The organism is Nonomuraea basaltis (assembly GCF_005893125.1).
In the GTDB taxonomy this organism is placed as follows: domain Bacteria; phylum Actinomycetota; class Actinomycetes; order Streptosporangiales; family Streptosporangiaceae; genus Nonomuraea; species Nonomuraea basaltis.
In genome coordinates, this window is the sequence record NZ_VCJS01000083.1 from 1 (window position 1) to 51,040 (window position 51,040).

At 71.6% G+C, this 51,040-nt stretch carries 40 protein-coding genes and 2 pseudogenes; 16 read left to right on the forward strand and 26 right to left on the reverse strand.

All coding sequences use genetic code 11. The features are described 5' to 3' along the window. Nucleotides 1-717, forward strand: a 717-nt coding sequence (locus EJK15_RS33150) for a DUF6716 putative glycosyltransferase (RefSeq protein WP_338089902.1), incomplete at its 5' end; no start/stop codon positions are given. A 214-nt stretch (nt 718-931) separates the two neighbouring features. On the opposite strand, the gene EJK15_RS33155 is transcribed toward EJK15_RS33150, so the two are convergent. The 5 genes from EJK15_RS33155 to EJK15_RS33175 all read right to left on the reverse strand — a co-directional run bounded on the left by EJK15_RS33155 (nt 932) and on the right by EJK15_RS33175 (nt 7,634). Next, nucleotides 932-2,167, reverse strand: a complete 1,236-nt coding sequence (locus EJK15_RS33155; protein ID WP_171074668.1) for a polysialyltransferase family glycosyltransferase — start codon at nt 2,165-2,167, stop codon at nt 932-934. After that, the gene (locus EJK15_RS33160) at nt 2,168-3,148 is read right to left on the reverse strand and encodes a glycosyltransferase family 2 protein (protein WP_138714427.1); all 981 of its coding nucleotides are present in this window, start codon (nt 3,146-3,148) and stop codon (nt 2,168-2,170) included. A 25-nt stretch (nt 3,149-3,173) separates the two neighbouring features. After that, nucleotides 3,174-5,210 (reverse strand): N-acetylneuraminate synthase family protein, encoded by a 2,037-nt coding sequence (locus tag EJK15_RS33165; RefSeq protein ID WP_138714428.1) that lies wholly within the window; start codon nt 5,208-5,210, stop codon nt 3,174-3,176. Between the two features lie 70 nt (nt 5,211-5,280). Then, nucleotides 5,281-5,946 carry a response regulator gene (locus EJK15_RS33170; RefSeq protein WP_138714429.1) on the reverse strand — a complete coding sequence of 222 codons (666 nt, stop codon included), beginning with the start codon at nt 5,944-5,946 and terminating at the stop codon, nt 5,281-5,283. Then, nucleotides 5,943-7,634: an ATP-binding protein gene (locus EJK15_RS33175; protein ID WP_138714430.1), complete on the reverse strand. Its 1,692-nt coding sequence runs from the start codon at nt 7,632-7,634 to the stop codon at nt 5,943-5,945. Before EJK15_RS33175 ends, EJK15_RS33170 begins: the two co-directional genes overlap by 4 nt. Before the next feature lie 111 nt (nt 7,635-7,745). On the opposite strand from EJK15_RS33175, the gene EJK15_RS33180 reads away from it, so the two are divergent. After that, nucleotides 7,746-9,074: a cation:dicarboxylate symporter family transporter gene (locus EJK15_RS33180; protein WP_138714431.1), complete on the forward strand. Its 1,329-nt coding sequence runs from the start codon at nt 7,746-7,748 to the stop codon at nt 9,072-9,074. Here EJK15_RS33180 and EJK15_RS33185 read toward each other — a convergent pair. The 3 genes from EJK15_RS33185 to EJK15_RS33195 all read right to left on the reverse strand — a co-directional run bounded on the left by EJK15_RS33185 (nt 9,071) and on the right by EJK15_RS33195 (nt 12,834). Beyond that, nucleotides 9,071-9,886, reverse strand: a complete 816-nt coding sequence (locus tag EJK15_RS33185) for an SAM-dependent methyltransferase (protein WP_138714432.1) — start codon at nt 9,884-9,886, stop codon at nt 9,071-9,073. The two genes, EJK15_RS33180 and EJK15_RS33185, sit on opposite strands and share 4 nt — an antisense overlap. A 48-nt stretch (nt 9,887-9,934) precedes the next feature. After that, on the reverse strand, nt 9,935-11,275 hold the full coding sequence (locus EJK15_RS33190) for a sensor histidine kinase (protein ID WP_240777372.1): 1,341 nt from the start codon (nt 11,273-11,275) through the stop codon (nt 9,935-9,937). Between the two features lie 65 nt (nt 11,276-11,340). Further along, the gene (locus EJK15_RS33195) at nt 11,341-12,834 is read right to left on the reverse strand and encodes a glycoside hydrolase family 13 protein (RefSeq protein WP_138714433.1); all 1,494 of its coding nucleotides are present in this window, start codon (nt 12,832-12,834) and stop codon (nt 11,341-11,343) included. 374 nt (nt 12,835-13,208) lie between these two features. On the opposite strand from EJK15_RS33195, the gene EJK15_RS33200 reads away from it, so the two are divergent. Both EJK15_RS33200 and EJK15_RS33205 read left to right on the forward strand, forming a co-directional pair. Beyond that, nucleotides 13,209-14,456 (forward strand): right-handed parallel beta-helix repeat-containing protein, encoded by a 1,248-nt coding sequence (locus EJK15_RS33200; RefSeq protein ID WP_276615448.1) that lies wholly within the window; start codon nt 13,209-13,211, stop codon nt 14,454-14,456. A gap of 95 nt (nt 14,457-14,551) precedes the next feature. Next, nucleotides 14,552-14,854 (forward strand): hypothetical protein, encoded by a 303-nt coding sequence (locus EJK15_RS33205; RefSeq protein ID WP_138714434.1) that lies wholly within the window; start codon nt 14,552-14,554, stop codon nt 14,852-14,854. A 51-nt stretch (nt 14,855-14,905) separates the two neighbouring features. Here EJK15_RS33205 and EJK15_RS33210 read toward each other — a convergent pair whose 3' ends face one another. Further along, nucleotides 14,906-15,469, reverse strand: a complete 564-nt coding sequence (locus EJK15_RS33210) for a TetR/AcrR family transcriptional regulator (protein ID WP_171074669.1) — start codon at nt 15,467-15,469, stop codon at nt 14,906-14,908. Between the two features lie 53 nt (nt 15,470-15,522). On the opposite strand from EJK15_RS33210, the gene EJK15_RS33215 reads away from it, so the two are divergent. Next, nucleotides 15,523-18,636, forward strand: a complete 3,114-nt coding sequence (locus tag EJK15_RS33215) for a bifunctional cytochrome P450/NADPH--P450 reductase (RefSeq protein ID WP_138714436.1) — start codon at nt 15,523-15,525, stop codon at nt 18,634-18,636. Between the two features lie 16 nt (nt 18,637-18,652). Here the strand turns inward: EJK15_RS33215 and EJK15_RS33220 are convergent, their stop codons facing one another. Continuing rightward, nucleotides 18,653-19,726: a serine hydrolase domain-containing protein gene (locus EJK15_RS33220; protein WP_138714437.1), complete on the reverse strand. Its 1,074-nt coding sequence runs from the start codon at nt 19,724-19,726 to the stop codon at nt 18,653-18,655. Nucleotides 19,727-19,928: 202 nt separating this feature from the next. On the opposite strand from EJK15_RS33220, the gene EJK15_RS33225 reads away from it, so the two are divergent. Further along, nucleotides 19,929-20,531, forward strand: coding sequence for an ACT domain-containing protein (locus EJK15_RS33225; RefSeq protein ID WP_138714438.1), 603 nt, complete (start codon nt 19,929-19,931; stop codon nt 20,529-20,531). Between the two features lie 69 nt (nt 20,532-20,600). Here the strand turns inward: EJK15_RS33225 and EJK15_RS33230 are convergent, their stop codons facing one another. Further along, nucleotides 20,601-20,957: an ArsR/SmtB family transcription factor gene (locus tag EJK15_RS33230; RefSeq protein WP_138714439.1), complete on the reverse strand. Its 357-nt coding sequence runs from the start codon at nt 20,955-20,957 to the stop codon at nt 20,601-20,603. Nucleotides 20,958-21,006: 49 nt separating this feature from the next. Here EJK15_RS33230 and EJK15_RS33235 point away from each other — a divergent pair, with 49 nt between their 5' ends. The 4 genes from EJK15_RS33235 (at nt 21,007) to EJK15_RS33250 (ending at nt 26,268) form a co-directional block, all read left to right on the forward strand. Beyond that, nucleotides 21,007-22,284 (forward strand): cation diffusion facilitator family transporter, encoded by a 1,278-nt coding sequence (locus tag EJK15_RS33235; protein WP_171074670.1) that lies wholly within the window; start codon nt 21,007-21,009, stop codon nt 22,282-22,284. A 293-nt stretch (nt 22,285-22,577) separates the two neighbouring features. Next, nucleotides 22,578-23,894: an acyltransferase family protein gene (locus EJK15_RS33240; RefSeq protein WP_240777374.1), complete on the forward strand. Its 1,317-nt coding sequence runs from the start codon at nt 22,578-22,580 to the stop codon at nt 23,892-23,894. A 422-nt stretch (nt 23,895-24,316) separates the two neighbouring features. Further along, nucleotides 24,317-25,507 carry a hypothetical protein gene (locus EJK15_RS71055; RefSeq protein ID WP_171074671.1) on the forward strand — a complete coding sequence of 397 codons (1,191 nt, stop codon included), beginning with the start codon at nt 24,317-24,319 and terminating at the stop codon, nt 25,505-25,507. A 110-nt stretch (nt 25,508-25,617) separates the two neighbouring features. Then, nucleotides 25,618-26,268: a Uma2 family endonuclease gene (locus EJK15_RS33250; RefSeq protein ID WP_240777375.1), complete on the forward strand. Its 651-nt coding sequence runs from the start codon at nt 25,618-25,620 to the stop codon at nt 26,266-26,268. Here EJK15_RS33250 and EJK15_RS33255 read toward each other — a convergent pair. Beyond that, a complete protein-coding gene (locus EJK15_RS33255) occupies nt 26,265-27,548 on the reverse strand; it encodes an ABC transporter ATP-binding protein (protein ID WP_138714442.1) in 1,284 nt (427 codons plus the stop codon). The genes EJK15_RS33250 and EJK15_RS33255 overlap by 4 nt on opposite strands. A gap of 230 nt (nt 27,549-27,778) precedes the next feature. Between EJK15_RS33255 and EJK15_RS74975 the strand changes: the two are divergent. From EJK15_RS74975 to EJK15_RS33265, 3 genes and pseudogenes are all read left to right on the forward strand, one after another. Next, nucleotides 27,779-27,932: pseudogene (locus EJK15_RS74975) on the forward strand (alpha-amylase family glycosyl hydrolase); the annotation flags it as partial. A gap of 180 nt (nt 27,933-28,112) precedes the next feature. Next, nucleotides 28,113-29,138 (forward strand): LacI family DNA-binding transcriptional regulator, encoded by a 1,026-nt coding sequence (locus EJK15_RS33260; protein ID WP_138714443.1) that lies wholly within the window; start codon nt 28,113-28,115, stop codon nt 29,136-29,138. A gap of 74 nt (nt 29,139-29,212) precedes the next feature. After that, nucleotides 29,213-29,848 carry a bifunctional 4-hydroxy-2-oxoglutarate aldolase/2-dehydro-3-deoxy-phosphogluconate aldolase gene (locus EJK15_RS33265; RefSeq protein ID WP_240777376.1) on the forward strand — a complete coding sequence of 212 codons (636 nt, stop codon included), beginning with the start codon at nt 29,213-29,215 and terminating at the stop codon, nt 29,846-29,848. Nucleotides 29,849-29,920: 72 nt separating this feature from the next. Here EJK15_RS33265 and EJK15_RS33270 read toward each other — a convergent pair whose 3' ends face one another. The 7 genes from EJK15_RS33270 to EJK15_RS33300 form a co-directional block, all read right to left on the reverse strand. Continuing rightward, nucleotides 29,921-31,963: a serine/threonine-protein kinase gene (locus EJK15_RS33270; protein WP_138714445.1), complete on the reverse strand. Its 2,043-nt coding sequence runs from the start codon at nt 31,961-31,963 to the stop codon at nt 29,921-29,923. Between the two features lie 439 nt (nt 31,964-32,402). Continuing rightward, nucleotides 32,403-33,545: a cytochrome P450 gene (locus tag EJK15_RS33275; RefSeq protein ID WP_138714446.1), complete on the reverse strand. Its 1,143-nt coding sequence runs from the start codon at nt 33,543-33,545 to the stop codon at nt 32,403-32,405. A gap of 176 nt (nt 33,546-33,721) precedes the next feature. Beyond that, on the reverse strand, nt 33,722-34,462 hold the full coding sequence (locus tag EJK15_RS33280; protein ID WP_171074672.1) for an IclR family transcriptional regulator: 741 nt from the start codon (nt 34,460-34,462) through the stop codon (nt 33,722-33,724). Between the two features lie 169 nt (nt 34,463-34,631). Further along, nucleotides 34,632-35,420 (reverse strand): XdhC family protein, encoded by a 789-nt coding sequence (locus EJK15_RS33285; RefSeq protein WP_206061240.1) that lies wholly within the window; start codon nt 35,418-35,420, stop codon nt 34,632-34,634. Continuing rightward, complete coding sequence (locus EJK15_RS33290) at nt 35,417-37,750, reverse strand: aerobic carbon-monoxide dehydrogenase large subunit (protein WP_138714448.1); 2,334 nt, start codon at nt 37,748-37,750, stop codon at nt 35,417-35,419. The genes EJK15_RS33285 and EJK15_RS33290 overlap by 4 nt, the downstream gene beginning before the upstream one ends. Nucleotides 37,751-37,761: 11 nt before the next feature. Next, nucleotides 37,762-38,244, reverse strand: a complete 483-nt coding sequence (locus EJK15_RS33295; protein WP_138714449.1) for a (2Fe-2S)-binding protein — start codon at nt 38,242-38,244, stop codon at nt 37,762-37,764. Nucleotide 38,245: 1 nt separating this feature from the next. Then, a complete protein-coding gene (locus tag EJK15_RS33300; RefSeq protein WP_138714450.1) occupies nt 38,246-39,109 on the reverse strand; it encodes an FAD binding domain-containing protein in 864 nt (287 codons plus the stop codon). Nucleotides 39,110-39,194: 85 nt separating this feature from the next. On the opposite strand from EJK15_RS33300, the gene EJK15_RS33305 reads away from it, so the two are divergent. Beyond that, complete coding sequence (locus EJK15_RS33305; protein WP_138714451.1) at nt 39,195-40,103, forward strand: LysR family transcriptional regulator; 909 nt, start codon at nt 39,195-39,197, stop codon at nt 40,101-40,103. Nucleotides 40,104-40,156: 53 nt separating this feature from the next. Here EJK15_RS33305 and eda read toward each other — a convergent pair whose 3' ends face one another. The 4 genes from eda to zwf form a co-directional block, all read right to left on the reverse strand. Then, nucleotides 40,157-40,768 carry a bifunctional 4-hydroxy-2-oxoglutarate aldolase/2-dehydro-3-deoxy-phosphogluconate aldolase gene (gene eda, locus EJK15_RS33310; protein WP_138714452.1) on the reverse strand — a complete coding sequence of 204 codons (612 nt, stop codon included), beginning with the start codon at nt 40,766-40,768 and terminating at the stop codon, nt 40,157-40,159. Nucleotides 40,769-40,833: 65 nt separating this feature from the next. Continuing rightward, nucleotides 40,834-41,799, reverse strand: coding sequence for a glucokinase (gene glk / locus EJK15_RS33315; RefSeq protein ID WP_138714453.1), 966 nt, complete (start codon nt 41,797-41,799; stop codon nt 40,834-40,836). 97 nt (nt 41,800-41,896) lie between these two features. Further along, nucleotides 41,897-43,840, reverse strand: coding sequence for a phosphogluconate dehydratase (gene edd, locus EJK15_RS33320; protein WP_138714454.1), 1,944 nt, complete (start codon nt 43,838-43,840; stop codon nt 41,897-41,899). Further along, nucleotides 43,837-45,312: a glucose-6-phosphate dehydrogenase gene (gene zwf, locus EJK15_RS33325; protein WP_138714455.1), complete on the reverse strand. Its 1,476-nt coding sequence runs from the start codon at nt 45,310-45,312 to the stop codon at nt 43,837-43,839. Before zwf ends, edd begins: the two co-directional genes overlap by 4 nt. A gap of 141 nt (nt 45,313-45,453) precedes the next feature. Between zwf and EJK15_RS33330 the strand changes: the two genes are divergently transcribed. Next, nucleotides 45,454-46,659: an ROK family transcriptional regulator gene (locus tag EJK15_RS33330; RefSeq protein WP_138714456.1), complete on the forward strand. Its 1,206-nt coding sequence runs from the start codon at nt 45,454-45,456 to the stop codon at nt 46,657-46,659. Between the two features lie 6 nt (nt 46,660-46,665). Here EJK15_RS33330 and EJK15_RS33335 read toward each other — a convergent pair whose 3' ends face one another. Next, entirely contained in the window at nt 46,666-48,240 is a 1,575-nt protein-coding gene (locus EJK15_RS33335) for an ABC-F family ATP-binding cassette domain-containing protein (RefSeq protein WP_138714457.1), read from the reverse strand. 52 nt (nt 48,241-48,292) lie between these two features. Here EJK15_RS33335 and EJK15_RS33340 point away from each other — a divergent pair, with 52 nt between their 5' ends. Then, entirely contained in the window at nt 48,293-48,985 is a 693-nt protein-coding gene (locus tag EJK15_RS33340) for a TetR/AcrR family transcriptional regulator (protein ID WP_138714458.1), read from the forward strand. Between the two features lie 66 nt (nt 48,986-49,051). Here the strand turns inward: EJK15_RS33340 and EJK15_RS33345 are convergent, their stop codons facing one another. Continuing rightward, nucleotides 49,052-50,449 carry an MFS transporter gene (locus tag EJK15_RS33345; RefSeq protein ID WP_138714459.1) on the reverse strand — a complete coding sequence of 466 codons (1,398 nt, stop codon included), beginning with the start codon at nt 50,447-50,449 and terminating at the stop codon, nt 49,052-49,054. Between the two features lie 236 nt (nt 50,450-50,685). Continuing rightward, nucleotides 50,686-51,040, reverse strand: a pseudogene (locus tag EJK15_RS33350) (bi-functional transferase/deacetylase); the annotation flags it as partial.

Consider the following 51,040-nt stretch of genomic DNA (forward strand, 5'->3'; position numbering starts at 1 on the left):
GGGCTGGCCAGGCTGCCGTTCCTGCGCCCCAAGGCCGTCGCCCAGGGCGGGAACCGGGTGGTGTTCGCCACCCAGGCCAAGGTGCCGCGCGAACGGGAGCAGCGTGAGCGGATCCTGCTGGCGCTGGCCGAGCTGGCCGGGCGGCGCCCCGACCTGGACGTGGTGGTCAAGCTGCGGGCGCTGGAGGACGAGCGCCAGACGCACAACGAGCGCCACCACTACCAGCGGCTGTGGCGGGAGATGGGAGAGCCGGGCCGGCTGGCGTTCGAGGCCGGGTCGATGCACGACCAGCTGACGCGGGCGGCCGGGTTCGTCACGGTGAGCTCGACGGCGGCGCTGGAGGCGATCGCGCTGGACGTGCCATCGCTGGTGCTGAGGGACTTCGGCGTGAGCGCCGAGATGATCAACCTGGTGTTCGAGGGCAGCGATCTGCTGGGCACGCTGGAGGAGCTGGCCGAGGGTGACTTCCGCGCGGCCTCGGCCGTGTGGTGCGCGGCCAACTACTTCCATCCGGCGGAGCGCAACGACTGGGCGGGGTTGCTGAACGGGCTGGTGAGCTCCCGGCCGCGGGTGCCGGCCAGGTCGCTGCTGGACGGTCCCGAGCACGCGGCGGCGCGGCGCCGGGCCAGGTTGCGGGTGGAGGTGCCGCCGACGATGCTGCGGGCCGGCTACAAGGCCAAGCGCCGGATGCGCCGCTACCTCAAGGCCCTCAACTGACGCCCATCGCCCCAAGCACATCCGAGTACGGACGGCCGCCGCCCTAAGTCCCCGAGTACGGACGGCCGCCGTCCCAAGCACACCCGAGTACGGACGGCCGCCGCCCTAAGCTCCCGAGTACGGACGGCCGCCGTCCCAAGCGCCCAAGCACGGACGGCCGCCCCAAGCGCCGGCCGGGCACCACGGGCGGCATGGTCCATATGGGGCCGGGCGGTCAGATGGCTGATCTGATCTTCCTGCGGAGCCGGGAGAGAGCGGTCGGCTTGGCCGCCAGGCCGAGTGTCTCCAGGCGCTTGCGCTTGAAGTAGCGGGCGTCGAACTCGATGCTCTCCGGCCGCAGCTCGGGATAGGTGTCGGCCTGCATGCAGTAGCCGACCGCGCGCACCAGCGCGGGCAGGTCCACGGCCGGCGGCCGGTCGATGTGACCCTCGGCCGACAGCCGCGGCAGCAGCGCGTCCACGATCGTGACCGGGATCCGGTTGCTGTTCTCGTACGGCGCCAGCCGGTCGAGCACCAGCTGCGTGCCGTAGGAGGCCACCTTGAGGCCGAAGTAGCGCTGCGCCGTCACCAGCCCGGTGGAGAAGCAGCCCACCACCAGCTCGGGCCGCTGCGCGGCGAAGCACACCTCCGCCGGCACGCTCTCCCCGGGCACCGACAGCCGCACGCCCAGCGGCTCGGCCGCGGCCCGCATCAGCTGGGCGTGGCGGCGCCCGGCGGCCGGGTGCGGCTTGAACACGATGTCGGTGTAGCCGCGGGCGGCCAGCGCCCTGAGCATCGTCTCGTGCAGCTCCGCCTCCTCCTCGGCCGTGACGATCTCCAGCGCCGACAGGTACTGGCCCAGGATGACGGCCTGCCCGGCCGGCAGGTCAGGGGCGGTGGAGGCCACCTCGTTCACGATCGACAGGAAGCGCTCGCCGGGCAGGATCTCGGGCGGGACGTCGTACTCGCTGAGCAGCAGCGGCGTCAGGCCCGGCACCAGGTCCAGGTGGAGCAGCCGGCCGATGCGGCGGAAGATCTCGGCGGGCAGCGGGTCGCGGGTCGGGCCGTAGCTCATCAGCCCGTCGGAGTAGACGGTGATCGGGCAGTCGCGCACCAGCCCCGCGATGGTCCGGGCCGGCGCCACCGCGATCGACTCCAGCACCAGCTCCTCGACCCCGTCCAGCGCCCAGTGGGAGCGGATGAGGCGCTCCATCATCGGCACCTCGATGATGCGCGCCCGCCAGTCGGACGGGTGCAGCGGCGCGATGAGGTCGTTCCAGGAGTGCACCTCGTCGAAGCGCGAGCGCAGCACCGCGAAGCCGGGCGTCTTGTCGAGCGGCGTGGCCACCTCGGGGATGGCCGCGTTGTTCGACATGACGAGGACGCGCCGGCCGTCGCCGAAGCGGCCGTCGTCGATCGCGGCGGCCAGCGACATCGCCCCGAACAGCGTCGAGGCGTAGAAGACCTTCACTTATGTCTCCTCCCGGTCGCGGCGGACCCGGACGTGCGGGCTGGGGGGCAGATCGGGCACCAGGGCGCGCAGCGTGGTCTCGCGCTCGGCCGACATCCGCGCCACCGAGTCGGACACCAGCTCCGCCGGAAGGGCACGCACCATCTGCGCGCCGCGCTCCTCGAAGCGGGCGCGCAGCGCGGGCGTGAACCGGTCGGCGATCTCGAGGTGGTGGGCGAGCAGCGCGCAGAAGTTGCGCGCCGCCTTCGGCAGGAACTCCGCCTCCAGGTCCTTGAACACCAGCTCGAAGGCGTCGAAGAAGTGCAGCTGCCGCTCGTCACCCACCTGCGTCAGCGACCCCGTCACCATGCGCCGGTAGAACACCCCGGCCATCGACACGACGGCGAACGTGGCGGCCTCCCGGTGCAGCCGCCAGATCCACGGCCGGTCCTCGGCGGTGTGCAGGGAGCCGGGGAAGTGCAGCAGGTCGCGCAGGGACCGCCGGTAGATCCCGGCCCAGGCGTACGGGTAGTCCACCATGGTCCGCACGCCCGCCGGCAGGATCGCGTCGCGCGGATCGAGCACCGCGCCCCGCTGCGCCAGCGGGGCCCGGTGCACGACTCGTTTTCGGCCCTCGGCCTGCACGTGGTCGACGCGGACGAAGTCGCAGCCGAGCCCGTCGATGGCCTCGACCAGCCGCGCCAGGTAGCCGGGGGCGAGCCAGTCGTCGCCGTCCATGAACGTGACGTACCGGCCGGACGCCGCCGACAGGCCCGTGTTGCGCGCGTCGGCCAGCCCCACCGGCGCGGGGTTGCGCAGCATGGTCAGGCCGGGGAGATCGCCGCGGAAGTCCTCGATGATGTCCCCGGTGGCGTCCACGGACCCGTCGTCGACGACGATGAACTCGAAGTCGTGCCGGGCGTTACGGCAGAGCGAGGTCAGCGCGTCGGCGATGAACCGCTCGCCGTCCCGGATCGGCACGACGACCGAGAGGGTGATCAATGGTTCCTTCTCCTGGTGGTGACGGTCAGACGGTCACCCGGCGCAGGCGGCTCTTGGGAGCCTCCTCGCCGGGGAAGACGCGCTTGACGCCGTCGCCCATGGCCTGCTCGATGATCCGGATGTCGCGCACCAGGTGCTCCAGGCCGGCCGGCTCCAGGGAGGCGGCGTGGTCGGAGCCCCACATGGTCCGGTCGAGCGTGATGTGCCGCTCGACGCACACCGCGCCGAGCGTGACGGCGGCCAGCGAGATCTGCAGGCCGCGCTCGTGGCCGGAGTAGCCGACGGGAACGCCGTAGCGCTCCTTGAGCGTCGTGATCGTGCGCAGGTTGGCCTCCTCGGGAGGCAGCGGGTACGTCGACGTCGCGTGCATCATGATCAGCCTATCGGTGCCGAGGACCTCGACGGCCGCGTCGATCTCCGACAGCGTCGACATGCCGGTCGACAGGATGATCGGCTTGCCGGTGGCGGCCAGGACGCGCAGCAGCTCGTGGTCGGCGACGCTGGCCGAGGCCACCTTGTGCACCAGGACGTCCATTTCCTCCAGGAACTCGACGGACGGCACGTCCCACGGCGAGGCGAACCAGTGCAGGCCGCGCTCGTCGCAGTATTTCGCGATCTGCCGGTACTCGTCGCGGCCGAACTCGGTCCGCTCCTTGTACTCCAGGTACGTCATCTCGCCCCACGGCGTCTGCCTGATCTGCCCCTTCTGCTCCTCGGGCACGCAGATCGCGGGGGTGCGCTTCTGGAACTTGACCGCCTGGCAGCCCGCGTCGGCGGCCACGTCGATGAGCCGCCGGGCGATGTCGAGATCGCCGTTGTGGTTGATGCCGATCTCGCCGATCACGTAGACGGGCTCGCCTTCGCCGACCAGCACGTCGCCGATCGCCACCGGGCCCAGCCTGGGCCGTGCCTTGGCCTCCGCCACCGGCGCCTCGGGCCGGGCGGCCACCACGCGGTCGCACAGCTCGCGCACCGCGCCGGACCCGCCGGGCCTGGTCAGCACCACCCGGGCGGCGGCGCGCACGCGCGGGTGCGCGTCGGGCGTGGCGATGGGCCAGCCCACCTCGCCCATCGGGCCCAGGTCGTTGACGTCGTTGCCGACGTAGGCCACGCGGGCCGGGTCGAGGCCCTCGATGGTCAGCCAGTCGCGCAGCACGGTCCGCTTCTCGGCCAGCCCCTGAAGCACGGGCACGCCCAGCTTGCGGGCGCGGGCGGCCACGACCGGGTTGTGCTCGGTGGACATGATCAGGACCTTGACGCCGGAGCGGCGCAGCAGCGACACGCCCATCCCGTCCGAGCGGCTGACCAGCACCATCTCGCGGCCGTCGGAGTCGACGTAGGCGCGGTCGTCGGTGTGCACGCCGTCGAAGTCGGTGATGACGGCGTCGACGTCGATCGGCTCGGGCGCGTCGATGAACGGTGCCAGCGCGCGTACCAGCTCCAGGTCCTCGGGATTGTCCACCTCGATGGCGTGCTGCGGCGGCACCGGCTGCACGGCGGTCGTGCCGAAGAAGCGGTGGCCGTGCCGGCGCAGGCCGGAGGTGCGCATGACGTAGAAGGCGCCGTTCTCGCGGAACTCGGGCTCGCGGTCCTGCCGGCGCGGCCGGACGGCGGGGTCGTGGTTGACGCCCCCGCCCGTGGCCGTCCACAGGAACTCGTGCGTAGGCAGGCCCGACACCACGGAGTCGGCCTCGCCGTCGAGCACCTTGCGCACGGCGGCCGACAGGTTCTCGGGGTCGATGAACGCGCTCGTGCACTGCACGAGCACGACCACCTCGGGATCCTCGCCGAGCGTGTCGAGCGCGTGCAGCACGGCCGACTCGCTGGAGGCGGTAGCGCCGCTGAGCTCCTCGGGCCGGTCGACGACGAGCGCGCCAGCCTCCCGGGCGGTCTCGGCGATCTGGGCGTGGTCGGTGCTCACCACGACCTGGTCCACGAGCTCGGCGCGCAAGCAGGCCCGCACCGCGCGGGTGACCAGCGGGACGCCCCCGACCGGGGCGAGGTTCTTCAGGGGTACGCCCGCCGAACCTCCGCGGGCGGGAACTACGGCCAGGACTCGCAAGGTGTCTCCTCAGTGCATCGGATGCACCCAGAAGCTAGAGGGCCGGATTGAACGGCCAGCATCACCATCATTAACTTTCCATGGGTATCCGGTAGAGCAACTCTGGCCGGCCCACCGCGCCGTACTGCGGCATGCGGGCCGCCACCCCCAGCTCCACCAGGTATTCCAGGTAGCGGCGGGCGGTCACGCGGGACACTCCGATCGCGTCCGCCACGGCCTGTGCCGCCATGCCCTGGGGCCGCTCGCGCAGCTTGGCGGCGACGGCGTCGAGGGTGTCTCTGGACATGCCTTTCGGCAGCTCCGAGCTGCCCCTGAGGGTGCCCAGGACGCGGTCCACGTCGCCCTGGCCGACGGCGACGCCTGCCTCCTCTTTGAACCGGGCGTAACGGGTGAGCTTTTCGAGCAGTGTCGCGTAGGTGAACGGCTTGAGAAGGTACTGGGAGATGCCGAGAGACACCGCCGAGCGGACCATGGCCAGGTCGCGGGCGGAGGTGACGGCGATGATGTCGCACATCAGGCCGCCCGCGCGCACGGCCCGGCACACCTCCAGGCCGTGCATGTCGGGCAGGTAGAGGTCCAGCAGGATGAGGTCCACGGGCCGCTTGCGCAGGAAGCGCAGCGCCTCGCCGCCGGAGCGGACCACCCCGGCCACCTCGAAGCCCGGCACCCGCTCCACGTAGATGCGATTGGCCTCGGCGGTGATCTCCTCGTCCTCGACGACCAGCACCGAGATCATCGCGCCCGCCCCGCGTCCATGCCCGGCCCCGGCCCCTGGCCGGGCTGTGACCGCGGGCGCGGGCCGGGCGGCGGCTGCGGGCCTGACGCCGGGCCTGTGCCGGGTCGCGGTGCCGGGCCTGTGCCGGGCCGGGGCTGCTGGATCGGGCCGGGTGGCGGCTCCGGACCCGTGTCAGGTCGCGGTCGCTGAATCGTGCCGGGTCGCGGCTCCGGGATCGGCAGTCGCACGGTGAACACCGAGCCCTCCACATCGATGGTGCCGCCCAGGCGCCGCACCGCCTGCCCCACCAGCGCCAGGCCGAGGCCGCGCCCGTCGCCCTTCGTCGTCCAGCCCTTGCCGAACGCGGCGGGGCCGGTCAGCCCGGGACCGTTGTCGGAGACCCTGATCAGCACCTCGCCCTCGCCGGAGCTCAGGTGCACCTCCACCCGGGTGGCCGCGTCGATGGCGTTGTCGATCAGGTTGCCCACGATCGTGACCAGCTCCCGTGGGTCCAGGCCCAGGTCGTCCAGCTCGCTGTCCTGGCTGATCAGCAGCTCGCCTCCGCGCTCGGCCGCCTCGGCGCTCTTGCCCAGCAGCAGCGCCGCGAGCACCGGCTCGCGCACCGCGCCCACCACCCGGTCGGTCAGCTCCTGCGCGGCCCGCAGCTCGGCGGTGCCGAGCGCGACCGCCTGCTCGGTACGGCCCAGCTCCACCAGCGTGATCACCGTGTGCAGCCGGTTGGCCGCCTCGTGCGCGGCCGAGCGCAAAGAGTCGGCGAACCCCCGCTCGGCGTCGAGCTGGCCGGTCAGCGCCTGCAGCTCGGTGTGGTCGCGTACGGTCACGACGGTGCCGAGCCTGCTGGCGGCGCTGTTGACGACCAGGACGCGGTCGCCGACCAGATGCACGCGCTCCTCGCCGCCGACCGGCACGTCGGCCAGGCCCAGCTCGCTCATGTGGCGGCCCTCGGCGTCGTCGGGCAGGCCGAGCAGCTGCCGGGCGGCGTCGTTGCACAGGGTGAGCCTGCCGTCCGTGCCGACCAGCAGCAGGCCCTCCCTGACGGCGTGCAGGACCGCGTCGTGGTGTTCGTGGATGCGGCCCAGCTCGACCGGGCCGAGCCCGTGGGTCTGGCGGCGCAGCCGCACGGTGACCAGCCACGTGCCGGCGGTGCCCAGGCTGAGCGCGAGCGCCACGATGAGCCCGCCCCACGCGAGCCGGTCGCGCAGCCAGCCGCTGATCCTCTCGACCCTGATGCCCGCGCTGACCAGCGCGACCACCCGGCCGCCCGAGATGACGGGGGCGACCGCCCGCTCGGACGGGCCGAGCGTGCCCGTGTAGGTCTCGGTGAACGCCTTGCCCGCCAGCGCCGGCCCGATGTTGCCGCGGAACCGCTTGCCGATCTCGGCCCGGTTCGGGTGGGTGTAGCGGGTGCCGTCCGGCTTCATGATCGTGACGAAGTCGACGCCGGTGTTGATGCGTACCCGCTCCGCGAACGGCTGCAGCCGTTCGCTCGGGTTCGCCTCCTCCAGCGCCTCCAGCAGATCGGGCGAGGCGGCCACGGTCACCGCCACGCCCTTGGCCGTGGCGGCGGCCTCCTCGGTGAGCAGGTCGTGCGCCTGCACCAGAGCGAGCACGGCGCCGCCCGTGGCAGTGACCACGACCACGAGCAGTTGCAGGACGAGCATCTGCCCGGCCAGGCTCCAGCGCCGCATATTAACGACTCTTTTCGTGAACGTAACTTACGCAATCGTGACGTGGGTCACTTGTGCAGCGCATAGTCGCACAGCTGGAAGTTCCGCCCAAACCCGCTGGAGAAACCCCCCATGCGCGATCGCACGCGTTACCTGTACCTGGCCGTCATCGTGGCCGTCCTGCTCGGGATCCTGGTCGGATTCCTCTGGCCGGAGGTCGGCAAGGAGCTGAAACCTCTAGGCACCGGATTCGTCGCCCTCATCAAGATGGTGATCGGCCCGATCATCTTCTGCACGATCGTGCTCGGCGTCGGCTCGGTCAGCCAGGCGGCCAAGGTCGGCAAGGTCGGCGGCCTGGCGCTCGGCTACTTCATCGTCATGTCCACGGTCGCCCTGCTCATCGGCCTGGTGGTCGGCAACGTCATCGACCCGGGCTCAGGACTCCAGCTTACCGACACCGCCCGGGAGGCCGCCGCGGCCGAGGCGGCCAAGGGCTCCGAGGGCGACGCCGTCGAGTTCGTGCTCGGCATCATCCCGGACACACTGGTGTCGGCGCTCACCGCGGGTTCGGTGCTGCAGGCGCTGCTCGTGGCGCTGCTGGCCGGGTTCGCGCTGCAGGCCATGGGCGCCAAGGGCGCGCCGATCCTGCGGGGCGTGGAGCACTTCCAGCGGCTCGTGTTCCGCATCCTCGCCATGATCATGTGGGCCGCGCCGGTGGGCGCGTTCGGCGCCATCGCCGCCGTCGTCGGCGCCACCGGGATCGAGGCGCTCAAGAGCCTGGCGATCATCATGGTCGCCTTCTACGTCACCTGCCTGCTGTTCGTCGGCGTGGTGCTCGGCCCGATGCTGTGGCTGGTGGCCCGGATCAACCTGTTGTCGCTGCTGCGCTACCTGGGCCGCGAGTTCCTGCTGATCCTGTCCACCTCGTCGTCGGAGACGGCGCTGCCCCGGCTCATCGCCAAGATGGAGCACCTGGGCGTGAGCCGGACCGTGGCCGGCATCACGGTGCCGACCGGCTACTCCTTCAACCTCGACGGCACCGCGATCTACCTGACCATGGCCACGCTGTTCATCGCCTCGGCGACCGGGTCGCCGCTGGAGTTCGGCGAGCAGGTGGCGCTGCTGCTGTTCATGATGATCGCGTCGAAGGGCGCGGCGGGCGTGACCGGCGCCGGGCTGGCCACGCTGGCCGGCGGCCTGCAGGCGCACCGGCCCGAGCTGGTCGACGGCGTCGGCCTCATCGTCGGCATCGACCGGTTCATGTCCGAGGCCAGGGCGCTGACGAACTTCGCCGGCAACGCCGTGGCCACCGTGCTGGTCGGCACCTGGACGGGCGAGTTCGACAAGGAACGCGCCGGCCAGGTGCTGTCGGGGCACGCGCCGTTCGACGAGGCCACGCTGCTGGATGAGGACGAGCGGCCGGAGCCCGACGCCGGCGACAGGGAGATGGCGAGGGTCTAGGGCTTGCGCCCGATGCCCACGTAGGCCATGCGGGTCATCTCCTCGTCCGCGAACAACGGGTGGTCGGGGTCGATGAACGGCCAGCCGTGCGGCCCAGGACCGGTGACCAGGCCCGGCGGGATGAGCTCGAAGTCGCCGAAGAAGGCGCCGATCTCCCCGCCGGGCCGCGGCGTGAACGCGGCGTTGGCCTTGCGGTAGAACTCGGTGACCTTGGCCGTCCGCTCGGTGGCCACGTCGTTGGTCACGTGCGAGATCGCCAGATAGCTGCCCGGCGCGACCGCGTCGCGGTAGGCGGCCACGAAATCCTGCGGGTGGTCCTCCTCGGGGATGAGGTGCAGGATGAACATCATGAGCACGGCCACCGGCCGGTCGAAGTCCAGCAGCCCGCGCACCTCCGGGTCGGAAAGGATCTCCTCCGGCCGGCGCACGTCGCCCTGCACCATGGCCACCCGGCTCGGGTCTGCCAGCATCGCCCGGCCGTGCACGGCCACCACCGGGTCGTTGTCCACGTAGACCACGCGCGCCTCGGGCGCCCATCGGTGCGCCACCTCGTGCACGTTCTCCTGCGCAGGCAGCCCCGAGCCCAGGTCGAGGAATTGCGTGATGCCCTGCTCGCACAAATACCGCACCAGCCGGCCGATCAGCGCGCGGTTCTCCCTGGTCCCGTCGCGGACCTCCGGCATCACGCTCAGCACCATGTCGCCAAGCTCCCGGTCGGCCTTGAAGTTGTCCTTGCCGCCGAGAAAGTAGTCGTACATCCGTGCCGCGTTCGGAATATGCGGATCCACGCCCTGCGGGGCCTGTTCTGTCATGCCATGAATGATCCACTACTGGCGTGCCTGATTTCTACCGATTCGGGGTTAGGCGGCCGGAAGGCGGAGGACGAATCTCGCGCCGCCCAGGAAGTCCTCCACGGTGATCTGGCCGCGGTGCGCCATCGCCACGTCCCGCGCGATGGCCAGGCCCAGGCCGGTGCCGCCCGCGTCGCGGCTGCGCGCCGCGTCCAGGCGGGTGAAGCGCTCGAAGATGCGGTCGCGGTCCCTCTCGGCGATCTCCACGCCGTCGTTCTCGACCGACAGCACCGCCACGCCGTCCTCGCGGGCGACCTCGACCCGGACGAAGCGCTCGGCGTGCCGCTGGGCGTTGTCCAGCAGGTTCGTCAGCACCCTGGCCAGCTGGAGCCGTACGCCGTCGACCGCCACCCCCTCGGCCAGGTCCGCGCGTACCGGGATCTTGTCGCTGCGGACGGAGAGCTCCTGGCGCACCAGCTCGGCGAGGTCCACCCGCTCCCTGGCCGCGTCCACCCGGGAGCCGATCCTGGCCAGCAGGAGCAGGTCCGTGATGATGGCCTCCAGGCGGTCGGTGTCGCGCAGGGCGCTGCTCACCAGCGACTCGACGTCGGTGTCCTCCGGATAGAGCTGGGCGCTCTCGAGCTGCGCGCGCAGCCCGGCGATCGGGGTGCGCAGCTCGTGCGAGGCGTCGGAGGCGAACTGGCGCTGCTGCTCGGCGGAGCGCTCCAGCCTGGCCAGCGTGCCGTTGACGGACCTGGCCAGCTCTGCCACCTCGTCCTCACCGGGCGGCTGCGTGACGCGGCTGCTCAGGTCGCCGGCGTGCACGGCGTCCAGCTCCTCCCGCATGGTCGCCACCGGCCGCAGCGCCCGCCCCGTGACCAGCCACGTGGCCCAGCCCGCGAGCGCGATCAGCACGGCGATCTCGGTGAACACGATCATCTCGAGGGTGCGCGAGGCCAGCAGGTCGGGTGTGCTGCGGCCGGCGTAGACCACGGGGGAGTCGGCGAAGACGCTCACCCTGACCGCCGACAGGTGGACGCACTCGGTCGGCAGGCAGTTCGTGGTGCTGATGACCCGGTTCTCGGCCGTGGGGCGCACGTCGCTGAGCGGCGGCAGGTTTCTGGCCGCGTCACTGGTGGCGAGCACCTGCCCGTCGGGCCCGACGACCTGGATGAGGTTGATCGGCGGCTTGGTCACCGGGAGGGCGGCGCCCATGGGCAGGGCGCCGCTACGCATCTCGTACGCGACGTGCTCGGCGGTGTCCCGGGTGTCCTCGAACACGCCGCCCTCGACCAGGGCCCTCGTCGCGATGACCCCGCCGATGCTCACGGGGGTGAGCACGAGGGCCGCTACGGCCGTCGCGATGAGGGTGACGCGTCCCCGCAGGGACCTCGCCCACAGGGCTGACACCCACCGACATTACCGAGGGTAATCACCGTCATATGCCGCGTAAAGGAAAAGTTTCCCCCAATTGGTCAACGCTGGAGCCAGACCGCGGTGTCCGGCGGGACCGCTCCGTCGGTCGCCAGCGGGCCGCTGGACACCAGCACCTCGCCCGCCAGGTCGAGGCGCACCGGCTCCTCGCCCGTGTTGAGCACCACGACCAGGCCGGGGTCGCGCTCGATGACCAGCACGTCCTTGGGGGAGTCCAGCCAGCGCAGCGTGCCGCCGCCGAGCGCCGGGTGCTCCCTGCGGATCCGCAGCGCGGCCCGGTAGAGGTTCAGGGTGGAGGCGGGGTCGTCCTCCTGGGCCTCGGCCGACAGCTCCGTCCACGCCTCCGGGATCGGCAGCCACGGGTCCCGCCAGCCGCAGCCGGGGGCGGAGGTCCACGGGACCGGCACCCGGCAGCCGTCGCGGCTCTCGCCGCGGCGCAGGAACGCCGGGTCCTGGCGCAGCTCGTCAGGCAGGTCGAGCACCTCGGGCAGGCCCAGCTCCTCGCCGTTGTAGAGGTAGGCCGAGCCGGGCAGGGCCAGCATGAGCAGCGTGGCCGCGCGGGCGCGGGCCAGGCCGCCGTGGCGGGTGACGTGGCGGGGCTTGTCGTGGTTGGACAGCACCCAGGTGGTCGGAGCGCCCACCAGCTCCGCTTCCTTCAGCGCCTTCTCGATCACCGTGCGGAACGACTTGGCGTGGAAGTCCGCCATCATGAATTCGAACGAGAACGCCTGGTGCAGCTCGTCGGGCCCCACGTAGCGGGCCAGCCGCTCGGGCGAGGACACCCACGCCTCGGCCACGGCCATCCGCCCGCCGGGGTAGGAGTCGAGGATCGGCCGCCACTCGCGGTAGATGTCGTGCACGCCGTCCTGGTCGAAGTACGGCAGCTGCTCGTCGCCGAGCATCTCGGCCTGGCGGCCCTCCTTCGGCCCCACGTCGGGCAGCCCGTCGGCCTTGATCATGCCGTGCGCCACGTCGACCCTGAAGCCGTCCACGCCCCGGTCGAGCCAGAAGCGCAGGACGTCGCGGAACTCGGCGCGCACCTCGGGGTTGTCCCAGTTGAGGTCGGGCTGCTCGGACGCGAACAGGTGGAGGTACCACTGCCCGTCCTCGACCTGCGTCCACGCCGGGCCGCCGAAGATCGACTCCCAGTCGTTGGGCCGCTCGCGGAAGATGTAGCGGTCGCGCAGCCCTGCCTGGAACCAGGGGTGCTGGTCGGAGGAGTGATTGGGCACCAGGTCGACGATGACCCTGATGCCCTTGTCGTGGGCGTCGGCGATGAGCGCGTCGAAGTCGCCCAGCGAGCCGAACATGGGGTCCACGTCGCGGTAGTCGGCCACGTCGTAGCCGCCGTCGGCCATGGGGGAGGTGTAGAAGGGGCTCAGCCAGATGGCGTCCACGCCCAGCTCGGCGAGGTAGCCCAGGCGGTCGCGCACGCCCTCGAGGTCTCCCATGCCGTCGCCGTTGGCGTCGGCGAAGCTTCGGGGGTACACCTGGTACACGACGGCGTCCCGCCACCAGTCGTCGTTGCCGAGCATGACTGTCCTTCCCCCGGTTGCCCGAGATGTCGGGTGATGTTCTGGTGAAGGATGTCGCGATCGCTTCCGCCGGTCAAGTGCAAGTTTCGGAAAGTTGCAAACGTCACTTTCCTTGGATTTGCGCATGTGTAGCTGAGGTCAGGGCGGCACCAGGGATATAGGCCGGGTAAGGCTTCTTTCGCAAGTTCTTCCAATTCGCCGGGTGAGCCGCTCGCTCTCGGCGCCCGCGCCGAAGGCCTGTACAACGCCAGGACGGCGACGTCATCCCGGGCGACGGGCCTTCGCTCCGTATCTGGCGCCTCACACTGTGAGCACGCTACGGTTGCCTCTGCCGGATTCCCTTTATTGTTCAACTAGATAGTGGTGTGCACGTTATGAGGTTGCTCTCCGTGGCCGTCATGGCCTCGCTCCTCCCGGCCGTCCCAGTCGCAGCATCAGCCCAGGCGGGCACGACCTACTACGTGGACTCCAAGGCGGGCGACGACGCCGCCGCGGGCACCACCGCCACCGCGCCGTGGAAGTCGCTCGACCAGGCCAACGCGGCCGACCTCAAGCCGGGTGACACCGTCGCGTTCAAGCGCGGCAGCTCCTTCACCGGCACGCTCACCCTGGCGGCCAACGGCACCGCGGCCCGCCCCCTCTCCGTCAAGCCGTACGGCACCGGCCCGCTCGCCAAGATCACCGGCACTGACGAGGACTGCGTCGTGATCAGCGGCGACCACTGGCGCGTCAGCGGCCTGCGGGCCTCCCGCTGTCGCTGGGCCGGCTTCCGGCTCGACGGCGACCACAACGAGCTGGCCGGCGTGCAGGCCGACGGCAACATCGCCGGCGTGCACGTCACGCCGTCCGGCTCGCGCAACACCATCCGCGACAGCGTCATGACGGACAACAACCGGATGAGCGTCGACGACGACGGCGGCGACGACGACTCCGGCGCCTTCGGCGTGCTGCTCAACGGCGACGACAACGTGGTGACCGGCAACACCATCACCGGCAGCTTCGCCAAGAGCCAGGACTACGGCACCGACGGGGCCGCCGTCGAGATCTTCAACGGCGACCGCAACCGGGTCACCCGCAACGTCTCCAGGAACAACGAGACCTTCACCGAGCTGGGCGCCGCGAAGGGCAAGACCGCCACCGGCAACGTCTTCGCCTTCAACGTCGTGACCTCCTCCCGCCGCGGCTCCTTCCTCATCACCCGCGGCCCCCGCCACATCGTCGGCCCGGTCAAGGGCACCGTCGCCGCGCACAACTCGGTCTACCTGCCGGCCAAGGACACCGTCGGCTGGTCCTGCCACGACGGCTGCGCGCCGTCGATACTCAAGCTGCGCAACAACGTCATCGTCGTCGGCGGGGTGGCCGGCTGGGAGGACGGCAAGGGCGCCGACGAGGCCGGCAGCGTTTACCAGGGCCGCATGGGCGGGTTCAAGCTCGGGCCCAAGTCGACGAAGGCGGACCCGAAGTTCGTCTCCCGCACGGACCTGCGCCTGCGCCCCGGCTCCCCGGCGCTCGGCCGCGGCCTCGCCCTCACCCCCCAGTGGTACGGCGGCAAGGCCTTCGCCAAGGACGCCGCGGGCAAGCCGGTGGCCGGTCCGCCGGACGCGGGCGCGTACCAGCACTGAGACGGACCACCTTCGCGGAGCCGACGTGGCGCGGCGCCGAGATCGCCAGGTGAGGACTGCGCTCTTTTGACGGTGCCGGTGTCTAGAGTGGGCCCGTGCTTGTTCCAGATCTTCGCCAGCCCCTCGTCAGGCAGCTCGCCGAGTCCGACGCTCCGCGCCACTACTGGCACATCGCCGACGAGGACGGCCGGGCCTGGCTGTTCGAGAGCGTCGAGGGCGACGGCGAGCACTGGGCGATCAGGCAGGTCGAGGTCGGCGCCGATCGTGTCGCCCGCTGCTACTGGTGGCGGCGGCTGCAGGACGAGCAGGGCTTCCTCACCGACCAGCCGCTGGAGATCTGGGAGCTGACCGAGATCACCGAGGTGGCGTTCGAGGCCGTCTGGCAAGCGTCCGCCTGAGCCCGTCACGGCCGATGCGTCCGCCGGGGGCCGTCGATCCGCGGCCCGGCGTCATCGGCCGGGTCCCACCAGGCCGTGGATGATCAGGTTGATGGCCGTGTCGAGGTTGCGGTCGGTCTCCTCGGGATCGTCCCGCAGGTGCCCCTGGATCTCGAAGAGGACGAGGCCCGAGACGAACGCGTGGAGCACGTCGCTCGTCCGGCGCAGCTCCTCCTCCGGCACTCCGGCCAGCCGCAGCACCCGGCCGAGCACCTGCCACATCGCCATCCGCCGGTCGGCGACGAGCTCCGGGTGGTTGTGGACGTGGCTCCACAGGGCGGGATGCGCCCGCGCGTGCCGGTAGTAGGCCCGCGCCAGCGCCCTGAGCTGGTCCTGCCACGGCGCGCCGTCATCCGGCGGCAGGTCCATCCGCGCCGCCGCCGTGGCGCAGATCAGCCCGAGCAGCGCCTCTTTGCTCTCCACGTGGTGGTAGAGCGACATCGGGTTGACGTCCAGCGCCGCGGCCAGCTTGCGCATGGACAGCCCCTCCACGCCGCCCTCGTCCATCAGCCGAAGCGCCGTGGAGCTGATCTCTTCGAGACTCAGGGGCTCACCCCTGCGCGCGCTCACTGCCATACACCGTATGGTAGCTTCAGCCATACGGTGTATGGCTACCTTAGGGAGCACTCATGGCGCGGATTCCCGCCCCGCAGGGCCTGCCCATCGTGGGCAACACGCTGCAAATCCCCTCTCACTCGCCGGTGGAGCACTTCGTCGAGGTGGCCGCCAGATACCAGGAGGAGGGGATCTTCCGGCTCGAGATCGCCGGGCGCAGGGTCGTGCTGGTCTTCGACCCCGACCTGGTCGCGGAGGTGTGCGACGAGAGCCGGTTCGTCAAGCGCATCCGGCCGCCGCTGGCGATCGTGCGCGACTTCGCCGGCGACGGGCTGTTCACGGCCGAGCCGGACGAGCCGGTGTGGGGGCAGGCCCACCGCATCCTGATGCCCGCCTTCAGCCAGCGCTCGATGAAGGCGTACTACCCGCAGTTCCTCGAGGTCGCCGAGCAGCTCGTCGAGTCGTGGGCAGGTCGCCAGGGGGAGGACCTGCCCGTCGCCGACGACATGACCAGGCTCACGCTCGACACGATCTCGCTGACCGGATTCGGCTACCGGTTCAACTCGTTCGACTCACCCGAGCTGCACCCGTTCCTGCAGGCCATGGGCGGCGCGCTGACCGAGGCCATGCTGCGCAACCAGCAGCTGCCGTTCGTCACCAAGCTCAAGCGCGGGCGCGAGGAGACGTACCGGCGCGACATCGCCACCATGCAGTCGCTCGTCGACGACGTGATCATGCAGCGCCGCGCGGATGGCGGCGGCGGTGCCAAGGACCTGCTCGGGCTCATGCTGGAGGCGGCCGATCCGCAGACCGGCGGCCGGCTGTCCGACGAGAACATCCGCAACCAGGTCCTCACCTTCCTGATCGCCGGTCACGAGACCACCAGCGGGTTGCTCTCCTTCGCCCTGTACAACCTGCTGCGCGAGCCCCACACCCTGGCCCGCGCCTACGACGAGGTGGACCGGCTGCTGCCGGGCGACGAGCCGCCGACGTATGAGGCCGTCATGAAGCTCGACGTCATCGCCCGCATCCTGGAGGAGTCGCTGCGGGTCTGGTCGCCGATCCCGGCGTTCAGCGTGACCTCGCTCGAGGACACCACGATCGGCGGCTACCCCATCCCCAAGGACCAGGGCGTGGTCGTGCTGCTGCCGGTGCTGCACCGCCACCCGAAGGCGTGGGACCGGCCCGCCGACTTCGACATCGACCGCTGGCTGCCGGAGCACAAGCAGGCGCATCACCCTGGCGCGTACAAGCCGTTCGGGAACGGCGAGCGGGCCTGCATCGGCCGCCAGTTCGCGCTCACCGAGGCCAAGCTCGCCCTGGCGATGATCCTGCGCCGCTTCGCGCTGTCCGACCCGAACGTCTACCGCATGAAGATCAAGCAGACGCTCACCCTCAAGCCGGACGGGTTCACGCTCAGAGTCCGCGAGCGCCGCGCCCACGAGCGGGCGGTCATCGCCGGGGAACCCGCGCAGGAGGCGGAGCAGCAGGACATCGCCGTCACCGGCGTCCCGCTCACCGTCGCGTACGGCTCCAACCTCGGCACCAGCGCCGACATCGCCGAGCGCCTGGCCGAGCGAGCCGGGCGGGCCGGGTTCGCCACCACGCTCACCACCCTCGACGAGCTGGCGCCGCCGAGCGAGGGCCTGCTCGTCGTGGTCGCCTCCTCCTACAACGGCAAGGCGCCCGACAACGCCCAGCGCTTCGACGCCCTCGGCACGCTGCCCGACCTGTCCGGGGTACGGCTCGCGGTGCTCGGCTGCGGCAACACGCAGTGGCCGACGTACCAGGACTTCCCGCGCCGCGCCTTCGAGAAGCTGACGGCCGCCGGGGCGGTGCCGCTGATCGAGCGGGGCGAGGCCGACACCGACGGGGACTTCGACGGCGACGTGTCGGCGTGGACGGGCAGGCTGTGGGCGGCGCTGGCCGAGCAGTACAGTGCCCCTTTGCATCTGGGCGCCGACTCCACCGGGCCGCGCTACGAGATGGAGGTGCTCAGCGAGGCCGAGGTCAGGCCCGCCGTCGTCTCCGAGCGCGCCTTCCCGCTGACCGTCGTCTCCAACGAGGAGCTGATCGGCGACCCCGCCGGCCTCTGGGACTTCTCGATCGAGGCGCCGCGCCCCGGCGTGCGCTCCATCGTGGCCAGGCTGCCCGAGGGGGTCACGTACACGGCAGGCGACCACGTGGCCGTCTTCGCCAAGAACGACCCCGAGCTGGTCGAATGGGCGCTGCGCTGCCTGCGCGTCCCCAGGGAGCAGGTCGTGCGCCTGCGCGCCGCCGGGGCCACCCATCTGCCCGTGGACACGCCGGTGACGGCGGGCCTGCTGCTGACCGAGTTCGCCGAGCTGCAGGAGGTGGCCACCAGGTCCGACCTGGAGGCGCTGGCCGCGCACACCGCGTGCCCGTGGACCCGCGGCCGGCTCGCCGAGCTGACCGGCAACTACGCCGACGAGATCCTCGCCAAGCGCGTCTCCCCGCTGGCCTTGCTCGAGCGCTTTCCCGCGATCGAGCTGCCGCTGCCGGCGTTCCTGGAGATGGCCGGGCCGATCAAGCCCCGCTACTACTCGGTCTCCTCCTCGCCGCTGGCCGACCCGTCCCTGGTACGGCTCACCGTCGGCCTCGTCGAGGGCCCCGCCTGGTCCGGCACCGGCACCTACCAGGGCATGTGCTCGGCCTACCTCGCCGGGTTGAAGGAGGGCGAGGTCTTCTACGGCTACGTCCGCGTCCCCGCCCCGCCGTTCCGGCTTCCCGCCGACCCGGCCACGCCCGTGATCCTCGTCGGCCCCGGCACCGGGTTCGCGCCGCTGCGCGGCTTCCTCGAAGAGCGCGCGCTGTCGGGCGCCACGGGGCGGGCCGAGGTGTTCGCCGGGTGCCGCCACCCCGAGCACGACCTGCTGTACGCGGACGACCTGGCGGCCTGGGGCGTCTCCGCGCACCTAGCGTTCTCGGCGGTGCCGGGGCACCCGCACCGGTTCGTCCAGAACGCCATCGCCGCCCACGCCGGCGAGGTGTGGGAGCTGCTCGACCAGGGCGCCCACGTGTACGTCTGCGGCGACGGGCTGCGGATGGCACCCGCGGTCCGGCAGACGTTGCTGGACATTTACCGGGCGAAGACCGGCGAGGACGGGGCCGCCTGGCTGGCCGGGCTGGAGGCGGACGGGCGCTACCAGCAGGACGTGTTCGCCTGACCCCGTGAGGCCCTGGTCAGCAGAACACGGTGGCCAGGGCCTTCGGCAGGGCGTCGGCGGGGACCTGACCGGTGTACGGGTTCGCGGAGATCACGACGGTGCGGCCCTCGTCCGAGCGCAGCGCGTACGTGAGGAAGCCGAAGATGCCGCCGCTGTGCCCGTACACGCTCTTGCCGCAGGTCAGCTTGAACTCCTGGAGGCCGAGGCCGTACCCCATGCCCGCGCCCGCCGGACGGGTGGCGCGCATCTGCTTGAGCGCGGACGCGCTGGTCAGCTTGCCGCTCATGAGGGCGTCGAAGAAGCGGGCCAGGTCCGCCGTTGTCGAGATCATCTCGCCCGCGCCGTACTCCAGTGACGGGTTGATCCTCGTGGCGTCCACGATCTTGCCGTGGTACGAGGCGTAGCCGCGGGCGTGCGGCCTGGGCAGCGCCTTGTCGTGGCCCGGCAGGAACGTGTGGGTCAGGCCGATGGGGCGCAGGATCCTGGTCGTGATCGCGTCGGCGTACGAGCCGCCCGTCAGCTTCTCGATCAGCATGGCGGCCACCACGTAGTTCGTGTTGGAGTAGCGCCAGCCTTCGCCCGGCGTCTTGAAATAGGGCGGTCTGGACAGCCCGACGGCCAGAAGCTCCTGCGGCGTCTGGTCGTACAGTGACTCCACCGGCCGGAAGTCCCGGGCCGACCAGCCGGGGATGCCGGCGCCCGCGTAGTCGAACAGGCCGCTGGTGTGGTCGAGCACCTGCCGCACCGTGATCGGGCTGCCCTCGGGCAGCGCGCCGGGCAGGTGCTCGGCGATCGGGTCGTCGAGGGACAGCTTCTTCTCGTCGGCGAGCTGGAGCACGACGGTGGCCACGAACGACTTGGTGACGCTGCCGATCCGGAAATGCCCGCCGGCGTCGGCCGGCTTGCGCGAGACCATGTCGCGGTAGCCGGCCGCGGCCGTCCAGTCCTTGCCGTTCTCGCTCACCCGGACGAGCGCGGCCGACACGGCCTTGGTCCGCACCAGGGCGTCGAGCTGCTGTTCGAGCGAGTCGTGGGCGGGAGAGAGGGTGGTCAGGGCGAGCGTAAGTGCCGCGATCTTGGTGAGAATCATGGGGACGACGCTAGAGATCCGTTACCTGCCGGGCCATGCGGGCGACCATACGATGACCTGTGGAAAACCGCAGCGGCTAATTATCGACAATCCGGACTTAACCCTTCATCCTGGGATAGAACCGCAGCATGTGCGACATTTCCGTGGAACATGCTCGAAACCTTTCCACGGCACTGTGAGAGCCTCTGGAAAGGGGGCGGCAATGCTGCTGCGACTGAGGGTGTCGCTGCCGGACCGGCCGGGCGGGCTGGGGCAGGTGGCCAAGGCGCTGGGTGCGCTCGGAGCTGACATCCTGCAGGTCACCGTGCTCGAACGAGAGGCCGGACGGGCCGTGGACGACTTCACGGTCTCCTGGTCTGGCCCCGTGACCCCGGCGGAGGCCCGCGAGCGGCTGTCCGTGGTGCCCGGCATCCGGGTCGAGGGGGTCTGGGCGACCAGGGAGGTGCCGGGTTCGGCGCTGGACTACGACCTGCTCATGCATGTCGTGTCGGAGCCCGCGCGCGGCTTCGCCACCCTCGTGGACGCCCTGCCAGGATTGTGCGGGGCGGAGTGGTCGCTGGCGGTGGCCGACGGCGCCGTACAGCATGCCTCGCTGTCCGCTCCCGCCGACTTCGATCTGCCCGAGCCGCCGCCGCGGGCCGTCGCCATGGACGCCCGCGAGCTGCGCCTGATGCTGCTGCCCGTGATGTCGCAGCGGATGCACGTGGTCGTGGCCCGCGCGGACGGGCCGGTGTTCCACCGCGCCGAGCTGGAACGCGCCGCCCGCATCGTGGACGTGGTCGCCAAGCTCGCCGCCCGCGTGTAGCCGTCTGCACGCTCCCGCCCGCGTGCTCGTCTTCGGCAAGGGGAAGATCGGCGTTGGTGATCGTCGCGCTCAGTCGTGGCGGGGCAGGCCGGAGATCTCGTGGTCGGCGTGGAACATGGCCTCCGCGATGAGCGCCCGCACGTGCGAGTCGCGGGCCCGGTAGAGCACGCGGCGGCCGTCTCTGCGGGTGTCCACGAGGCCGGCCAGCCGGAGCTTGGCGAGGTGCTGCGACACCGACGGGCGCGGTACGCCGATGGCTCCGGCGAGGGAGCTCACATCCCGCTCGCCGGACGACAACAACCACATCAGCCTGAGCCGGGTCGCGTCGCTGAGCATGCGAAACGCGTCAACGGCCGCGTTCACCTGTGCGGGGGTGGGTTGCTCCTGCGACGGGTTGGCACCTGAGGCGTTGTCGCGTGCGTACATGACTACATATCCTGGTCAAAAGGGATGAATTGCGCAAGCGAGGGATGCCATGTCTGACCACCGGGACTCCGACCCGACACCCCACCAGCACCCCCGTCCCGGCCACCCAGAGGGCCCCGGCACCTCCGGCGGGCACGGCCGCGCCGACGGGCACGTTCGGTCCCACGGCCACGGCCAGGACCATGCGCAGGGCCAGGACCATGCGCAGGGCCAGGAGCGTGGGCACGGTCAGGAGCATGCGCACGGCCAGGAGCGCGGTCATGGACACGGTGCCGGCCACGGCCATGGTCATGGGCACGGTCATGGGCATGCGGGGGAACCGGCCTCGCGGTGGCGAGGCATCAAGGCGGTGTTCGGGCGGGTCGTCCACGCTGTCGCGCCGCACAGTCACGACAGCGCCGACAAGACCGACGCCGCCCTGGAGTCCAGCAGTCGCGGCATGCGCGTGCTGGCCATCTCGTTCGCCGTCCTGATGGTCACCGCCGCCGTGCAGGCCGTGATCGTCCTGGCGTCCGGCTCGGTCGCGCTGCTCGGCGACACGCTGCACAACCTCGCCGACGCGCTCACCGCCGTCCCGTTGGCCATCGCCTTCTCGGTCGGCCGCCGCGCCGCCACCCGCCGCTTCACCTACGGGTACGGCCGGGCGGAGGACCTTGCGGGCATCGCCATCGTCCTGCTCATCGCCGCCTCGGCGGGCCTGGCCGGGTACGAGGCCGTCAAGCGGCTGCTCGATCCCCAGGACATGCAGGCCGTGTGGTGGGTGGCGGGCGCGGGCGTGGTCGGGTTCCTCGGCAACGAATGGGTGGCCAGGTACCGTATCAAGGTGGGCAGGGAGATCGGCTCGGCCGCACTGGTGGCCGACGGCCTGCACGCCAGGACCGACGGCTTCACCTCGCTGGCCGTCCTCGTGGGCGCGGGCGGCGCCGCGCTCGGCTTCCCGATCGCCGACCCGATCGTCGGCCTCCTGATCACCGCTGCCATCTGCTTCGTCCTGCGTGACGCGGCCCGCGAGATCTACCACCGGCTCATGGACGCCGTCGACCCCGCGATCGTGGACGCCGCCGAGCGCATCATCGCCACGGTCGAGGGCGTCCAGCACGTCGGCTCCGTACGGCTGCGTTGGATCGGCCACGCGCTCCACGCCGAGGTGGAGATCCTCGTTGCTCACGACATGTCGGTCGTCCACGCGCACGCGGTGGCGGTGGAGGCCGAGCACCGGCTCATCCACGAGCTGCCACGCCTGAGAGCCGCCACCGTCCACACCGACCCGCACGGCCCCGCGGGCGCCGACCACCACGCCCCCCTGTCCACCCATCGCACCACGTGAGCCACCGCCCTTTTCCTCCCATTCGCCCCGAGGCACGCGAGCCGTTTCCTGCTGCCGTCGGCGCGTTCAGCGGGAGCAAGCCGTCACCGTGTCCAAGGGGCGCGACCCGTCTCCGTAACGGTCGCAAGCCGTCTGCCGCGTCGCGGGGTGTCAGTGACGTTCGGGCTGTGGGTGGGGCCGCGGGGCGGTTGGCGCGTTCAGCAGCAGCGATGTGCCCATTTGGCCGGAGTCGGTCAGGGCGTATCTCCTGACATCGCCGTATTACCAGGATTGTTCCGGGTATGTTACTTCGGGTGTCTTTCGCCGCCGCCCCGGCCCTGCCGGCCCAGCCCGCCCACTCCGCCACCAGGCTGGCCTGGCTGGACGCGCTGCGCGGCATCGGCGCGCTCGCCGTGGTGGCCGAGCACATGCTGCCGTGGTTCCTGCCGGGGCTGCGGCCGTACTGGTTCAACCTGGGCATCTACGGCATCATCGTGTTCTTCCTGGTCAGCGGCTACATCATCCCCACCTCGCTGGAGCGGCACGGCGACGTGCGGGCGTTCTGGGTCAGCCGGATCTTCCGCCTCTATCCGCTCTATCTGAGCGTGGTCGTCCTGGTGCTGGCACTGGCGTGGTGGGTGCCGGTGCGCGGGGAGGTGGCGCGCGACGGGAGCGCGGTGGCGGCGCACGCGACGATGCTGCTCGACGTGGTGAGCGTGGGCGGTGTGGCCGACACGATGTGGACGCTGTCGTACGAGATGGTGTTCTACCTGATGGTCACAGCGCTGTTCCTGGTCAAGGCGCACCACCGCAGCGGGCTGCTGTCGATGGTGTTCGCGGCCGGGGCCGTGGTGGTGGGGCTGGTGGCGGCGCGCGCGGCGCTGGCGGGGGCGTGGCCGGCGTACGTGTCCTGCGGGCTCTTCGTGGTGGGGCTGGTGTGCGTCATCTGGGGGCGGGCCCGTACCGCCGCGGCCTGCGTGCTCGGCGTGATGGCGCTGGCGTTGCTGCTGCTGAGCAGCCGGGTGCCGTGGCTGGGGGTGGCGGTGCTGGCGGTCATGTTCGCGGGCACGGCGATCCACCGGTGGGAGGGCGGCCGCGGCGGGCTGTGGCCGGTGGCGGTCACGGCGGCGCTGGTCGCGATCACGCCCGTGTGGGCCGTCATGAGCGGCTGGTGGTGGGTGCGCCCCGACGTGTGGATCACCACGCTCGCGCTGGCCGGCGCCACGTTCGCGGGCGGGATGGCGCTGCGCGGGCGACGGCTCCCGCGGGTGCTGGTCTACCTCGGGCTGATCAGCTACTCGCTCTACCTGGTGCATCATCCGTTGCTGAAGTACTTCGTGGAGGTCAGCGGTGACCTGCGCCGGGCGGCGCTGCCGTACCAGCTCGGCATGGCGGTGCTGGCCCTGGGCCTGACGCTGGGCGTGAGCGCGATGGCCTACCGCTACATCGAGCGGCCCGGGCAGGCGCTGGGCCGCCACATCTCAGGCCGGAGCCCCCGCGGGCTCCAGAGCCGGGCCGATCTCGGGGTGGCGGGAGAGTGCCCGCGCCACGACGGGGTCCTCGGCCAAAAGGAAGGCCAGGTGCCTGACGGCGTGCGCGACCACGTTGGCCAGGGCGACGCGATCAGGTGACGGCGTCGCCGGCGCCTCGCCGCGGGCGATCTCCAGCACGGGCACCTCGATCGCGGGCAGCCAGGGCGACGGATCGGGGCAGACCGCGTACGTCAGCACGATCCTTCCGTCCCGCTCATATCGCCAGCTCGTGGAGTGCACGAGGGTATGCGGATCGGCGGCCGTCACCCCGCTGAGCCGCCGCGCGGCCGCGTCCGGGCTTTCGCCGCGTACGGGCTGGGCAATGGCACGCCGGTATGACCAGCGATTGTCGGTGCTCACCCGTAGCATGAGCGTCTCAACCGAGACCACGTGTCCTGTCATCGCCGACAACTTACTGCCAATCATATGCAACTGCGTCCCCAACGCATATGTCTCCCGCTCTTGAACCCCGCGGCGAGCCCGGCTGTAGTCGATGGCGTGCGAGAGAGAGGCCGACACCCATGCCGGGTTTGCTGGTGCTGATGGGGTCGGGCGAGACGAGCCCGACCATGGTCGAGATCCACCGCGCCGCGACGCGGACGCTGCGTGCGGGAGCGCGGGCCGTGCTGCTGGACACCCCTTACGCCTTCCAGGAAAACCGCGCCGACATCTCCGCCCGCGCCTGCCGATACTTCGCCCGCAGCGTCGGCCTGGATGTCGAGGTGGCCGCCGGGATCGCGGGCGCCGACTGGGCCTTCTCCGGTCCGGGCAGCCCCACCTACGCGCTGGACCGGTGGGCCGGCTCCGGCGTGGCCGGCGACCTGCGGGCCCGCGTCCGCGCACGTCAGGGGGTGACCGTGCTGGCCTCGGCGGCGGCCTGCACGGCGGGGCTGGCCACCGTGCCGGTCTACGAGATCTACAAGGTGGGCGCGGAGCCCCACTGGCGCGAGGGGCTCGACCTGCTGGAGCCGCTCGGCCTGCAGGCCGTGCTGATCCCGCATTTCGACAACGCCGAGGGCGGCACCCACGACACCCGCTACTGCTACCTGGGGGAGCGGCGGCTGTCGCGCATGGAGCGCGAGCTGCCGGCCGGCACCGCGGTCCTCGGGCTCGACGAGCACACGGCGGTCGTCATCGACCTGGAGAGCGAGTCGGTGCAGGTGGCGGGCAGGGGCGGCCTGACGGTGCGGCGGCCGGGCTCGCTGGCGGTGCTGCCCGCGGGCACCCGTACCGACCTGGCCGAGATCCGCCGCCTGGCCGAGGGCGGCGCGGGCACGTCCGCGCCTCCACCCCTGGCCGCGTCCGAGCCCGCGCCCGCCGAGGTCACGCTCGAGGAGACGATCCGGTCGTGCGAGGAGCTGTTCAAGGCCGCCGCGGCCAAGCCCGACATGGTGGCGGCCGCGCAGACCGTGCTCGACCTCGAGGCGGAGATCGTCAAGTGGGCGGCGGACACGGAGGAGGACGCCGGCGGCGTCGACCAGGCCAGGGAGCTGATGAGGCTGCTGATCGCCCGCCTCGGCGAGCTGGCCTCGACCGCCAACCTCCGCTCTCTCGGCCTCGGATCCCTGGTGGAGCCGCTCCTCGCCCTCCGGGCGCAGCTGCGGGACGAGGGGCGGTACGACATGGCGGACGCGCTGCGGGCGGCGATGCTCGCGGGCGGCGTCGCAGTGGAGGACACCCCGGGCGGGCCGCGCTGGACACCCGCCCCATGACCCGAACTGGCTGACGGAGCGGGTAAAGGCCCGGTAACGTGGCGTCGTCACTCGGCGTGCTCGCAGCGCTACAGTTGGCTCTTCTTGTCATGCGTGCGAGACTCGATTTTATGGAAGGCGATGAGGGGATGACTGCTTTGCCGGAGGATGGATGGCTGGTTGCCCATCCGCCACCACGGCGTGCCAGGCTTTTCGCCTTGCCGCCGACCCGTAACGACTACACCGTCGAGGACTGGCTCAAGCTGCCCGAAACCGGGGAGCGGATCGAGTTGATCGACGGGAGTTTCGTAGTGAGTCCCATGCCCGCATATGATCACGCGCTCGCTGCGAAGCGGCTGGTCCGCATTCTGGATGACGCGTGTCCCCAGGACTACGAGGTGGTCGAGACGGGCAATCTCGAAGTCGGCGAGGATGGCCTCATTCCCGACATCGTGGTTGGGCATGCCGACACGATGCTGGCTGGGGTCGCCATGCTCACCGCCGCCGAGGCCGTGTGCGTGGTCGAGGTCGTCAGCCCAGGCAAGGCGAGTTGGCGGCGTGACTACGAGATCAAGCCGCCCAAATACGCCGCGGCAGGCATTCCGGTCTTCATCAGGGTCGAGCTCCAGGGCGACGACGCGCCGCGTGTCGAAGTCTTCAACCTGGGCTCGCAGGGCTACGAACTGGTCGCGGAGGTCAAGGCTGGGGACATGCTGACGATCGTCGAGCCCTTCCCCGTCTCGTTCGACCCCGCCGCGCTCGCCGGGCCACGGCGGCGCTAGCGGCGCGGGGGGTCGATGCGGGCGCCGTCCGGGGTGAAGATCATGATTCGGGAGAGGTCGACCGCGACCTTGGCGGCGTCGCCGGCGCGCCAGACGGGCCGGTTGCCCAGGCGGATGATCAGGTCGGAGCGGCGGTGGATGCCGCTGTTCGGGTTCTGGCCCACCCGTTCCTGTTCCTGCCGCTCCTCCTTCGGCGGCGAGAACATCCGGCGCATCAGCCCCGACAGCTTGCCCGACCCGTTCTTCTCGCCGTTGACACGCCCGATCCGGTTCGGCGGCTCGGGCACCGGCACGGCGGGCATGCCGCACTCCAGGTACGCCAGCCACTCGTGCCCGTGGTACTCCAGCGCCCGCACCCGCCCGAAGAACGACGGCCCCTCATACGACTCCGGCACCGGCGCCAGCCCGTCCGGCCGCAGCCCTACCAGCACGTGCCCGCCGGTGTGCTGCGAGATGGCGTACGCCCTCGGATCGCTCCACGGGAGCATCAGCCGGTGCGGCCCGAAGTCGAGCATGACGTACTGGTTCTGCGGCGTGTTCACCGTGGCCGCCAACAGGTTCAACTGCTGCGAGTTGAGGAACGCCGCCACGAACGCCGTCGCTGGATCGTTGTAAATCTGCGCCGGAGTGCCCACGTCCTGCAGGACGCCGCGATTGAGGATGGCGATCCTGTCGGCCAGCGTGAGGGCCTCCACCTGGTCGTGCGTCACGTAGATCGTGGTGACGCCGAGCGACCTGACCAGCGCCGAGATCTCCATGCGCAGTTCGGTGCGCATGCCGGCGTCGAGGTTCGACAGCGGCTCGTCCATGAGGAACAGCTTCGGCTGCCGGACGATCGCCCGCCCCATCGCGACGCGCTGGCGCTGGCCGCCGGAGAGTGTGCCAGGGCGGCGGTCGAGCGTTTCGTCGATGTGCAGCGCCTTCGACAGCTCCGTGACCCGTTCGCGCACCAGCCCCGGGTCCGACTTGGCGATCTCTAGGGGAAAGGCGATGTTCCCGCGCACGGTGCGGTGCGGGTAGAGGGCGCCGTTCTGGAACACCATGGCGACGTCGCGGTCCCGCGGGGCCAGGTGGTTCGCTATCTGCCCATCCAGCCAGAGCTCGCCTTCGGTGATCTCCTCCAAACCCGCGATCATGCGCAGCAACGTTGACTTGCCACATCCGGAAGGGCCGAGGAGGACGAGGAACTCGCCGTCTTCTGCCCGAAGGCTCAGCCGGTCGACTGCGAGGTAGTCGCCCGGATACACCTTGGTCACTTTGTCGAGAACGACCGAGCTCATGGGCCTACACCTTGCACGCGTGTCACCTGAGACGAGGCTGATTGAAGAGGTAGTACATCGCGCCTTAACGGCACATGTCCACCCTTGACATAAAGAATCTCCTACCGGGGAGTTTCGGCTTGGGGTTTTGGCCATCCGAACGCCGAAATTTCCGGAATATGGGGGTATATGGAAGGGCTTGCGTAAACTTGCGGAAACGGCTTTCATGGTCGGAACGTTCAGGGGAGACTATGACCGCGTGGTGGCGGAACGCCGTTATCTACCAGGTGTACGTGCGCAGCCTCGCTGATGGCAACGGTGACGGGATCGGCGATCTGATCGGCATTCGCGATCGCCTGCCCTACCCTGGCAGGGCTCGGTGTGGACGCCATCTGGGCTGGGCCGACCCATGGCTGCCGATCCCGGCACACTGGGCGGAGCTGAGCGTGGAGGCACAGCAAGGACTGCCCGGCTCGACGCTGGAGCTGCACCCGTGGACTTCGGCGTCGAAGGAGCGCTCCTGCTCGCCTCGGATGTCCCTGGAGCAGGGGATTCGGCAACCTGGTGGAAAGTAAAGTGAGTGGCATGAACGGTCACGCTCGCCTAGCCGACATCGCCGCCCAGGCCGGGGTGAGTGAGGCCACGGTCAGCCGGGTGCTCAACGGCAAACCCGGGGTCTCCCCGTCCACCCGCCAGGCGGTGATGGCCGCGCTCGACCTCATGGGCTACGAGCGCCCGCCCCGGCTGCGGCAGCGCAGCAACGGGCTGGTCGGCCTGGTGACGCCCGAGCTGGACAACCCGATCTTCCCGGCGTTCGCGCAGGCCATCGAGAAGGCGCTGACCCAGCACGGCTACACGCCCGTGCTGTGCACCCAGCTGCCCGGCGGCGCGCCGGAGGACGAGTTCACCGAGCTGCTCGTGGACCGCGGGGTATGCGGCATCGTGTTCGTGTCCGGCCTGCACGCCGACACGACGGCACGGATGGACCGCTACACCCGCCTGATCGACCGCGGGCTGCCGATCGTGCTGGTCGACGGCTACAGCGAGCACATCGACGCGCCCTTCATCTCGTCCGACGACCGCCTGGCCGCCCGGCTTTCCGTGCAGCACCTGGTCGACCTCGGCCACGAACGCATCGGCCTGGCGCTGGGGCCGCGCAGGTTCGTGCCGGTGATCAGGAAGATCGAGGGATACAAGCAGGCCATGGCGCACCTGCTCGGCGCGGCCGACGTCGACGACCTGATCGCGCACTCGCTGTTCTCGGTGGAGGGCGGGCAGGCGGCCGCCGCGCAGCTGCTGTCGCGCGGCTGCACCGGCATCGTGTGCGCGAGCGACCTGATGGCGCTGGGCGCGATCCGCGCCTGCAGGGAGAAGGGGCTGTCCGTACCGGGGGAGGTGTCCGTGGTCGGCTTCGACGACTCGCCGCTGATCGCGTTCACCGACCCGCCGCTGACCACCGTGCGCAAGCCGATCGGCGCCATGGCCTCGGCGGCCGTGCAGACGCTGCTCGAGGAGGTCAACGGCGCCCCCGCCAAGCACGTCGAGCTCGTCTTCCAGCCGGAGCTGGTCGTCCGCGGCTCCACCGGCTCGGGTCCTCTGGTCAACCGGTGACGAGCAGCGCTGGTCAACCGGTGGCGCGAAGGTCCCCGGATGGTGGGCGACCGCGACAAGCCGACTCGTGCACCGTGAGAAGGGAAGCCATGTACCGCTGGGAGATCGTCCGGGCCGTCACCGAGCAGCGGGTGTTCGGGATCGTCAGGACCGCAGGCCCCGACGAGGCGGTGGCCGCCGCCGAGGCCGTGCTGGACGCCGGGCTGCGGGCCGTTGAGGTGGCGCTCACCACGCCGCGCGCGCTGGCCGCCGTCGCGCGGCTCACGGAGCTGCGGCCCGAGGCGCTCGTCGGCGCCGGCACCGTGCTCGACGCCGCCGCGGCCCGCGCCGCCGTGGAGTCCGGTGCGCGTTTCCTCGTCTCGCCCAACCTGCACCCCGAGGTGATCCGCGCCGGGCACCGCTACGGCGTGCCCGTCTTCCCCGGCGTGGCCACCCCGACCGAGATCGTACGGGCCCTGGAGGAGGGCGCGGACGCGGTCAAGATCTTCCCGGCGTCCGCCGTGTCGCCGTCCTGGCTGCGCGACGTGCGCGCCGCGCTGCCGCAGGTCCCCGCCATCCCCACCGGCGGCGTGACCATCGACAACGCGCCCGAGTGGATCGCGGCCGGCGCCGTGGCCTGCGGCATGGGCTCGGCGCTCACCTCCGGCGGAGCCGAGGCCGCCGGCCAGCGCGTCACCGCGCTGCTCGCCCGGCTCGCCGAAGCCCGCTGACCGGAGCACGGGCATGGAGCCGCAGGGCCTGCACGGACACTTCATGCTCCACGTAGGGGGCGGACGGGGGCGTTAGGCCAGGTTGACCCTGGCTCCTGTGCTCAGTCCGGAGTCGTGCACCTCGATGCCGATGGGATCGAGGTTCTTCGGCAGCTCGAACACCAGCGAGCCGGTGAACGCGCCGCCGGCCTCGATGCGGATCGGCGTGATCTCTTTGCCGCCTTTGTCGAGCAGCTTCGTGCCGCCGTGCAGCGCGTCGTCCTCGTCGATCAGTTTCTGCTGGCCGGGGTAGAGCACCCTGGCCTCCTGGCCGATGTTGCTGACCTTCACCCCGATCTGGCAGGTGCGCTTCGTCGCGTCCTTCGCGGGCTTGGCGCACTTCGTACTGGTCACGGCGAACCTGAGCTTCCCGTCCTGGACGGGACCGTCGGCGCCGGCCGGGGGCGAGCGGAAGATCCAGGCCAGCACGGCCAGCAGCAGCACCAGCAGCACTGCCGCGACCACCAGGGCGGTCAGGCAGCCCGCGAACACGCTCCGCTTCGGCCTGGCGGCCGGGTAGCCCCGCAACGGCCCCTGGCCGGTGGTCGAATGGCGGGGGAGCGGCCCCTGCGCGGTCTGGTGATGGGGCATGGGCGCCCGCCCGCTCGGCAGAGGCCCGGTGCGCTCAGGATGCGGCGCCTGCGCGCCCCGCCCCGGCCCCGGCGGCCGACCGGCGCCCGGCATGGGTCCGGTGCGATCGGCGTGCGGCCCCATGCCCGGCCCCGGCACGGGTCCGGTGCGATCGGCGTGCGGCGACTGCGGTCCCATGCCCGGCACGGGCCCGGTCCGCTCGGGATGCGGCGGCTGCGGCGACTGCGGCGCACGACCGGCCCCCGGCGTGGGCCCGGTGCGCTCGGCCGGCGACGGTTGCGGTGCCCGCCCGGCCCCGTGCGTGGGTCCGGTGCGCTCGGCCGGCGGCGGCCCTTGAGGGTTGCGTGTCTCGGCGTGCGACGGCGCCTGAGGGCTGCGGGCCTCGACATGCGGCGGTGCCTGCCCGCCACGGCTCTCGTGATGCGAGGGGGCCTGCGCGCTGCGGGTGTCCGGGTGTTGTGGCGGTACCTGCGGGGCGCGGGCGGGTCCGTCGTGGCGTGGGCCGTGGCTTTCGGGACGCTGGGGGCCGCCGGTACCCGGCACGGGTCCGGTGCGCTCCGGGGGCGGCGGGCCCGCGTGCGGGCCGCGGGCGAGGGGCGCGAACTCCGACGGGTTCCACGCGTTGGTGAGGTGCTTGGTGGCGGCCAGCTGAGCCGCCGGCTCGTCGGAGGCCTCCACCAGCTCCAGCAGCAACTGCCGGGCCGTGGGCCGGCGCGCCGGGTCGGGGTGGATGGCCGCCGCGACCAGCCGGTCCAGCGGCGTGGGCAGCCCCCGCAGGTCGGGCGGCGCGGTACGGGCCCGAGCCGCCATCACGTACGCGTCCCCCTCACCGAACGGATGCCCGCCCAGCCCCGCGTACGCGATCAGCGACCCCCACGCGAACACGTCGCCCGCCGGGCTCGTCCGCCCCTCGAAGACCTGCTCGGGAGCGATCCAGCCGGGAGTGCCCATGACCATGCCGGCGTTCGTGTGCCGGGAGTCGACGTGCGTCGACCGAGCCAGCCCGAAATCGATCACCCGCGGCCCGGCCAGCGTCAGCATCACGTTCGCCGGTTTGAGATCGCGGTGCACCAGCCCCGCGGCGTGGATCGCGGTCAGCGCGGCGGCCACGCCGACGGCGGCGGCGTGCAGCACCGACGGCGACAGCGCCCCGTGCTCGATCAGGTGGTCTTCCAGCGAGATGCCGTCGATGTACTCGGTGACGAGGTAGAGCACGCCGCGTTCCTCGCCGTGGTCGAGCACCCGCGCCGTGCAGAACGAGGCCACCTTGCGCGCGTTGGAGACCTCTTCGTTGAAGCGAGCCCGGTAGATCGGGTCGGCGGTGAAGTCGCGGCGGATCGCCTTGAGCGCCACCCGCGACCCGTCGGCGGCCTTGGCGAGGTAGACGACCCCCATGCCGCCGGAGCCGAGACGGCTGGCCAGCTCGTAGGGGCCGATCGCCGGCGGGTCTTCCGGCTTCAGCGGAGTGCCTGCGGAGCGCCCCAATGTCGCCGTCCTCTCGCCGTCGTCGTCCGACTTTCTCCGTGGATACTCCGGCCTTCAGGCCGGAGAGGGAACGGACCTCCGCGGGTTTCCCCTCGACCAGGTTGGACACCCCGCTGCCCGAAGGCCTCCACACCCCGTTTCGTCCCTGCTCCAGAGTTGTCTGCAGGCGCGGATTCCAGGGTCCGCCGCTGAGGAAGCACGGCGAAGTGGATCTGCTGACGTGTGTCCAACGTAGCCACCAAGGTCACCTCCCTATCGGTGATGGCTCGGTCTGATCACTCCGGCCCCCCAGTTCAGCGGGGCAGGCTCCGGCCTTCAGGCCCGAGAGCGAGTGACCCCGTCTCAACCCGAACCGTACCTATGCCCGGCCCTTTTGCACCCCAGACTCTAACGGAGTACGGGACTCAACGTCGGCCACTGGCGCTGAGCAGGCATGGCTTCAAGGCTGGGCGGGCTTGCGGCGCGCCGGGCGCATCGTCACCCGCAGGCGCGAGACGTTGACCGTGTGGGGGAGCGGGCGGTGCGCCGAGAGCAGCCGCCCGGCCGGCTTGGGGCGGGCGGCGCGCAGGATGCCGCCGAGGAAGGCCGTGCCGACCGCGAGCGTCAGGTGCGCGCCGTCGCATCCCGGCCGGGCCCACCACTCGTCCGCCGCGGTGCCGTCGAGCCAGATCTCGGGCGCGAACGTGTTCGCGTACGGCAGGCGGATGCTGCGCTGGTGCGCCGCGAGCGGCACGAGCACGGTGGTGCCGGCGGGCAGGGTGGTGCCGTACCAGTCGGTGCCGGCGGCGGTGACCCGGGACAGCGCGGGCACCGGCGGCCACAGGCGCAGCGCCTCGCGCAGGCAGGCCCGCAGGTGCTCGGGGTCGGCGCGGGCCGCCTTGCGGTGCGCCGGGTGGGTGGCGAGGAGCGCGAGCGTCTGCATCAGCCCCGTCGCGGTCACGCCCAGCCCCATCAGCCAGAACGCCGCCTGCATGAGCCCGCGCGACTCGGCCTCCGGCGTCTCCGCGATCAGCCCGGCCAGGCTGCCCGGCTCGGCCCGGCGCAGGTGGTCGATGATCCGCGCGTCGTAGCGGCCGGAGAGGATCTCCTGGCGCCGCCTGGCCCCCCGCCTGCCCGCCCGCGTGACGCCTTCCAGCAGCCTGCTGAGCTCCTCGTCGCCGGCCGCGCCGGCGCCGTAGACGCAGCGCCTGGCCACACGCTGCCAGCGGGCGCTCAGCCGCGGATAGTCCACCACGCCGTCGGTCAGCTCCCCGGCCTCCTCGCGGGCGACCTCGATGAACGCCGGCCGCAGGACATCCGTCGGCAGGCCGAAGGGCCGCTCCTCGACGGCCGGGGTGTAGGCGTCCCGCTCCTCCGACAGCACGCGCAGGGCGTCGCGCTTGGACAGCACCAGCAGCGCCGGGCTCTTCGGGCCGCGCAGGAGCACGGGACGGCCGCCGTACCGTGCTTCGAGGTCGGCCAGCAGGGGCCACGCGCGCAGCAGGTCGCGCCTCGGGGGCACGTGCCGCGCCCCCGGCGGTACGAGGGCCGCCGTCAGGCGCAGGCTCTCCAGCGCGGTCGCCCTGGGCAGGCCCCTAGGCACGCGCGGCCTCCCGCGGCGGCATAGGAGCCCGGATCTGCCGGGCAGGGGAAGGGAGAGCGGGAAGGAAACGCATACCCACGATGTGATCGCTGTGGCACGGCGGCCGCAATCACGGGTTTCGGTCAATGGAACGTTCCCGGCCACCGGATGCGCAGGCGTTCCGGTGGCCGGAACGTCTAGGCGCCGAGGAGCGCGGCAGAGATGGCCTGGGCGGCGCCGCGCACGGAGATGCCCAGCTTGGCCAGGGGCGCCGTGTGGGCGCGGGCGGCCACTCCCAGGGACATGCAGATCCGGCCGCCCGGGCCGAACACCGGGGCCGCCACGCAGGCCACGCCCTCGGTGAACTCCTCCTGCGCGTACGCCACCCCGTGCCGGCGCACCTGGGCCAGCTCGCGTTCGAGCGCGGCCAGACTGGTGATCGTCCGCCGCGTCATCCGCTCGAACGTGCCGCGCGCCAGCAGCTCCTCGCGCAGCTTCGGGTCGAAGGCCAGCAGCGCCTTGCCGGTCGCCGTGCAGTGCAGCGGCGCCCGGTCAATGCCGTCGGAGCGGGAGCCGGCCCGGTTGTGCCCGTACAGCCGCTCGACGTAGCGGGCCTCGAGGCCGGAGGGCACGGCCAGGTTCACCGTCTGCCGGGTGGTCTCGTACAGGTAGAGCAGGTACGGCAGCACCACCCGGCGGCTGCCCGGCACCCGGGCCCGGGTGATGCCCGCCATCGACTCCAGCAGCTCGCCCGGCAGGTAGCCGTTGCCCACGCGCCTGGCCAGCGCCCGCGAGCACAGCACGCCCAGGATCCGGTGCGCCGTCGACTTGGGCAGGCCCGTGCTGCGGCACAACTGCGCCAGGCTGACCGGACTGGCGGCCGCACTGAGCGAGAGGAGGATGTCGATCCCCCTCTCCAGGCTCCCTGGCTGCGACATCGGGCGATCGTCGGTGAGCGGTGGTGCTTGGCTGGCCGTATGCGTGAGCATCAATGTCCCTTCGCTCTCAAGAGCAAGAGGGCCCCCGGGGCGGCGGCTTGACATGTACCTTGACAATTCTTTGCGTACCCGGCTGCCGCCCCTCCGAATACCCTGGATCAGCGCGTGCTCATTGCCTCACTCCGTTCGGCGGCTCGGTCGCCATATGCCGTCGCAGGCCGATGAGCTCCGCATAGATCGACACAGCCACCTCACCAGGCGTTCTGGCCCCTATGTCCAGACCCGCCGGAACGTGCACGCGCTCACCTCCCTCCACGCGAGCCAGCACCGCCGCGCCGCGCTTGCGGCTGGCGATCAGCCCGATGTACGGCACGCCCTTGGCCAGCGCGGCACGCAGGACCGGCTCCTCGGCCACGCCGTGGGAGGCGACGAGCACGGCCGAGGTGTCGGCGGCGATCGCGGTCAGCGGATCCGCGCTCGCCTCCACCTGGTAGCCCAGCGCCTGGCCCACGGCGGCGAAGGACCGGGCGATGGGGCTGTCGCCGTACACGTGGACGAGTACCGGAGGCAGCACGGCCTCCAGGAAGATCTCCAGCGTGCCGCCGGACAGGCACGGCTGGCCCACCGCGACCAGCCCCTCCTCCTCGTGCGGCTCATCGGCCTCCGGCGTGATCCGCAGCAGCACCGCCCGGCCGGTGCGCCGGAGCTCGAGCAGCCGCAGGCCCTGGGCCCGTACCGTGTCGGTGGCGCAGACCCCGCCGACGAACCCCTCGATCGTCCCGTCGGGCAGCACCAGCGCGCGGTCGCCCGCCTTCGCGCTGGTCGGCCGCTGCGCCCGCACGACGGTCGCCAGCACGTACGGCTCCCGCCCCGACCGCAACTCCGCCACCCTGGCCTGGATATCGGAGGCGGCCGGCGCCCGCCGCCGGGGCGCCGGCATGCCGATGAACTCGTTCACGGGATGGCCAGGTCGGTGCGGAACGGGTCGCCCTTGACGACGCGCCACACGTTCGCCGGGGTGAGTGGCATGTCCGCGTGCCGGATCCCGTACGGTTTGAGCGCGTCCACCACGGCGTTGACCACGGCCGCCGGGGAGCCCACGGTGGCCGACTCGCCCACGCCCTTGGCCCCGATCGGGTGCGTCGGCGACGGCGTGACGGTCTCGCCCAGCTCCCATGACGGGCACTCCATCGCGGTCGGCAGCAGGTAGTCCATGAACGACGCCCCCAGGTGGTTGCCGTCCTCGTCGAACGCCATCACCTGCATGAGCGCCATCCCGACCCCGTCGGCAAGCCCGCCGTGGATCTGCCCCTCGACGATCATGGGGTTGATCCGCACCCCGCAGTCGTCGACCGCCACGAACCTGCGGACCTTCACCTGCCCCGTCCCCGGATCGACGTCCACCACGCAGATGTACGCGCCGAACGGATACGTGAGGTTGGGCGGGTTGTAGACCGTCACGGCGTCCAGGTGCCCCTCGACGCCCTCGGGCAGCTCCAGGTTCGAGTGGGCGGCCAGCGCGATCTCCGCCATGGACTTGCCGGTGGCCGGGTCGCCGACGACCGACCACCTGCCGTCGGCCCACTCCAGGTCGTCCGGTGAGGCCTCCAGCATGGCCGCCGCCACGATCTTGGCCCGGTCGCGGACCTTCCTGGCCACGATCGCCGTGGCGGCGCCGGAGACGGGGGTGGAGCGGGAGCCGTACGTGCCCAGGCCGAACGGCGTCTGGTCGGTGTCGCCGTGCACGACCTCGATGTCGTCGGCCGGCATGCCCAGCTCCTGCCCGACGATCTGGGCGAACGTGGTCTCGTGCCCCTGGCCCTGCGACTGGCACGAGACCCGCAGCACCGCCTTGCCCGTCGGGTGGACGCGCAGCTCGGCGCCGTCGGCCATGCCGAGGCCGAGGATGTCCATGTGCTTGCGCGGGCCCGCGCCCACGGCCTCGGTGAAGAAGCTGACGCCGATGCCCATCAGCTCGCCCCTGGCCCGCTTGTCGGCCTGCTCGGCGCGGAGCTTGTCGTACCCGGCCATGTCCATGGCCAGGCGCAGCGCCTTCGGGTAGTCGCCGGAGTCGTACTCCCAGCCGGTGGGGGAGTGGTAGGGGAACTGCTCCGGCTTGAGCAGGTTGCGCATCCGCAGCTCGGCGGGGTCGAGGTTGAGCTCGGCGGCCAGCACGTCGACCATGCGCTCGACCAGGTAGACGGCCTCGGTGACGCGGAAGGAGCAGGCGTAGGCGACGCCTCCGGGGGCCTTGTTCGTGTAGACGCCGGTGACCTCGCAGTGGGCGGCCTCGATGTCGTACGAGCCGGAGAAGACGTGGAAGAAGCCGGCCGGGAACTTGGTCGGCTGCGCGGTGCCGTTGAACGCGCCGTGGTCGGCCAGCACCTTGACCCTGATCGCCTGGATGCGGCCGTCGCGCGTCGCGGCGATCTCGCCGCGCATGTGGTAGTCGCGGGCGAAGGCGGTGCTCATCAGGTTCTCGGAGCGGTCCTCCATCCACTTGACCGGCTTGCCGGTGACGATGGAGCCGACGATCGCGCACACGTAGCCCGGATAGATCCCGACCTTTCCGCCGAAGCCGCCGCCGATGTCCGGCGAGATCACCCGGATCTTGTGCTCAGGCAGCCCGGCCACCATCGCGTACAGCGTCCGGTGGGCGTGGGGCGCCTGCGTGGGGCACCAGACGGTCAGCTTGCCGGTGACCTTGTCGAAGTCCGCGACCGCGCCGCACGTCTCCAGCGGCGCGGGGTGCACGCGCGGGTAGAGCATGTCCTGCGCGGCCGTCACCTCCGCCTGATCGAAGAGGGCGTCCGTCCGGTCCCGGTCGCCCGCCTCCCAGTCGAAGATGTGGTTGTTCGTGCGGCCCTCCAGGTCGTCCCTGATCACCGGCGCGTCCGGGTCCAGGGCCCGCCGGGCGTCGATGACCGCGTCGAGGGGGTCGTACTCGACGTCGATCAGCTCCAGCGCGTCCCGGGCCGAGTAGGCGTCCTCGGCCACCACGAACGCCACCTCCTGCCCCTGGAAGCGCACCTTGTCCGTGGCCAGCACCGCCTGCGTGTCCTGCGACAGCGTGGGCATCCAGGCCAGGTTGAGCCCCTCCAGGGTCTGCCCGGTGATCACGGCCTTGACCTTGGGGTGCGCCTCGGCCGCGCTCGTGTCGATGGAGACGATCCTGGCGTGCGCGTGCGGGCTGCGCAGCACGGCGCCGTACAGCATGCCGGGCAGCCGCACGTCGTCGGTGTAGTTGCCGCGCCCCCTGATGAACCTGGCGTCTTCCTTCCGAAGCATGCGTCCGTAGCTCACTGCTTGGCCCCCTGAGAATGAGATGCCGCTTCTGCCGCCCACCGGATGGATCGGACGATGTTCTCGTAGCCGGTGCACCGGCACAGCTGGCCCGAGATGGCCTCGCGGATCTGGCCCTCGTCGGGGTCGGGGCTGCGGTCGAGCAGCCAGCGCGCGGTCAGCAGCATGCCCGGAGTGCAGAACCCGCACTGCAGCCCGTGGCACTCCACGAAGCCCTTCTGCACCGCGTCCAGCTCGCCGTCCCGCTCCAGCCCCTCGACCGTGGTCACCTCGTGGCCGTCCGCCATGACCGCCAGCACCGTGCACGACTTGACCGGCACGCCGTCGAGCTGGACCGTGCAGACGCCGCAGTTGGAGGTGTCGCAGCCCCAGTGGGTGCCGGTCAGGCCCAGCTCGTCGCGCAGGAAGTGCACGAGCAGCAGCCTCGGCTCGACCTCTCTGGTGTACGGCTGCCCGTTCACCGAGACCGTGATCCGCATGTCAGATCCTCCCTGCTGCCGAGGCCAGCGCGCGCCGGGTCAGCTCGGCGGCCAGATGGCGCTTGTAGTCGGCGGGGCCGCGCTGGTCGGCGTGCGGCTCGCAGTGCTCGGCGGCGATCCTGCCCGCCTCCGCGAACGCCTCCTCGCCGGGTTCCCGGCCTTGGAGGAAGGCTTCGGCCTCCGGGGCGCAGAAGTGCTCGGCGCCGACCGCGGTCAGCCCGATCCCCGCCTGCGCGATCACACCGTCCCGGACGGTGAGCACGGCTCCGGCCGCCGCCACCGGCCAGTCGCCGACGCGCCGCTCGACCTTCTCGTACGCGCTGCCGGTGTTCTGTGTGATCGGGGCGCGGAGCTGGATCAAGAGTTCGTTCGGCTCGACGGCGGTCTCGTAAGGACCCTGGTGGAATTCCCTGACCGGTACGGTACGGGTGCCGCCGGGACCTTGGATGACCGCGGTCGCCCGCAACGCCGTGAACACCGCCGACAAATCCTCAGAAGGATCCCCTTGGCAGAGCGAGCCGCCAACGGTCCCCCGATTTCGTACTATTGGGTCGGCGATAACGCGCTCTGCGTCCCGAAATATCGGGAAAAGGTCGGTTGCGGGGCTGTTGTCGAGTAACTCTGCGTGCCGCACCAATGCGCCGATGGCCAGCTCGTCGCCCTCGACTTCGATCCGCCCCAGCTCAGAGGCCAGGCCGTTGATGTCGATCAACGCCTCGGGCTGGGCCAGGCGGAGCTTCATCATGGGGATGAGACTGTGCCCACCTGCGACGATCCGGGCTTCGGGGCCGTACCGCTCCAGGAGCTCGATCGCGTGCGGGACGCTGTCGGCTCTCTCGTATTCGAACTTCGCGGGAACCTGCATGACTGCACATTGCTGTTACCGATTTGTCGCGACAATCCGCAAATAAGGGATTCCTTAATGCGGGCCGGCGATCTATGAAGGGTTGGTGACACTCAGCCAGCTCGGCGCGTTCGTTTTCGTCGCCCGCCTGGGATCCGTCAAGGCGGCGGCGCGCGCTCTCGGCGTCAGCGAGCCCGCGGTCTCCCAGTCGCTCGCTCAGCTCCGCAAGCACCTCGGGGACCCGCTGCTGACCCGGTCCGGCGACCGGATGGTGCTGACCGAGGGCGGGCGGCGGCTGCTGGGCATCGCCTCCCAGATGGTCGCACTGGGGGCGGAGGCCGTCGCCGCGGTGCAGCCTGGGCGCCCCTCCCGATTACACGTGGCCATGGACGCCGGGCTGGCCGAGTACGTCGCCGGGCCGCTGCTCTGCCTCTTCACGCAGCGCAAGTCGGTGGACGTCTCCACCGGTGTGGCGGCCACGGCCGAGGTGCCGCTGCTGCTGTCCAGCCGCCTGGCCGACGTCGCGCTCGGCGCGCAGGTGAGCGGGCCGGGGCTGGTGAGCCGGCCGGTGCTGCGCTGCCGCCTCGTCGTCGTCGGCGCGCCGCGCGGGCGCCGGGATCACTGGCTCGTCGGCCCCTCGGGCACCGACCCGGCCAGCGACACCAGCCGGCTGCTGCGGCTCTTACGGGTGCCGGAGTCGCAGGTGCGGGTCTTCGCGAACCAGACGGCGGCCTGGAAGGCGGCGGCCGAGGGCGCCGGCGTCGCGCCGGCCACCGCCCACCTGGTGTCCTCGGGCCTGCGCCGGGGCGAACTGGTGGCCATCGAGACCGCCGCCACCCCGCTGCCCGCCTACTGGTACGCGACGACCCTGGAGCCCGCGAACCGGTCGGTGGCGGCGGGCACGTTCCTGGACTTCCTGACGACGCCCGCGGCCACCCAGATCATGCGCACCCCCGAGGACGGCATCCCCCGCAGTCGCTTCCGCCCTCCGATCCACGTCTCCATCTGGAGCTGACATCGGCGTCGCAGGCGCGGGTCAGCGGAGGGCGGCGGCCTCGGAGGCGCGGGTCAGCGGAGGGCGGCGGCCTCGGAGGCGAGCTTCTCCACGCGAGCCCAGTCGCCCGCCGCCATGGCGTCCGCCGGGGTCAGCCACGTGCCGCCGACGCAGCCCACGTTCGGCAGCGCGAGGTAGTCGGGCGCGGTGTTCACGCGGATGCCGCCCGTCGGGCAGAAGCGGACGTCGGGCAGCGGTCCCGCCATCGCCTTGAGGTAGGGGACGCCGCCCGCCGCCTCCGCGGGGAAGAACTTCAGCTCCTTGATCCCCCGCTCGACGAGCGCCATCACCTCCGACACGGTCGCGGCCCCCGGCAGGTACGGGACCCCGCTCGAGTCCAGCGCCTCGACCAGCGACAGGGTCGTGCCCGGCGAGACCAGGAACCTCGCCCCCGCCGCCACGGACGCCGAAATGTCGTCTGTGGTCCGGATCGTCCCCGCGCCCACGGTGGCCTCGGGCACCTCGTCGGCGATCCTGGCGATGGCCTCGCGCGCGGCCGGCGTGCGCAGCGTCACCTCGATGACCGGCAGCCCTCCGGCGACCAGCGCCCGGGCCAGCGGCACGGCAGTCTCCGCGTCCTCGATCACCACGACAGGGATCACAGGGGCGAGATCGAGCAAGCTCATGCGTTCTATCTCCTCATCGGCCCGTCGGAGGCCGTCTAGTTCCGGACGCGCGGCCGGCGCCGTTGTCAGCCCACCAGTTCCCTGCGGGCACGCTGGCTCAGCCAGGCCGCCGCGCCCATCAGCGCCGGTTGGGGCGCGACGATCAGCGCGGTCCCGATGGTCGCCAGGTATGCGGCCATGTCCGGATTGGCGGCGAACCGCGTACGGAAGCTACTGGTGCGCACGCGTTCCACGATACGTGGCAGCACTCCGCCGCCCAGGTACACCCCACCCCTCGCGCCGAGGGTCAGGGCCACGTTGCCGGCGAAGCTGCCCAGCATGCCGCAGAAGACCTCGATCGTCTCCGCGCACAGCGAGTCGTCGAGCCTGGCCACGATGTCGGAGGCGGTCAGGTCGGGCGCGGCGACGCCGTTGACCTGGGCGAGCGCCCGGTGCAGCCGGACCAGGCCCGGCCCGGACAGCACGTGCTCGGCCACCACGTGCGCCAGTCCCTCGGCCTGCAGCACGCGGACGATCTCCAGTTCGCGCCGGTCCACGACCGGCACCGTGACGTGCCCGCCCTCGCCGGGGATCGGCGTCCAGCCGTGCTCGGCGGGCACCAGCCCGCCCACGCCGAGCCCGGTGCCGGGACCGAGCACGGCCTTGACCCCGTAGCCGAGCTCGGGCCCGCCCAGGGACACCAGGTCGCCGCCCGCCAGGTGCGGCAGCGACACGGCCAGCGCCTCGAAGTCGTTGAGCAGCATCGCGTACGGCACGTCGAGATCGCGTACGGACCCGGCCCACTTGGAGTTCGTGAGCCGGTAGCGGTCGCCGTCGATCGGTCCGGCCACGGCCAGGCAGGCCGCCCCCGGCCGCACTCCGCCCGCGTGCTGCGCGAGATAGGCGGCTACGGCTTCGGGGAGGGTGTCGTGGTCGGCCCCGGCCAGGACCGCGACGTTCGACGGCCGCGCGCCGAGCGAGGTGACCAGGCCGAACCTGGCGTTGGTCCCCCCGATGTCCGCTACGAGCCAGGGAAGGTCAAAGGCACTCACCGCACACCTCCGGCAGTCAGGGCGCTCCCAAGATCGCCCGCCATACTCCGAAGGATGCCATGGACGCTCATACCGCCCCGTACCGGCCCATGACCGCTCACCTCACCAGCCCAGCGGGCTGCGCGCCGGCCGGGGCGCCGGTCTCCAGGTGGGAGGCGCCGGCCTCGGCGGGGAAGCCGAGCCCGGGACCGTGGTGCGGCGACTCGGCGCCGCTGACGCCGAAGATCCCGGCGCCCTGCTCCGCGTGCCCGGCCATCCGGCGGAACGCGGCGAACAGCTCGCGCCCCGTGCCCACCCACTGCGCGTCGCTGAGCGGCCGGCCCTCGGGCGTGCGCCGGGCCAGCTCCTCGGCCGGCACCAGCAGCTCCAGCGTTCCCGCCGCGGAGTCGAGCCGGATGACGTCGCCGTCGCGCACCAGCGCGATCGGCCCGCCGTCGGCCGCCTCGGGCGACAGGTGGATGGCGGCTGGCACCTTGCCCGAGGCGCCGGACATGCGCCCGTCGGTGACGAGGGCGACCCGCTGCCCGCGGTCGAGCAGCACGGCCAGCGGCGGCGTGAGCTTGTGCAGCTCGGGCATGCCGTTGGCGCTCGGCCCCTGGTAGCGGATGACCGCCACGAAGTCCTGCCCGTCCAGCTCGCCCGTCTCGAACGCCTTCAGCAGGTCGAGCTGGTCGTCGAAGACCTTGGCCGGCGCCTCGATCACCAGGTGCTCGGGCTTGACCGCCGACACCTTGCTGACCGCGCGGCCGAGGTTGCCCTCGAGCATGTGGATCCCGCCGTCGGCCGAGAACGGCCGGGCGACCGGCCGCAGCACGTCCAGGTCGCCGCTGCCGCCGGTGACGGGCTCCCAGACCAGGGAGCCGTCCACCAGCGACGGCGCCTCGCGGTAGCGGTCGAGCCCGTGCCCGGCCACGGTCATGACGTCGGCGTGCAGCAGCCCCTCGTCGAGAAGGTCGCCGATGAGGACCTGCATGCCGCCGGCGTCGCGGAAGTGGTTCACGTCCGCCTGGCCGTTCGGGTAGATCTTGGTGAGCGACGGCACGACCTCCGACAGGCAGGCCAGATCGTCCCAGGTCAGCACGATGCCCGCGGCCGCCGCCATGGCCACCAGGTGCAGCGTGTGGTTCGTGGACCCGCCGGTGGCCAGCAGCGCGACGCAGGCGTTCACCATGGCCTTCTCGTCGACCAGCTCGCCGATCGGCGTGTACTCCGAGCCGTGCGCGGTGATCTCCACCGCCCGCCGCCCGGCCGCCTCGGTGAGGGCGTGGCGCAGCTCGGTGTGCGGGTTGACGAACGTCGAGCCGGGCAGGTGCAGGCCCATGACCTCCATCAGCGCCTGGTTGGAGTTGGCGGTGCCGTAGAAGGTGCAGGTGCCGGGGGAGTGGTACGACTTGGCCTCGGCGTCGAGCAGCTCGTCCCGCCCGACCTTGCCCTCGGCGAACAGCTGGCGGGTGCGGGCCTTGACCTTGTTCGGCAGCCCGGAGCCCATCGGCCCGGCGGGCACGAAGATCGCCGGCAGGTGCCCGAAGTGCAGCGCCCCGATGAACAGCCCCGGCACGATCTTGTCGCACACGCCCAGCAGCAGCGAGGCGTCGAACATGTCGTGCGACAGCGCGATCGCGGTGGCCATGGCGATGACGTCGCGGCTGTAGAGGGACAGCTCCATGCCGGCCCGGCCCTGGGTGATGCCGTCGCACATGGCGGGCACGCCGCCCGCGACCTGCGCCACGCCCCCGGCCTTGCGCACCGCCGCCTTCAGCTCCGGCGGGTAGGTCTCATACGGCTGGTGGGCGGAGAGCATGTCGTTGTAGCTCGTCACGATCGCGACGCCGGGCTTGGCCGTGCCCCGCAAAGCCGGCTTGTCCTCGGCGTTCGCGGCCGCGAAGCCGTGCGCCAGGTTCGCGCACCCGAGGTGCGCCCGTGCGGGGCCCTTCGCCCTGGCGGCCTCGCCGTCGCGCCGGATCCGTGCCAGGTACGTGGCACGGCTGGCGGCGCTGCGCTCGGCGATCCGGTCGGTCACATCCTGGATGACGGAATTCACATTTCCTCCTCGTGCCACGCGCGACCGCTGCGGCCGAGCAGTTCGTGGGCTCCGGCGGGGCCGGTGGTTCCTGCGGGGTAGGGCTCGGGCAGGGCGGGGTCGGCCTTCCAGGCGTCCAGGATCGGGTCGATCCAGCGCCAGGCCGCCTCCACCTCGTCGCGGCGCATGAACAGCGTCGGGTTCCCGTCCAGCACGTCGGTCAGCAGCCGCTCGTACGCCTCCGGCACCCGTGCCGTGAACGTCTTGCCGAAGCTCAGCGACATCGGCACCGGCTTCAGCGTCACCTCGCCCGCGCCCGGCTCCTTGGCCATGATGTGCAGCTCGATGCCCTCTTCCGGCTGCAGCCGCAGCACCAGGCGGTTCGGCGTGCCGCCGGGGAAGATGGAGTGCGGCACGTCCTTGAACTGCACCACGATCTCCGAACGCCGGTACGGCATCCGCTTGCCGGTCCGCAGGTAGAACGGCACACCGGCCCATCGCCAGTTCTTGACCTCGGCCCGGATCGCCGTGAACGTCTCCACCTGCCGCGAGGCGTCCGTCGGCGGCGTGGAAGCGGGCTCGTCAAGGTATCCCGGCATGTCGCCGGCGCCGACGTACTGGCCGCGCACGGTGAAACGGTGCGCCTCCGTGCCCGCGATCGGCCGCAGCGCCTGCAGCACCTTGACCTTCTCGTCGCGGATGGCCTCGCGGTCGTTGCGGGCCGGCGGCTCCATCGCGGTCAGCGTGAGGAGCTGGAGCAGGTGGTTCTGCACCATGTCGCGCAGCGCGCCCGCGTGGTCGTAGTAGCCGCGCCGGCCCGGCGTGCCGACGGTCTCGGCGGCGGTGATCTGGACGTGGTCGATCCAGAGCGAGTTCCAGACCGGCTCGAGGAAGGCGTTGGCGAAGCGCAGGACCAGCAGGTTCTGGACGGTCTCCTTGCCCAGGTAGTGGTCGATGCGGAAGATCTGGCGCTCCTCGAAGATGGCACCGACCTCGTCGTTGATCCGCTGCGCGCTCGGCAGGTCGTGGCCCAGCGGCTTCTCCAGCACCACGCGCGAGCGCGGCGTCACCAGCCCGGCCTCGGCCAGCTCCCGGCAGAAGGGTCCGAACGTCCGCGGCGGGCTGGCCAGGTAGAACACCCGGTCACGCGGCTCGTGTCCGGCCAGCGTCCGCGACAGCGCGTTCCACCCCGACCTGTCGGCGCCCCCGACGTCGACCGACACGTGGTGCAGGCGGCCGAGGAACCGCTGCCACACCGCGGGGTCGTCCACCGGGACCCGGTCGCGTACCTCGGCGTCCACCTTGCCGCGGAAGTCGGCGTCGGTCAGACCGCCCCTGGACATGGCGATGACGCGGGTCTCCGGGGAGAGCCGGCCGTCCCTGTCGCTGTGATACAGCGCGGGGAGCAGCTTCCGCATTGACAGGTCGCCGGTCCCGCCGAAGACGACGAGGTCGGCGGTGTGGGCATGGCCGGTTGGCGGATGGGTGGACACGGTGAAGGCTCCGATGGTCTACCAGGGAAGGACAGAACGGACACTAACGAGAGTTTGGGTAGTACACAAGCCGAGTTTTGCCATTTGAGATGAAAAAGTACTGACTTTTCATTACCTAACCCCATGTGGTTCACTTAGCCGATGCCACGACGTACCGCCGCGACACTCGCCACCAGCGGCGAGGTGCTCCGCCTCATCCGCACCGGTGAGGCCGTGACGCGGGCCGATCTCGGCCGGGTGACCGGCCTGTCGCGCCCCGCGGTGCAGCTGCGCGTCGGTGAGCTGCTGGAACGCGGTCTGGTCGTGGAGCGCACCGACGCCCCGTCCACGGGCGGGCGGCCGCCGGTCAGGCTGGAGTTCAACGCCGAGGGCGGCGTGGTGCTGGTGGCGGCGCTCGGCGCGAGCCGCACCAGGGTCGCGGTCTGCGACCTGGCCGGGCACGAGCTGGCCGGCCGCGAGTTCGTCATGGACGTGGAGCAGGGCCCCGACGTCGTGCTGCCGCTGCTCATGGACACCTGGGACGAGCTGCTCGGCGATCGGCCGCGCTCGATGATCAGGGGCGTCGGGATGGGCGTGCCGGCCACGGTCGAGTTCGCGCAGGGCCGCACCGAGAGCGCCCGCGTGATGGCGTCGTGGACCGGCGTGGTGATCCCCCCGATCATCCGCGGCCGCTTCCCCGTCCCCGTGCTCGTGGACAACGACGTGAACGTGCTGGCCATCGGCGAGCACCGCGGCGCCTACCCCGACCTGGACGACCTGATGTTCGTGAAGGTCTCCACGCGGATCGGCGCGGGCGTGATCGCCGGAGGCGGCATCCTGCGCGGCGCGCTGGGCGCGGCGGGCGAGATCGGGCACATCCCCGTGCTGGACGGCGGCGGCGTGCTGTGCCGCTGCGGCAACACCGACTGCGTCGACTCCGTGGCCAGCGGCACCGCGCTGCTGCGCGACCTGCGCGGGGCCGGCAGGGACGTCAAGACGATCGCGGACGTGACCGCGCTGGTACGGGCGGGCGACGCCGAGACGATGGCCATGGTCCGCACCGCCGGTCGCCGGATCGGGGAGGTGCTGGCCGGGGCGGTCAACATCCTCAACCCGTCGGTGGTGGTCCTGGGCGGCGACATGGCGGAGGCGTTCGGGCCCCTGGTGTCGAGCATCCGCGAGGTCGTCTACCGCCGCTCCACGGCCCTGGCCACCAGGCGGCTGCGCATCGAGCCGAGCCGGCTGGGCGCGGGCGCGGGCATCAGCGGCTGCGCGGTGATGGTGCTCGACCACGTCCTGTCGCCCGAGGCGGTCGACGAGACGATGAAGGTCTCGGTCGTGCGCCGCGACCGCGTTGCCTCCGGCTAGAGGCCGTCAGACGTCCCACCGCGGCTCGTCGCTCTCCCGTACGAGCCCGTCCGCGCCGACGATCAGGTAGCGGTCGAGGTCGGCCGCGAACCACCGGTCGTGCGTGACCGCCAGCACCGTTCCCTCATATCCCTCCAGCCCTTGCTGCAACGCCTCCGCGCTCGCCAGGTCCAGGTTGTCGGTCGGCTCGTCGAGCAGCAGCAGCGTGGCGCCCGACAGCTCCAGCAGCAGGATCTGCAGCCGGGCCTGCTGCCCGCCCGACAGCGTCTCGAAGGGCTGCCCGCCGGCCGGTGCCAGCTCGTAGCGGGCCAGCGCCGCCATGGCCTCGTTGCGGGTCATCGCGTGCTCGCGCATCACCACGTCCGCGGCCGCCCGCCCCTTCAGGTCAGGCCGCAGGTGGGTCTGCGCGAAATGGCCGGGCGCGACCCTGGCGCCCAGCCGTGCCACGCCGGTGTGCGCGATCGGCTCGCCGGCCAGCAGCCGCAGGAAGCAGGACTTGCCGGTGCCGTTCAGGCCGAGCACGCCGACCCGCTCGCCGTACCAGATCTCGGTGGAGAACGGCCGCAGCAGCCCGGTCAGCTCCAGCTCCTCGCAGATCACCGCCCGCTTTCCGGTACGTCCGCCGCGCAGCCTCATCCGGACGTTCTGCTCCTTCGGCGCCCGCTGCGGCGGCCCCTCTCGCTCGAACCGCTCCAGCCGCGTGACCGCCGACTGGTACGCCCCCGCCAGCGCGTCGTTGTTCGCCGACCGCTGGCGCAGCGTGTGCACCAGCCGGCGCAGCCTGGCCCGCTCGTCCTCCCAGCGCTGCCGCCGCTCCTCCAGCCGCTCCCTGCGCTGCCTGCGCGCCTCGGCGTAGCCCGCGAAGCCGCCGCCGTGCACCCACACCGTGCGCCCCTCCACGGTGATGATCCGGTCGGCCGCCTCGGCCAGGAGCTGCCGGTCGTGCGAGACGAGCAGCACCGTCTTGGCCGAGCCCCTGATCGCCTGCTCCAGCCACTGCTTGGCCCGCACGTCCAGGTAGTTGTCCGGCTCGTCCAGCAGCAGCACCTCGTCGGGCCCGCGCAGCAGCGCCTCCAGCATGAGCCGCTTCTGCTCGCCGCCCGACAGCGTGGCCAGGCTCCTGTCCTTGATCCGCTCGTACGGCCGCCCCAGCGCCTCGGTCGCGCACACGTCCCACACGACCTCCAGCTCGTAGCCGCCCGCGTCGGCGTAGTCGGCGATGGCCTGGGCGTAGGCGAGCTGAGCGGGCTGATCGTCTCTTCTGGAGATCGCCGCCTCGGCCGCCGCCAGCTCCGCCGCCGCGTCCCGGATGGGCCGCGGCGCCACGTTCAGCAGCAGGTCGTGCACGGTGCCCTCGCCGAGGAACTGCCGCATCACGCCGATGCCGCCGCTGCTCGCGATCCGGCCGTCGGAGGGGTGGAGCTCGCCCGCGATCAGCCGCAGCAGCGTGGTCTTGCCCGCGCCGTTCGGCCCGACGAGCGCCGCCTTGGCCCCGTCGCCCACCTTGAACGACGCCTCCAGCAGCAGCGGCCGCCCGTCGGGCAGCAGGTACGTCAGCTCGCTCGCCTCGATGTGCCCCATGGCGATCCCTCCTCTCGATCGTTGTTCCACTTACTAGACCATCGATCCAGTCATGCGTACAACGTATTATCTCTTCGTGGACACCGTGTGGTCGCGCCCCCAGAAGGCGCCGAGGCAGACGCTGACGCTGGAGCGGATCGTGGCGGAGGCGGTGGCGCTCCTCGACGATGAGGGCGTGGGCCGGCTGACCATGCGCCGCCTGGCCGAACGGCTCGACACCGGCTCGACCACCCTCTACTGGCACGTCAAGACCAAGGACGACGTCCTGGACCTGGCCCTCGACGCCGTCTTCGGCGACGTGCGACTGCCGGACCGGCGGCCGGACGGCGGCTGGCACGAGCCCGTCCGCGCGCTGATCAAGGGCTGGCGCGCCGCCCTGCTGCGCCACCCGTGGTCGGCCACCATCCTCGACCGCCCGCTCATGGGCCCGAACGCCCTGGAGCGCACCGAGTTCCTCTACGAGACCCTGGCCGCCGCGGGCTTCGCCACGCCGAAGGCGGCCGCGTACAGCCTGTCCAACTACGTCATGGGCTCGGTCATCATGCAGGTCACCTTGCAGGACCGCGACCGCGAGGACACCGGCGCGTTCCTCCGCGAGCGCGCCGGCCGCTACCCGGCTCTCGCCGAGCACGGCCTCGGCTTTTCCCCGGGACCCGCAAGCGATCCCTTCGCCGAGTGGGACGCCACGTTCGACGAGGGCCTCGGCTACCTCCTCGCCGGCATGGAACAGGCCAGAAGGACATGAAACAGGGCGCGGCGCCCCACTGGGTGAGGCGCCGCGCCGGGCGAGCCCGCGGCGGGCTCGCAGGGCTCAGTGCACGACGTCCGCGTCCTCCCGCGCCTGCTTGGGCAGCAGCAGCCCGGCCACGAAGGTCGCGGCGATCATCCCGGCCGCCGCCCACAGCGTCATCCGCACGCTGCCCGTGCCGGCGTAGACCGTGCCCAGCAGCGCCAGCCCCAGCGCGCCGCCGACCTGCTGCAGCGCGGTGAGGGTGCCGGACGCCGAGCCGGTCTCCTGCGGCTCGACCGCGGCCATCACGATGCCGAAGTACGGCGTCATGATCAGGCCGCTGCCCAGCCCGGTCACCGCGAGTGCCGGCGCCAGCTGCCAGGGAGAGACGCCGGGCGAGGCGATGGCGATCACGCCGACCACGCCGAGCCCCATGACGACCGCTCCGGCCAGCAGCACCTTGCGCCCGTGCCGCCGTGCGGCCTGCGCGACGCCCATGCCCGCGATCATGCCGAGCGATGCGGGAACGCCGGTCAGCGCCGCCTTGAGCGGCGAGTACCCCAGGCCGAGCTGCGTGTAGAGGCCGATCACGAAGAAGAACCCGGCGAACGCGGCGAAGTAGATCGCGCCGGTCGCCATGCCGGAGACGAACGCCCGCTTGCGGAACAGGCTCGGCGCCATCAGCGGGTCGCCGCCGCGCGCGGCCCGGCGCCGCTCGTAGGCGGCGAAGACCGCGAACACCGCGCCCGAGGCGGCCATCATCGCGAACGACCATGCCGGCCACCCGTGCTCGCCGCCCTGGACCAGCGGGAACACGATCAGCACGGTGCCCGCCGAGGCCAGCAGCGCCCCCGGCAGGTCGAGCCGCACGCCGCCGGCCGGACGGGAGGCGGGCAGGAACCGCAGGGCGGCCAGCGCGGCGGCGGCGCCGACGGGCAGATTGATCAGAAAGATGAGCCGCCAGTCGACACTGGTCAGCACGCCGGCCAGGATCGGCCCGCCCACCGCCGACAACCCGATGACCGGCCCGAACAGCCCCATCGCCACCGCCAGCTCCTTGGGCGGGAACATCTCCTTCATCAGCCCCATGCCCTGGGGAATCATCGCCGCCCCGAACAGCCCCTGCACGATCCTGGCCGCGATGATGGTCTCGGGGGAGAAGGCCAGGGCGCACAGCAGCGACCCAGCGGTGAACCCGATGACGCCGATGAGGAACATGCGCTTGCGCCCCACGATGTCGCCAAGCCGCCCGCCGGTCAGCAGGCCGGCGGTCATGGCCAGGAGGTAGGCCGCGCCAAGCCACTGAATGAGCGACGTGCCACCGCCGAGCTGATCGCGCATCGTGGGCCCCGCGATGTTGGTGACGGTGCCGTCGAGCACCTCCATCACGGAACCGGCGAGGATCACCGCGAGCGCCGGCCAGCGCCACCGGTACAGCTCTGGAGACGTCTGCACCGGGCGGATGTCGAGGGCGGTCATGTGTGCCTCCTGAATCGGAACGGCTCGTTCTGTTCCAGAATAACAGAACGGAACGCTTCATTCCATACAATGTTCAAGATCATCCCATGGGTCGAGGAGTCACCACGGCACAGGTCAAGAGGGCGCTCCGTCACGCGAGCAACCCGTGAGCCTTCACGACCGGCCATGACAGCCGGCAACCCGGTACGGCGCGTGCGGTGATGCCGGGCGACCGTAAAAGAAGGGGGTTCCAAGGATTAAGAGGAGAAGATCCCCTCGCGGCGGATGGTTTGCCAGGGGAGGCGGACACCCAGCAGAGCGGTGGACAGCGACTGGATGACGACCAGGTACATCAGCTGGCGGTAGACGAACTGCTGCAGGGGCAGCACCCACAGCACCCGCGCCCGCTCCCGGTCGAGCCGCAGCGCGTACCACCCCGTGAGCGCCTGGATCACCACGAACCCGGCCCACACCGCCACCACCGGCAACGGGTCGCCCATCAGCACGCTGTAGATCGCCATCACGTCCACCACGGGCGCGAGCAGCGGCAGCACCACCTGGAACAGCGCCAGATAGCCCAGCCCCCGCCGCCCGAACGTCCCCCGCTCGGCC

What these genes read in the sequence shown, in the direction of transcription:
- EJK15_RS33170 (WP_138714429.1), bottom strand. Translation starts at nt 5,946, where the DNA reads ATGATCTCGGTGCTGGTCGTCGAGGACGAGGAGATCACCGCCGAGGCC.
- EJK15_RS33175 (WP_138714430.1), bottom strand. Translation starts at nt 7,634, where the DNA reads ATGCGGCGCTGGAGCCTGGCCGGGCAGATGCTCGTCCTGCAACTGCTC.
- EJK15_RS33180 (WP_138714431.1), top strand. Translation starts at nt 7,746, where the DNA reads ATGCGCGATCGCACGCGTTACCTGTACCTGGCCGTCATCGTGGCCGTC.
- EJK15_RS33185 (WP_138714432.1), bottom strand. Translation starts at nt 9,886, where the DNA reads ATGACAGAACAGGCCCCGCAGGGCGTGGATCCGCATATTCCGAACGCG.
- EJK15_RS33195 (WP_138714433.1), bottom strand. Translation starts at nt 12,834, where the DNA reads ATGCTCGGCAACGACGACTGGTGGCGGGACGCCGTCGTGTACCAGGTG.
- EJK15_RS33200 (WP_276615448.1), top strand. Translation starts at nt 13,209, where the DNA reads ATGAGGTTGCTCTCCGTGGCCGTCATGGCCTCGCTCCTCCCGGCCGTC.
- EJK15_RS33210 (WP_171074669.1), bottom strand. Translation starts at nt 15,469, where the DNA reads ATGGCAGTGAGCGCGCGCAGGGGTGAGCCCCTGAGTCTCGAAGAGATC.
- EJK15_RS33215 (WP_138714436.1), top strand. Translation starts at nt 15,523, where the DNA reads ATGGCGCGGATTCCCGCCCCGCAGGGCCTGCCCATCGTGGGCAACACG.
- EJK15_RS33220 (WP_138714437.1), bottom strand. Translation starts at nt 19,726, where the DNA reads ATGATTCTCACCAAGATCGCGGCACTTACGCTCGCCCTGACCACCCTC.
- EJK15_RS33225 (WP_138714438.1), top strand. Translation starts at nt 19,929, where the DNA reads ATGCTGCTGCGACTGAGGGTGTCGCTGCCGGACCGGCCGGGCGGGCTG.
- EJK15_RS33230 (WP_138714439.1), bottom strand. Translation starts at nt 20,957, where the DNA reads ATGTACGCACGCGACAACGCCTCAGGTGCCAACCCGTCGCAGGAGCAA.
- EJK15_RS33235 (WP_171074670.1), top strand. Translation starts at nt 21,007, where the DNA reads ATGTCTGACCACCGGGACTCCGACCCGACACCCCACCAGCACCCCCGT.
- EJK15_RS71055 (WP_171074671.1), top strand. Translation starts at nt 24,317, where the DNA reads ATGCCGGGTTTGCTGGTGCTGATGGGGTCGGGCGAGACGAGCCCGACC.
- EJK15_RS33250 (WP_240777375.1), top strand. Translation starts at nt 25,618, where the DNA reads ATGGAAGGCGATGAGGGGATGACTGCTTTGCCGGAGGATGGATGGCTG.
- EJK15_RS33255 (WP_138714442.1), bottom strand. Translation starts at nt 27,548, where the DNA reads ATGAGCTCGGTCGTTCTCGACAAAGTGACCAAGGTGTATCCGGGCGAC.
- EJK15_RS33260 (WP_138714443.1), top strand. Translation starts at nt 28,113, where the DNA reads ATGAACGGTCACGCTCGCCTAGCCGACATCGCCGCCCAGGCCGGGGTG.
- EJK15_RS33280 (WP_171074672.1), bottom strand. Translation starts at nt 34,462, where the DNA reads ATGTCGCAGCCAGGGAGCCTGGAGAGGGGGATCGACATCCTCCTCTCG.
- EJK15_RS33290 (WP_138714448.1), bottom strand. Translation starts at nt 37,750, where the DNA reads ATGCTTCGGAAGGAAGACGCCAGGTTCATCAGGGGGCGCGGCAACTAC.
- EJK15_RS33295 (WP_138714449.1), bottom strand. Translation starts at nt 38,244, where the DNA reads ATGCGGATCACGGTCTCGGTGAACGGGCAGCCGTACACCAGAGAGGTC.
- EJK15_RS33300 (WP_138714450.1), bottom strand. Translation starts at nt 39,109, where the DNA reads ATGCAGGTTCCCGCGAAGTTCGAATACGAGAGAGCCGACAGCGTCCCG.
- eda (WP_138714452.1), bottom strand. Translation starts at nt 40,768, where the DNA reads ATGAGCTTGCTCGATCTCGCCCCTGTGATCCCTGTCGTGGTGATCGAG.
- EJK15_RS33330 (WP_138714456.1), top strand. Translation starts at nt 45,454, where the DNA reads ATGCCACGACGTACCGCCGCGACACTCGCCACCAGCGGCGAGGTGCTC.
- EJK15_RS33335 (WP_138714457.1), bottom strand. Translation starts at nt 48,240, where the DNA reads ATGGGGCACATCGAGGCGAGCGAGCTGACGTACCTGCTGCCCGACGGG.
- EJK15_RS33340 (WP_138714458.1), top strand. Translation starts at nt 48,293, where the DNA reads ATGCGTACAACGTATTATCTCTTCGTGGACACCGTGTGGTCGCGCCCC.
- EJK15_RS33345 (WP_138714459.1), bottom strand. Translation starts at nt 50,449, where the DNA reads ATGACCGCCCTCGACATCCGCCCGGTGCAGACGTCTCCAGAGCTGTAC.